The 57,671-nt window shown below is 57.8% G+C and carries 48 protein-coding genes and 2 tRNA genes (2 of these 50 cut by a window edge); 13 read left to right on the plus strand and 37 right to left on the minus strand.

Features of this window, described 5'->3' with window-relative positions:
* Positions 1–535 carry the 5' portion of a 3-isopropylmalate dehydratase small subunit gene (gene leuD, locus BMZ01_RS05250; RefSeq protein WP_092285180.1) on the minus strand. The gene continues 83 nt to the left of window position 1, outside the view, so only the first 535 of its 618 coding nucleotides appear in the window; it begins with the start codon at positions 533–535; the stop codon falls past the left edge of the window.
* Between the two features lies 1 nt (position 536).
* Complete coding sequence (gene leuC, locus BMZ01_RS05255) at positions 537–1,961, minus strand: 3-isopropylmalate dehydratase large subunit (protein WP_092285182.1); 1,425 nt, start codon at positions 1,959–1,961, stop codon at positions 537–539.
* A gap of 53 nt (positions 1,962–2,014) precedes the next feature.
* On the opposite strand from leuC, the gene BMZ01_RS05260 reads away from it, so the two are divergent.
* Positions 2,015–2,719 (plus strand): IclR family transcriptional regulator, encoded by a 705-nt coding sequence (locus BMZ01_RS05260; RefSeq protein ID WP_092285184.1) that lies wholly within the window; start codon positions 2,015–2,017, stop codon positions 2,717–2,719.
* Between the two features lie 50 nt (positions 2,720–2,769).
* On the opposite strand, the gene BMZ01_RS05265 is transcribed toward BMZ01_RS05260, so the two are convergent.
* From BMZ01_RS05265 to gltX, 3 genes are all read right to left on the minus strand, one after another.
* Positions 2,770–2,842, minus strand: a tRNA-Glu gene (locus BMZ01_RS05265).
* Between the two features lie 22 nt (positions 2,843–2,864).
* A tRNA-Gln gene (locus tag BMZ01_RS05270) sits at positions 2,865–2,936 on the minus strand.
* An 81-nt stretch (positions 2,937–3,017) separates the two neighbouring features.
* A complete protein-coding gene (gene gltX / locus BMZ01_RS05275; RefSeq protein ID WP_092285186.1) occupies positions 3,018–4,490 on the minus strand; it encodes a glutamate--tRNA ligase in 1,473 nt (490 codons plus the stop codon).
* A gap of 38 nt (positions 4,491–4,528) precedes the next feature.
* Here gltX and BMZ01_RS05280 point away from each other — a divergent pair, with 38 nt between their 5' ends.
* Positions 4,529–5,641: an isochorismate synthase gene (locus BMZ01_RS05280; protein WP_092285188.1), complete on the plus strand. Its 1,113-nt coding sequence runs from the start codon at positions 4,529–4,531 to the stop codon at positions 5,639–5,641.
* On the opposite strand, the gene BMZ01_RS05285 is transcribed toward BMZ01_RS05280, so the two are convergent.
* From BMZ01_RS05285 to BMZ01_RS05340, 12 genes are all read right to left on the minus strand, one after another.
* Entirely contained in the window at positions 5,638–6,435 is a 798-nt protein-coding gene (locus BMZ01_RS05285; RefSeq protein WP_092285393.1) for a fumarylacetoacetate hydrolase family protein, read from the minus strand. The two genes, BMZ01_RS05280 and BMZ01_RS05285, sit on opposite strands and share 4 nt — an antisense overlap.
* A gap of 40 nt (positions 6,436–6,475) precedes the next feature.
* Positions 6,476–7,150 carry an exonuclease domain-containing protein gene (locus BMZ01_RS05290; RefSeq protein WP_092285190.1) on the minus strand — a complete coding sequence of 225 codons (675 nt, stop codon included), beginning with the start codon at positions 7,148–7,150 and terminating at the stop codon, positions 6,476–6,478.
* Positions 7,147–9,015 carry a DUF294 nucleotidyltransferase-like domain-containing protein gene (locus BMZ01_RS05295; protein ID WP_092285192.1) on the minus strand — a complete coding sequence of 623 codons (1,869 nt, stop codon included), beginning with the start codon at positions 9,013–9,015 and terminating at the stop codon, positions 7,147–7,149. The genes BMZ01_RS05290 and BMZ01_RS05295 overlap by 4 nt, the downstream gene beginning before the upstream one ends.
* Positions 9,016–9,042: 27 nt before the next feature.
* Positions 9,043–10,077 carry a 3-isopropylmalate dehydrogenase gene (locus BMZ01_RS05300; protein WP_092285194.1) on the minus strand — a complete coding sequence of 345 codons (1,035 nt, stop codon included), beginning with the start codon at positions 10,075–10,077 and terminating at the stop codon, positions 9,043–9,045.
* 45 nt (positions 10,078–10,122) lie between these two features.
* On the minus strand, positions 10,123–10,926 hold the full coding sequence (locus BMZ01_RS05305) for a YbjN domain-containing protein (RefSeq protein WP_177180072.1): 804 nt from the start codon (positions 10,924–10,926) through the stop codon (positions 10,123–10,125).
* Positions 10,927–10,936: 10 nt separating this feature from the next.
* The gene (serA, locus tag BMZ01_RS05310; RefSeq protein WP_092285198.1) at positions 10,937–12,523 is read right to left on the minus strand and encodes a phosphoglycerate dehydrogenase; all 1,587 of its coding nucleotides are present in this window, start codon (positions 12,521–12,523) and stop codon (positions 10,937–10,939) included.
* Positions 12,524–12,616: 93 nt separating this feature from the next.
* Positions 12,617–14,311: a hypothetical protein gene (locus tag BMZ01_RS05315; RefSeq protein WP_092285200.1), complete on the minus strand. Its 1,695-nt coding sequence runs from the start codon at positions 14,309–14,311 to the stop codon at positions 12,617–12,619.
* Between the two features lie 104 nt (positions 14,312–14,415).
* On the minus strand, positions 14,416–16,212 hold the full coding sequence (locus BMZ01_RS05320; RefSeq protein WP_092285202.1) for a GmrSD restriction endonuclease domain-containing protein: 1,797 nt from the start codon (positions 16,210–16,212) through the stop codon (positions 14,416–14,418).
* Between the two features lie 155 nt (positions 16,213–16,367).
* Complete coding sequence (locus BMZ01_RS05325) at positions 16,368–17,357, minus strand: cation diffusion facilitator family transporter (protein WP_092285204.1); 990 nt, start codon at positions 17,355–17,357, stop codon at positions 16,368–16,370.
* A 267-nt stretch (positions 17,358–17,624) separates the two neighbouring features.
* Positions 17,625–18,419 carry an ABC transporter ATP-binding protein gene (locus tag BMZ01_RS05330; protein ID WP_092285206.1) on the minus strand — a complete coding sequence of 265 codons (795 nt, stop codon included), beginning with the start codon at positions 18,417–18,419 and terminating at the stop codon, positions 17,625–17,627.
* Positions 18,416–19,522, minus strand: coding sequence for a FecCD family ABC transporter permease (locus tag BMZ01_RS05335; protein WP_092285208.1), 1,107 nt, complete (start codon positions 19,520–19,522; stop codon positions 18,416–18,418). The genes BMZ01_RS05330 and BMZ01_RS05335 overlap by 4 nt, the downstream gene beginning before the upstream one ends.
* Complete coding sequence (locus tag BMZ01_RS05340; RefSeq protein ID WP_092285210.1) at positions 19,519–20,565, minus strand: FecCD family ABC transporter permease; 1,047 nt, start codon at positions 20,563–20,565, stop codon at positions 19,519–19,521. The genes BMZ01_RS05335 and BMZ01_RS05340 overlap by 4 nt, the downstream gene beginning before the upstream one ends.
* 96 nt (positions 20,566–20,661) lie before the next feature.
* Between BMZ01_RS05340 and BMZ01_RS05345 the strand changes: the two genes are divergently transcribed.
* Positions 20,662–21,702 carry an ABC transporter substrate-binding protein gene (locus BMZ01_RS05345; protein WP_092285212.1) on the plus strand — a complete coding sequence of 347 codons (1,041 nt, stop codon included), beginning with the start codon at positions 20,662–20,664 and terminating at the stop codon, positions 21,700–21,702.
* Positions 21,703–21,940: 238 nt separating this feature from the next.
* On the opposite strand, the gene ilvC is transcribed toward BMZ01_RS05345, so the two are convergent.
* The 3 genes from ilvC to BMZ01_RS05360 form a co-directional block, all read right to left on the minus strand.
* Positions 21,941–22,954, minus strand: a complete 1,014-nt coding sequence (ilvC, locus tag BMZ01_RS05350) for a ketol-acid reductoisomerase (protein ID WP_092285214.1) — start codon at positions 22,952–22,954, stop codon at positions 21,941–21,943.
* 176 nt (positions 22,955–23,130) lie between these two features.
* The gene (gene ilvN / locus BMZ01_RS05355) at positions 23,131–23,649 is read right to left on the minus strand and encodes an acetolactate synthase small subunit (protein ID WP_092285216.1); all 519 of its coding nucleotides are present in this window, start codon (positions 23,647–23,649) and stop codon (positions 23,131–23,133) included.
* Entirely contained in the window at positions 23,649–25,511 is a 1,863-nt protein-coding gene (locus BMZ01_RS05360; RefSeq protein ID WP_092285218.1) for an acetolactate synthase large subunit, read from the minus strand. Before BMZ01_RS05360 ends, ilvN begins: the two co-directional genes overlap by 1 nt.
* Positions 25,512–25,876: 365 nt before the next feature.
* Between BMZ01_RS05360 and BMZ01_RS05365 the strand changes: the two genes are divergently transcribed.
* From BMZ01_RS05365 to BMZ01_RS05375, 3 genes are read left to right on the plus strand one after another with little or no spacing between them, the layout of a single operon-like run.
* Positions 25,877–27,433, plus strand: a complete 1,557-nt coding sequence (locus BMZ01_RS05365; RefSeq protein ID WP_092285395.1) for a mechanosensitive ion channel family protein — start codon at positions 25,877–25,879, stop codon at positions 27,431–27,433.
* Positions 27,434–27,443: 10 nt separating this feature from the next.
* The gene (locus tag BMZ01_RS05370; RefSeq protein WP_223845819.1) at positions 27,444–28,106 is read left to right on the plus strand and encodes a PH domain-containing protein; all 663 of its coding nucleotides are present in this window, start codon (positions 27,444–27,446) and stop codon (positions 28,104–28,106) included.
* A gap of 28 nt (positions 28,107–28,134) precedes the next feature.
* Entirely contained in the window at positions 28,135–29,433 is a 1,299-nt protein-coding gene (locus BMZ01_RS05375; protein ID WP_223845820.1) for a glycosyltransferase family 87 protein, read from the plus strand.
* 146 nt (positions 29,434–29,579) lie between these two features.
* On the opposite strand, the gene BMZ01_RS05380 is transcribed toward BMZ01_RS05375, so the two are convergent.
* The 3 genes from BMZ01_RS05380 to BMZ01_RS05390 all read right to left on the minus strand — a co-directional run bounded on the left by BMZ01_RS05380 (position 29,580) and on the right by BMZ01_RS05390 (position 32,551).
* Positions 29,580–30,608 carry a DoxX family protein gene (locus BMZ01_RS05380; RefSeq protein ID WP_092285222.1) on the minus strand — a complete coding sequence of 343 codons (1,029 nt, stop codon included), beginning with the start codon at positions 30,606–30,608 and terminating at the stop codon, positions 29,580–29,582.
* 132 nt (positions 30,609–30,740) lie between these two features.
* Positions 30,741–31,619 (minus strand): HNH endonuclease family protein, encoded by an 879-nt coding sequence (locus BMZ01_RS11530; RefSeq protein ID WP_395890505.1) that lies wholly within the window; start codon positions 31,617–31,619, stop codon positions 30,741–30,743.
* 47 nt (positions 31,620–31,666) lie between these two features.
* Entirely contained in the window at positions 31,667–32,551 is an 885-nt protein-coding gene (locus BMZ01_RS05390; RefSeq protein ID WP_092285224.1) for a LysR family transcriptional regulator ArgP, read from the minus strand.
* A gap of 70 nt (positions 32,552–32,621) precedes the next feature.
* On the opposite strand from BMZ01_RS05390, the gene BMZ01_RS05395 reads away from it, so the two are divergent.
* Entirely contained in the window at positions 32,622–33,365 is a 744-nt protein-coding gene (locus BMZ01_RS05395; protein WP_092285226.1) for a LysE/ArgO family amino acid transporter, read from the plus strand.
* An 8-nt stretch (positions 33,366–33,373) separates the two neighbouring features.
* Here the strand turns inward: BMZ01_RS05395 and mgrA are convergent, their stop codons facing one another.
* The 7 genes from mgrA to gabT all read right to left on the minus strand — a co-directional run bounded on the left by mgrA (position 33,374) and on the right by gabT (position 42,989).
* Positions 33,374–34,459, minus strand: coding sequence for an L-glyceraldehyde 3-phosphate reductase (gene mgrA, locus BMZ01_RS05400; RefSeq protein ID WP_177180073.1), 1,086 nt, complete (start codon positions 34,457–34,459; stop codon positions 33,374–33,376).
* A gap of 140 nt (positions 34,460–34,599) precedes the next feature.
* Positions 34,600–35,847 (minus strand): YkvI family membrane protein, encoded by a 1,248-nt coding sequence (locus BMZ01_RS05405; RefSeq protein ID WP_092285230.1) that lies wholly within the window; start codon positions 35,845–35,847, stop codon positions 34,600–34,602.
* A gap of 256 nt (positions 35,848–36,103) precedes the next feature.
* The gene (locus tag BMZ01_RS05410; protein ID WP_223845821.1) at positions 36,104–37,438 is read right to left on the minus strand and encodes a YkvI family membrane protein; all 1,335 of its coding nucleotides are present in this window, start codon (positions 37,436–37,438) and stop codon (positions 36,104–36,106) included.
* A 193-nt stretch (positions 37,439–37,631) separates the two neighbouring features.
* Positions 37,632–39,137, minus strand: coding sequence for an Asp-tRNA(Asn)/Glu-tRNA(Gln) amidotransferase subunit GatB (gene gatB / locus BMZ01_RS05415; RefSeq protein WP_092285232.1), 1,506 nt, complete (start codon positions 39,135–39,137; stop codon positions 37,632–37,634).
* Positions 39,138–39,203: 66 nt separating this feature from the next.
* On the minus strand, positions 39,204–40,160 hold the full coding sequence (locus BMZ01_RS05420) for a bile acid:sodium symporter family protein (RefSeq protein WP_092285401.1): 957 nt from the start codon (positions 40,158–40,160) through the stop codon (positions 39,204–39,206).
* Positions 40,161–40,423: 263 nt separating this feature from the next.
* Complete coding sequence (locus BMZ01_RS05425) at positions 40,424–41,644, minus strand: aromatic amino acid transport family protein (protein ID WP_092285237.1); 1,221 nt, start codon at positions 41,642–41,644, stop codon at positions 40,424–40,426.
* A 1-nt stretch (position 41,645) separates the two neighbouring features.
* Positions 41,646–42,989, minus strand: a complete 1,344-nt coding sequence (gene gabT / locus BMZ01_RS05430; protein ID WP_092285239.1) for a 4-aminobutyrate--2-oxoglutarate transaminase — start codon at positions 42,987–42,989, stop codon at positions 41,646–41,648.
* A 168-nt stretch (positions 42,990–43,157) separates the two neighbouring features.
* On the opposite strand from gabT, the gene BMZ01_RS05435 reads away from it, so the two are divergent.
* Positions 43,158–44,678, plus strand: coding sequence for a PucR family transcriptional regulator (locus tag BMZ01_RS05435; RefSeq protein WP_092285241.1), 1,521 nt, complete (start codon positions 43,158–43,160; stop codon positions 44,676–44,678).
* 52 nt (positions 44,679–44,730) lie between these two features.
* On the opposite strand, the gene BMZ01_RS05440 is transcribed toward BMZ01_RS05435, so the two are convergent.
* Together BMZ01_RS05440 and BMZ01_RS05445 are read right to left on the minus strand one after the other, a co-directional pair.
* On the minus strand, positions 44,731–45,762 hold the full coding sequence (locus BMZ01_RS05440) for a 6-phosphofructokinase (protein WP_092285403.1): 1,032 nt from the start codon (positions 45,760–45,762) through the stop codon (positions 44,731–44,733).
* A gap of 39 nt (positions 45,763–45,801) precedes the next feature.
* Positions 45,802–47,334, minus strand: a complete 1,533-nt coding sequence (locus BMZ01_RS05445; protein ID WP_092285243.1) for an MFS transporter — start codon at positions 47,332–47,334, stop codon at positions 45,802–45,804.
* A gap of 153 nt (positions 47,335–47,487) precedes the next feature.
* Here BMZ01_RS05445 and BMZ01_RS05450 point away from each other — a divergent pair, with 153 nt between their 5' ends.
* The gene (locus BMZ01_RS05450) at positions 47,488–47,808 is read left to right on the plus strand and encodes a hypothetical protein (RefSeq protein WP_092285245.1); all 321 of its coding nucleotides are present in this window, start codon (positions 47,488–47,490) and stop codon (positions 47,806–47,808) included.
* Between the two features lie 246 nt (positions 47,809–48,054).
* On the plus strand, positions 48,055–48,807 hold the full coding sequence (locus BMZ01_RS05455) for an SDR family NAD(P)-dependent oxidoreductase (protein WP_092285247.1): 753 nt from the start codon (positions 48,055–48,057) through the stop codon (positions 48,805–48,807).
* Between the two features lie 266 nt (positions 48,808–49,073).
* Here the strand turns inward: BMZ01_RS05455 and gatA are convergent, their stop codons facing one another.
* Positions 49,074–50,567 carry an Asp-tRNA(Asn)/Glu-tRNA(Gln) amidotransferase subunit GatA gene (gene gatA, locus BMZ01_RS05460; RefSeq protein ID WP_092285249.1) on the minus strand — a complete coding sequence of 498 codons (1,494 nt, stop codon included), beginning with the start codon at positions 50,565–50,567 and terminating at the stop codon, positions 49,074–49,076.
* A 9-nt stretch (positions 50,568–50,576) separates the two neighbouring features.
* Positions 50,577–50,870, minus strand: a complete 294-nt coding sequence (gatC, locus tag BMZ01_RS05465; protein ID WP_092285251.1) for an Asp-tRNA(Asn)/Glu-tRNA(Gln) amidotransferase subunit GatC — start codon at positions 50,868–50,870, stop codon at positions 50,577–50,579.
* A gap of 292 nt (positions 50,871–51,162) precedes the next feature.
* On the opposite strand from gatC, the gene BMZ01_RS05470 reads away from it, so the two are divergent.
* Positions 51,163–51,828: an ACT domain-containing protein gene (locus BMZ01_RS05470; RefSeq protein ID WP_092285253.1), complete on the plus strand. Its 666-nt coding sequence runs from the start codon at positions 51,163–51,165 to the stop codon at positions 51,826–51,828.
* On the opposite strand, the gene ligA is transcribed toward BMZ01_RS05470, so the two are convergent.
* Positions 51,825–53,969 carry an NAD-dependent DNA ligase LigA gene (gene ligA, locus BMZ01_RS05475; RefSeq protein ID WP_177180074.1) on the minus strand — a complete coding sequence of 715 codons (2,145 nt, stop codon included), beginning with the start codon at positions 53,967–53,969 and terminating at the stop codon, positions 51,825–51,827. The genes BMZ01_RS05470 and ligA overlap by 4 nt on opposite strands.
* A gap of 229 nt (positions 53,970–54,198) precedes the next feature.
* Positions 54,199–55,173, minus strand: a complete 975-nt coding sequence (locus BMZ01_RS05480) for an SLAC1 family transporter (RefSeq protein ID WP_092285257.1) — start codon at positions 55,171–55,173, stop codon at positions 54,199–54,201.
* 71 nt (positions 55,174–55,244) lie between these two features.
* Here BMZ01_RS05480 and BMZ01_RS05485 point away from each other — a divergent pair, with 71 nt between their 5' ends.
* Together BMZ01_RS05485 and BMZ01_RS05490 are read left to right on the plus strand one after the other, a co-directional pair.
* On the plus strand, positions 55,245–56,141 hold the full coding sequence (locus BMZ01_RS05485) for a LysR family transcriptional regulator (protein WP_092285259.1): 897 nt from the start codon (positions 55,245–55,247) through the stop codon (positions 56,139–56,141).
* 116 nt (positions 56,142–56,257) lie between these two features.
* Positions 56,258–56,926 (plus strand): 3'-5' exonuclease, encoded by a 669-nt coding sequence (locus BMZ01_RS05490; protein WP_092285261.1) that lies wholly within the window; start codon positions 56,258–56,260, stop codon positions 56,924–56,926.
* A gap of 39 nt (positions 56,927–56,965) precedes the next feature.
* On the opposite strand, the gene BMZ01_RS05495 is transcribed toward BMZ01_RS05490, so the two are convergent.
* Positions 56,966–57,671, minus strand: partial view of a uroporphyrinogen decarboxylase/cobalamine-independent methonine synthase family protein gene (locus BMZ01_RS05495; RefSeq protein ID WP_092285263.1) — the 3' portion only. Its footprint extends 314 nt past the window's final position; the window shows 706 of its 1,020 coding nt (coding positions 315–1,020); its start codon lies off the right edge, out of view — the gene reads right to left on this strand; its stop codon occupies positions 56,966–56,968.

Genomic DNA, 57,671 nt, shown 5'->3' on the forward strand with positions numbered 1-57,671 from the left:
CTTCCTTGCGCAGCGTCAGCCCGATGTCGTCGAGGCCTTCCATGAGGCGCCAGCGGGTGTAGTCATCGACCTCGAAGGGCAGCACGTGTTCCCCGGCGCTCACGGTGCGTTCTTCAAGGTTCACGGTGAGCTTGAGGCCTGGTTCGGCTTCCATGAGCTTCCATAGAAGCTCGATATCTTCTTGTTGCATTAGTGCTGCGAGCAGCCCGGATTTACCGGAGTTGCCGCGGAAGATATCGGCGAAGCGGGAAGAAAACACCACCTTAAAGCCATAGTCCATCAACGCCCACACGGCATGCTCGCGGGAGGAGCCGGTGCCGAAATCTGGTCCGGCGACCAAGATGGAGCCATTGCGGTAGGTGTCCTGGTTGAGCACAAAGGTGGGGTCGGTGCTGCGCCAATTGGAAAAGAGGCCATCTTCGAAGCCGGTGCGGGTCACCCTTTTCAGGTACACCGCCGGAATGATCTGGTCGGTATCCACATTGGAGCGCTTAAGTGGCACGCCCACACCGGTGTGGGTTATGAACTTCTCCATCTCAATTCCTTTCAGGCAGGTCAGCGGGGCTGGCGAAGTGACCAGCAACGGCAGTAGCGGCAGCCACCGGTGGGGAGACCAGGTGCGTGCGACCGCCGGGGCCTTGGCGGCCTTCGAAGTTGCGGTTGGAGGTAGAGGCCGAGCGCTCCCCTGGTTTGAGCTGATCTGGGTTCATACCTAAGCACATGGAGCAACCTGCGGTACGCCATTCAGCACCAGCGGCGCGGAAGATCTCATGGAGGCCTTCTTTTTCGGCTTGTTGTTTCACCATGGTGGAAGAAGGCACCACCAGCATGCGCACCGAATCAGCGATCCGGCGGCCGCGCAGAATCTCTGCGGCTGCGCGGAGATCTTCGATTCGAGCGTTGGTGCAGGATCCTAAGAACACGGTGTCCACGGTGATATCCCGCAGCGGGGTTCCGGGGGTTAGCCCCATGTACTTCAGGGCCTTTTCGGCTGCTGCTTTATCCGAATCATTGGTGAAGTCTTCGGGATCCGGGACGGAGGCAGACAGCGGCAAGCCTTGGCCGGGGTTGGTACCCCAGGTGATAAAAGGCGTAAGGGCTGAGCCATCGATGTCCACGACGGTGTCGAATTGGGCGCCTTCATCGGTACGCAGGGTGCGCCAATAAGCAACGGCGTCTTCCCAGTCTCGCCCCTTGGGGGCGAGTTCGCGGCCCTTGAGGTATTCGAAGGTGGTGTCATCCGGGGCGATCATGCCGGCGCGGGCACCTGCTTCGATGGACATATTGCAAATAGTCATGCGTGCTTCCATCGAGAGCTTTTCGATGGCTTCGCCGCGGTATTCAATCACATAGCCTTGGCCACCGCCGGTACCGATCTTGGCGATGATCGCTAGGATCAGGTCCTTGGCGGTTACTCCGGGTTGGAGTTCGCCGCTGACTTCAATGGCCATGGTTTTGAAGGGTTTCAGCGATAGCGTTTGGGTGGCCATCACGTGTTCCACTTCGGAGGTACCAATACCCATGGCGATAGAGCCAAAGGCCCCGTGGGTGGAGGTGTGGGAGTCGCCGCAGACGACGGTCATACCGGGCTGGGTAGCGCCGAGTTGCGGACCAACGGTGTGGACGATGCCTTGTTTCACATCGCCCATGGGGTGAAGGCGCACCCCGAATTCGGCGCAGTTTTTGCGCAAGGTTTCCACCTGGAGTCGGGAGACTCGGTCATTGATTTCCAGGAGGCTGCCGGTTTCAATGCCTTCGGTGGGGACGTTGTGGTCTTCGGTTGCCAGGTGCAGGTCCGGTCGGCGGATTTTCCTTCCGCTAAGGCGCAGTCCATCGAAAGCCTGGGGGCTGGTGACTTCGTGGAGCAAGTGCAGGTCAATATAAATCAGGTCTGGGTCTCCGTCATTGCCGGGGACCACGACGTGGTCGCGCCAGACCTTCTCGGCCAGCGTCAGAGCCATAGCTGATCCTTCCAGTGGTGCATTCCCATGGGGTGAGATGTTAATATCAGTGTATGGGACAGTATATAACATCGGGCATCAAGGTTCTTGACCGAGCGGTACTCATTATGAATACCGTCAGCGCGGAACCTTGTTCGCTCTCTGAACTGTGCGAACGCACCGAGCTCCCCCGAGCCACCACCCACCGACTAGCTTCCGCTTTAGAAACTCACCGCATCTTAAGCCGCGATAGCAATGGGCGCTGGTCCATTGGCCCGGCATTCGCCAGCATTGGGTCTGATGCCAAAGATCACCTGATTTCTGCTGCTACTCCGGTGATGGCGGATCTGGTGGCCCGCACCGGGGAGTCAGTTCAAATTTATCAACTCACTGGTGCAACCCGAACTTGTATCGCCGCCCAAGAACCCCCCTCAGGTTTGCAGAACACTGTGCCCGTGGGTTCCCAAATGTCCTTGGCTGCTGGATCAGCCGCCAAAGTGTTTCTTGCCTTCGCCCCGCAGCTGCAGGAATCGCTCACCGATGAAGCTGCTTTTACCCGCCAGGACCTCGATCAGGTACGTGAAGCTGGGCTGGCGGAGTCCGTGGCAGAACGTGAGGTGGGCTTAGCTAGTCTTTCTGCCCCGGTGTTTAACTCAGCTGGGATGTTTGTTGCGGTGATTTCTATTTCTGGTCCCGCGGAAAGGCTGCGGCCGCATCCGGCGAAGAAGTGGGGTGCGCAGCTGCAGGAAGCCGCAAGCGAGCTGAGTTCCAGGCTTTAGAAAATAAAAAATTCGCTCTCTGCCAAAAGGCGGAGAGCGAATCTTCTTTGTACCCCGTACGGGATTTGAACCCGTGTTACCGGCGTGAGAGGCCGGCGTCCTAGGCCGCTAGACGAACGGGGCGCAGTGGTGTAAAGCACCACAGCTGGCCTACCAGGACTCGAACCTAGAATGACGGTACCAGAAACCGTTGTGTTGCCAATTACACCATAGGCCATCGCTGCGACAGCATTTCGTGCTGTGCAACGCTGACTACTATAACCGCAGGGCTAGTGCCTTACAAATCTGCAGGTAGTCACTAATTTTCCCAGGGGGTTTGAGCTAATGCAGCACGCAGTCGTTTCAGCGTGGATTCTTTGCCCAAAAGCTCCATGGATTCAAAAAGCGGCGGGGAGACAGCCGCCCCGGAAATAGCGACCCGCAGCGCACCATAGGCCTTGCGGGGCTTGAGCTCGAGGCGCTCAATCAACGCCCCGGACAAAGCAGCCTCAATATTCGCGGTGCTCCACTCTGCAATGCCCTCTAGTGCGGCAATGCCTTCGGTGAGCGGTTCGACGGCATCTTCCTTGAGGTTCTTACGCGCGGATTTTTCATCCAAGGTGAGTTCCTCATCGGGGGTCACCAAGAAGCTCATCAGCCCATAGGCATCACCGAGGGTCTTGATGCGGGTTTGGACTAGGTCGGCGGCGATCGCGAACTTATCTTCTGGGTATTCACCGAAGTCGGTGTACTCATCGAGGTAAGCGCGAAGCCGTGCGGCGAAATCATCCTTTTCGAGCAGGCGAATGTGATCCGCGTTGATGGCTTCTAGCTTCTTTTGATCGAAGCGTGCGGGGTTGCCGAGCACATCAGCCACATCGAAGTTGACGATGAGTTCTTCGGTGCCGAAAATATCGCGATCAGCAGAAAGCGACCAGCCCAGCAGTGCCAGGTAGTTCAACATCCCTTCGGGGATGATGCCGGCATCGCGGTGGTTAAAGAGGTTGGATTGGGGGTCGCGCTTGGAGAGCTTCTTATTGCCTTCGCCCATGACGAAAGGCAGGTGCCCAAATTGTGGGGTTTCTTTGGCTACACCGATGCGCTTAAGAGCCTCATAGAGCGCTAATTGGCGGGGGGTGGAAGAAAGTAGGTCTTCACCGCGCAGCACATGGGTGACTTCCATGAGCGCATCATCGACGGGGTTAACCAGGGTATACAGCGGTTGCCCATTGGAGCGCGCCACCACATAGTCCGGTTGGGTGGAGGATTTGAATTCCATATGTCCGCGGACCAGGTCTTCCCAGACCCAATCTTGGTCGGGCATGCGTAAGCGCCACACAGGTTTGCGGCCTTCGGCTTTAAAAGCTGCGATTTCTTCTTCGCTTAGGTTGCGGTCGTAGTTGTCATAGCCGAGCTTGGGGTCGCGGCCGGCGGCGCGGTGACGTTCTTCGACTTCTTCGGCAGTGGAGTAGGCCGGATACACTTCCCCAGCTTCGATGAGCTTGTTGAGGACATCTTGGTAGATCTCCATGCGCTGGCTTTGGCGATAGGGTGCATGCGGTCCGCCTTTGACTACCCCCTCGTCCCAGTCGAGGCCCAACCAGGTCAGCGAGTCAATAATCGCTTGGTAGGACTCTTCGGAGTCACGGGCAGCATCCGTGTCTTCGATTCGGAAAATGAGTTTGCCGCCGGTGTGGCGGGCGTAGGCCCAGTTGAATAGTGCGGTTCGCACCATGCCAACATGTGGCGTTCCCGTTGGGGAGGGACAGAATCGTACGCGAACATCAGTCATGTCGTTCATAGTAGCGAGTAGAGATAGACTGGGTGACCATGTGTGTTCGGCCCCCTGCCACCGCCCCCGACTTCCTGCTATCTCGAGCCCATGGCTCGGTGCGTACTCAAGGATGCCTCGGGAGCTTTAAAGACCCATGGGATGCTGTGGATGCCCTGCATAAAGGGGAGGCCGAGATGGTGGTCGGGGCACTGCCTTTTGACCGCAGTGAAACTGCAGCATTAACCATCCCGGAAAAAATTGTTCGCGAAGAAGGCCCGCTGGAGCCGCACTCTTATTATCGGCAGGGCCCGGGCAGTATCTTGCATGCTCGCGTTAGCGGGATGGATCCGGAACCAGATGAACACCTTGATCGCGTCAATGCTGCGATCGCCACAATCCGTACCTCGCGCTTAGACAAGGTGGTGCTGGCGCGAGCGGTTGATATTGCTTTTTCTGAGCGCGTGGATCCACGACTGGTGGCGGCGCGGCTGATTGATAATTCCTACCACCGCGATGGTTTCATTGCGGACCTCTCCCCTGCCGGCGCGGAGTATGAAGGCCATATGTTGGTGGGGTCTTCCCCGGAGGTATTGGTACGCCGCCAAGGCGACCAGGTAACCGCGTACCCGCTGGCTGGTTCTGCAGCGCGGCATCCAGACCGTGACCGTGATGCGGTGGTCGCGCAGCAATTGCGCACCAGTAAAAAAGATTTGGCTGAGCACCGTTATGTGGTGGATCATCTGCAACGCTTATTGGTCCCGGTGTGCTCGGAGCTCAGTATTGCTAAGCACCCGGAATTAACGCGCACCAATGAGATGTGGCATTTGGCTACTCCGATTCGCGGTACTTTGAAGCGCGCGGATATGAATGCCTTGGAGTTGGCGGTGCTGGTGCATCCCACACCGGCTATTTGCGGTACTCCAACAGATGCTGCGGAGTCTTTGATCCGAACAGCAGAATCCGCCCGCGGCTTTTATGCCGGGGCGGTGGGTTGGTGTGATCGTGATGGTGATGGTGAATATATGGTGGCGATTCGCTGCGCCGAGGTTGCTGGCGATTGGGCCCGCGCCTGGGCGGGTGGCGGCATCGTCGCGGACTCCAACGCCATTGAGGAGTATGAGGAGACCACGGCGAAGCTGCGCACCATTATGCGTTCGCTGGGGCTTTAGGCCCTTTCCACGGGGGAACCGAGCTTACCGAGACCCGGAATTTCGATCTCAATGAAATCACCGGGCTCCATGGCTTCGGTACCGGCAGGTGAGCCGGTGCAAATCACATCGCCGGGCAGCAGGGTCATCGAGGCGGTAATGAACTCGATGATCTCCCCTAGGTTCATGATCATCTGGTTGGAGTTGGAGTCCTGCTTAATGGTGGTGACACCCTTGTGAGTGAGATGGGCTTTAATCGGCAGGTTGGTGGTGTCGATGGAGTCGATATCGGTTTCAATCCAAGGACCCAGCGGGCAGAAAGTATCAATGCCTTTAGCGCGGGCCCATTGGCCATCTTTAAATTGCAGGTCACGCGAGGACACATCATTGACGATGGTGAACCCGCGGATCACGCTCTTCCAATCCGCGGCCTTAACGTTCTTGCAGGCGCGGCCAACAATCATGGCTAATTCACCTTCGAATTCGACCTTGGTGGCGAACTCGGGGATACGGATGGCTGCGCCTGGCCCAATGACCGCTGTTGGGGGCTTGAGGAAGAGGGTGGGTGGTAGGTGTTCAGCTGATTTTTTAAAGACTTCGGCGACGTGGTCGGCATAATTACGGCCGATGGCGACGATCTTGCCCGGCAGCATGGGGGCAAGGAGTCGGACGTCGGCGAGTGGCCATTCGCGGCCGCTAAACACGGGGTCAGTAAATGGGGTGCCTTCAATTTCTTTGGCAATCAAATTGGGCTCTTCGCCTTCAATGACGCAGAAACACATTCCCTCGGGGGTGGCAATTCTTCCAAAGCGCATGCGGAACATCGTACGCCACGGGGGTAATCAACTTAGGTAATTAGGGGTTGGCAAGCTGCTTCACTGTTCGAGCTTTGGTGTGCGCTAATTGGGCTAAATACAATTCGGCACAGCTCAGCGCGTCACTGAGTGCATCATGGCGGCGATGATTAACGGGAAGACCATAGCGTTCCCGTACCCGAGGTAAGCGCAGGTCTTCTCCACGTGGGTAGGTGCTCATGCGTTCCATGTGGCGGCGTTCGATGGCGAAAGTGTCGATCACCGCGGGGATTTTCAAGGCGGCGCCGAAGTGTTCTTGGCAGGCCGCTGAGAGGAATTGAGTTTCAATAGCCGAGAAGTGGCATAACAATGCGCGGCCTTTTAACTGCTCTAATAACTCGGTCAACGCTTCTTTTACCGCCACCCCTTTATCCGCTAAAGCATCGTCGGTAAGCCCATGAATCACGGCGGACTGCCCCACGGATGCGCCGAGGAGTAAGCGGTGCCCAGCTTGACCGCAGCGGATTTTGGCGGCTGGGGAATCCGCGGTACCAGCGCCATCAACAGCAACCCACCCGATGCTCAGCAGGCTATCGCGCTTGGGATCTAACCCCGTGGTCTCCACATCGACTGCTAGGAGGTTGAGTTCATGCAGTGCGGTGCGGGGACCAGGGTTATCTGCTTCGAGGTAGTCGCGTAGTGGTCCTTCGGGGGCTCGTTTGGAAAAGAACCTCATGCGATAGTTCCTACCGGATACTTTGTGGCCAGCGCGGATTGCATGGCTTTGATGATGTGGAAGCTATCGCGAAGATGCTCGCGTTCCATCCGCGGCAAGCTATTCGGATCGATGCGATAGTCCGGGGTGTCACCGGCATGCAATTGGCGGCTTTGGTGTTTAAAGCTGGTGGTTTGCAGGTAGTCGAAGGCGTCGATGAGATCAGTTGCGCCGCGTTGGGACACAGCTTTGGTTCCCGCAACTGCTTCAAGTCGCTCGCGGGTACCCAGCAGGTCGATGCCTTCGGTAAGCGCGAAGAGTCGCGCCATTTGGACGATGGCTGCGGTGCCACCTTTTTTAATATCCAAGGTGTTGACGTACTCACCGGAACGCTCGACCACGAGGCCGCGGAAGAAGCCCAACGGGGGTTCGCGGGTAGCAGCCAAGGTGGCTAGGTGTGCATGCATGCGGCGGGCGGAGACTGCCATGTCGACGGCGTGTTTGTGGACGGCGTTGGCGAGTTCTTCATCGCCGTAGATGGGGCGGAAGTCGAAGAAGGTTTGGGCGTGCAGCAAAGCATCTGGTTCAGGGGCGCGCACCCATTGGTGGAAGGTGTCTTCCCACTGTGAGGCAGTCATCCGCCATTGGGGGTTCATGGCCATCATGTCGCCTGGGCAGAGCACGAGGCCGGCGTGGTCGAGGCCGTGGCAGACTTTTTCGGAAAATGCTGCGAAGTATTCGGCGTGCTCTTCGCGGTACTCATTGGAGATCACCAGGGCGTTGTCTTGGTCGCTGGCGAAACCCATCTCTCGGCGACCATGGGAACCAAGCACCACGAATGCATAAGGCACTGGGGGTGGGCCGAGTTCTTCTTCTGCCAATACGGCGAGGCGGCGGCATAGTGCATCGGCGGCGGTACTAAGAATGGTAGAGGTTTCCGCGGAGCTAGCGCCACGGTCAATAAAGCGCATGGCCACTTGTGCGGCACGTTGGTGAGAGTCGCGGAGTTCTTCTGGGGTGCTGCGTCGCGATAGATCTGCGGTGAGGTAGATCGGGTCGTGGCGCAGTAGGCGCATGATGTCTGGGGTGGAGACAATGCCTTGGATGGCGCCTTGGGCATCAACGACCGGCAGGTGGTGGATGGAGTATTCGGCCATCAACATCATGGCTTCGAATGCCAAGGTGTCTGGGGTGATGGTGCGCGGCGCTTCGGTCATGATTTCGGAGAGCGCTGTGTGTGGGTCTACTCCGACAGCGAGTACGCGGGAGCGAAGGTCGCGGTCGGTGAGGATGCCTTTAAGGGTTTCGCCTTCGGTGACCAGCAGACTGGAGACGCGCTTTTGGTGCATGAGCTGGGCGGCTTCTTGGATGCTGTGCCCAGCGGAGATGCAGATGGGGTCTTCCACCATGACTTCGCTGATTTTGGTGCGCAGGATTTCGCCGGAGAAGTTTTCGCGCAATTGGTCTACGGCGGCGCTAATGCGACGAGATTGGGTGGAATAGAAGCGCTCGACATCGGGGTTGTCTTTGGCGATGCGTTGGAATTCTGCTTTGGGCAGGGTGATCAGCAGGGAGTCTTCTACTGCGATCATGGTGTAGCCGCTGGTTTGGTTGACTCCATCACCTACCAGGGTGGAGTAACCGAAGGAGCGTCCGGCGTCGCGGCGGTCGAGGAGGATGTCTTCGGGGCCGAGGACGTCGACGGCACCGGAGCGAATGAGATAAAGCTGCTCATTGGGTTGGCCGGTGGCAATAATGGTCTCCCCGCGGCGGACATAGTGCATGTCCATAGTCGCGGGGAGTTCTCTTAGGGTGTCTTCCGGCAAGTGCGCGAAGGGCTCGCAGTTGTTGAGGAAGTCTAGGACATCATCAAGCTCAGCTTTCATAGCCTGAAGTGTACGGGGTCACACCCCTTAGGCGCTGGCTTTTGCTTCCTTAACTTTTTTAGCGATGCGATCTCCAACCTCGGTGGTCTTCACGGTGGTTTCTTCGCGGGCGGAGACATCTTCGGCCACAATCTTCTCGATGAGCTGCGCATTATCTTCTTCACCGAGGTGGCGAAGCAGCATGGCGGCGGAGAGGATGGCGGCGGTGGGATCTGCGATTCCCTTGCCGGCAATATCTGGTGCGGAGCCGTGGACTGGCTCGAACATGGAGGGGTTGGTGCCAGTGGCGTCGATATTTCCGGAAGCGGCAAGGCCGATGCCGCCGGTGACTGCGCCGGCGAGGTCGGTGATGATATCGCCGAAGAGGTTATCGGTGACGATCACGTCATAGCGGGAAGGGTCGGTGACCATGTAGATGGTGGCGGCGTCGATGTGGTTGTAGTCTACGGAGACCTCTGGGTATTCGGAGGCGACTTCATCGACGGTGCGCTGCCAAAGTCCGCCGGCGTTGACGAGCACATTGGTTTTATGGACCAAGGTGAGCTTCTTGCGGCGGGATTGGGCGAGGTCGAAGGCGTAGCGGACCACGCGTTCGACACCATAGCGGGTGTTTTGGGAGACCTCGCTGGCGACTTCATGCGGGGTGTTTTCGCGTAACACTCCCCCATTGCCGCAATAGAGGCCTTCGGTGCCTTCGCGGACCACGACGAAGTCGATCTCACCGGGGTTAGCCAGGGGGCTTACGGCGGTGGGATACAAGGTGGAGGGGCGCAGGTTGACGTGGTGATCGAGCTGGAAGCGCATTTTGAGCAGCAGGCCACGTTCGAGGACTCCTGGGGGGACATCACCTGGGGCGCCGATGGCGCCGAGCAAGATGGCGTCATGTTCGCGCAGGCTGGCGAGATCATCTTCGGTGAGGAGTTCGCCATTGCGCAGGTAGCGGCGGGCGCCGAGGTCATAGTCGGTGGTTTCTAAGTCCGGGTGGATTGCTTTGAGGACTTTGAGGGCCTCTTTGGTTACCTCGGGGCCGATCCCGTCGCCACCAATCACCGCGAGTTTCATATTTTGGGATTCCTTTCTCACCTGATGGTCCTAGGGCTTAGGTTATCAGATGCGATGCAGGACGCTACGCAATTGGGTTGCGGCCCCCACCACACCTAAGCGGACGGCTTGGTCGACCTGCTCATCGCTTAATCCGGCACGGCATGGGGCGGCGAATTCGGCGGCGGCCCACCACTGGTCATCGCGGAAAATCACGCAGACGGCGGCACCGGTGGGTTCGGATAATTCATTGAGGTTGACGCGGTTGCATAGGTCCACCAGGCGGGCGGCATCTGGTTCCATGGGAACGCGGGCAATGACCCGCACATGGGCGGTGCTGGGATCACCGTAGGGAATATCGACGGGGGTTCCGGCGAAGGATAAATTGAGCATCTGTGTTGCGTTGTCTGCAGGTACCTCTGCCAACCCACGCGCGCGGAAAACCTTTTCCACCCGATCTCGGGTAAAGCCCAGTCCTGAAGGTGAAGCGAGGGAGGGGAATCCCGCGTCGCGAATGGGTAAATCGAGCCCCTCGGTCATGGTGCGCACGAGGATGTTGGCAGCCTCAATGGCGGCGGTGGCGAAACCGTGGAGCTGCTCATCGTTGAGGGTGCCGGGGTGCACGAGGCGGGCGACGGCGACGTAGTCCTCGGGGTTGATGCCGGGCGCGTCGAGGTCCTTGGCGGGCACGATCATGGCGATGGGCCAAGGGTGCGAGGAGTTGATGAGATTGGCCAGGGACAGCGCCTCGATATAGCGGGCGCGGTGGATGGCGGTGCGCCAGACGATGGTGGCGGTGGAAAGCTCCGGAGATGAGTCGAAGGCGATAGCACAGGTGCCATCGCCTTCGGGGAGGTGGGGGAAGTTCATACCCCTCAGACTAATGCAGGTCGATTTGGATCGCGGAGGCGTCCAGGACCTGGCAAATATCCTCGAGTAGATCCTCCGGGACGATGCCATCGAGGCGAAGGATGAGGGTGGCGGAATCGGCATCCGTTGGGGTCAAGGCGGCGGCATTGATATTGATGTCAGCGTCGCCGAGGCGAGTGCCGACCTTGCCGAGCGCGCCGGGCAGATCCTTATAGCGCAGGAAGAGGTTGAAGCCGTGGGCGCGCATATCCACACCGCGACCATTGATTCGGACGATCTTTTCGATGCGGTCCAGGCCGGTGAGCGCACCGATGACACTAGCGCGGGCACCTTCGGCACCGATGACGGTGACCTCGAGGACGCTGCGGTGCGTGGTGGATTCGGTGGCGGTGGAGACCTTGAGGTCAACGCCGCGTTCTTCAGCGATGCGCGGGGCATTAACGAAGGTGACGGGCTCTTCAATGACTGCGGAGAAGAGGCCGCGGAGTGCGGAAAGGCCAAGGCCTTCCACGTTTTCGGTGGAGAGTTCGCCGCGGGCTTCGACCTCGATGGCGACTGGGGCTTGGCCCAGCAGGGCACCGGATAGGCGGCCGAGCTTGCGGGCGAGTTCCATCCACAGGGCAACTTCTTCGCTGACGCGTCCGCCGGCAACGTTGACGGCATCGGGAACGAACTCGCCGTTAAGGGCCTTCAGGACGCTGGCGGCCACATCGGTGCCGGCGCGGTCTTGGGCTTCGACGGTGGAGGCGCCCAGGTGCGGGGTGACAACAACCTGCTCGAGCCCAAAGAGCGGGGAGTCGGTGCAGGGTTCGCTGGCGTATACATCGAAGCCGGCGCCGCGGATGCGGCCTTCCTTAATGGCTTCGGCCAGAGCTGCTTCATCCACCAGGCCACCGCGGGCTGCGTTGATGAGGATCTGGCCGGGCTTTGCCTTGGCCAGGAGCTCAGCATTGAACATGCCGGCGGTTTCTGGGGTCTTGGGCAGGTGGATGGTGACGAAGTCGGCGCGCTCCATGAGTTCAGGGAGTTCGACGAGTTCTACGCCGAGCTGCGCTGCGCGAGCCGGGTTGGCATAGGGGTCATAGGCGATGATGGTGGTTTCGAAGGCGGCGAGACGCTGGGCGAAGAGCTGCCCGATGTGTCCGAAACCGACGATGCCGACGGTTTTGCCATAGACTTCCACGCCCTTGAAGGAGGAACGCTTCCACTCCCCTTCGCGCAGGGTGTGGTCTGCGGCGGGGATTTGGCGGGCGGTGGCCAACAGCAAGGTGATGGCGTGCTCGCAAGCGGAGTGAATATTGGAGGTGGGGGCGTTGACCACCATGACGCCGCGCTGGGTGGCTTCGGTGATATCGACATTGTCGAGGCCGACACCGGCGCGGCCAATGATCTTGAGGTTGGGGGCGGCGTCGAGAACTTCTTTGTCGACGGTGGTGGCGGAGCGCACCAAGATAGCGTCGGCTTCCGGGGCTGCGGCTAGAAGTTCGGGCCGGTTGGGCCCATCCACCCAGCGGATCTCGACGGAATCGCCAAGAGCGTCCACGGTGGATTGGGCAAGTTTATCGGCAATGAGTACTACGGGGCGACGACTGCTCACGTGAGCGTTCTCCTGAAAGAGGTTGGGCGGTTTTCCCGCTCATCTTACTCATTGCACTGCATAATTTTCATTCGTGCCCCCAACCTTGGGTACCTACTGATAGGAGACGAACCAGGGGCGTGGCTCGACGGCGTAGGTTTGCTCCGGGGTGAAGGTTGGGCTGTCTTCGTCATAGAAGTTCTTCCAGGCCATGAAGAAATCTGGACTTAAACCTTGGCGAAGCACGTTCCAGGTGTCGAACTTCTCTTCCGGCACTCCATGACCATCAGCATGTAGAACAAAGGCCAATTCTGGATAATCCGTGCGGATCTGTTCGCGATCGCGCAGCATTTGTACCTGGAATTGGTGCAAAATGAGGGCCTTTTGGGGAAGTTTCTTTTCCCGCACCAGGTTAGCGAGCCATTCAGAGACCTCATTGACCTCTTGGGCTTCGACATGTCCCACCCGTTGCAAGGGCTTTTCATCTGGACCGATGCGCCATTCGGGGTCCAGGGCGAGGCCTACATTGGGGCGCGAGAGGAGGTCCTCATAGAGCTTGGCTTGTTCCAACAAGGTGGAGCGGCCGGGTTGGAGATCAATAACCGCATAACCCCCGGCATCGACAACTGCGTCGATATAAGGCTCAACTAGTTCCGAGGGGAATTCATTGGAATAATTTCCATCTTCTCCGGGGAATTCGCTCGCCACGGTGACCATGACTTCTACTGCCGGAATAACTGGTTGGGATTCCAAGGGCTGGTATTGGGCGACCATATCTTTAAGCCGGGCGACCGTGGCTTCTGGGTCTTGGTCCCCCATTGCGCCTAGTGCGGGGCCGGTGGGGTGACCATAGAGCGCAATCATGCGGCGCCCGGGGAAGACTAAGCCGCCACCGCCGGGAAGCTCGGTGGTGATCTCTTCGCCGAGGCGGATCTTATCCGCCAGTAGCTCGCCGCTACCGAAGGCCGAACCTAAAGCGAGTAAGGGTTTATCGGCTAGCCCGGCGACCATGTCCATGGTGTCGTGGTTGAGCCGGGGATCGGCGTAGTCCATGAAGCGGACCTCGGCGCCATAGCTACGCGCATTGGCGACATCAATAATGTCGGATTCCGGGGAAGCAATCACGACCGGCGCGGCATCAGCGTCGCGGCGCGATTGAATGGGGAAAGCAGGTAGCTTCTTGGCTTCCTTAATGGCATCTTTATCCGGGGCGGCGGTGCTTGGGCTATTGCTCAACAAGGTCGGGTCATTGCCTAGTTCGGCAACTGCTTTGACCGGGTTCTCATAAGACTGCGCATCAAAGTGAGTGGCGGTGAGTTGGGTCAGCGCCTCGGTGGTGCCGGGGTCTTGGATGAAGGTGCGCTCGCCCGTGGTTGCGGCGATCTCTACCTCGCCTACCAGCAAAATGGTTTTTGCTCCCAGCTCTTCTAGGGCCGCAAGGAGTTCAGCGCGTTGCTCTGAGTCATAGCGGAATACCGGCGCGTGGGCTGTTACCGCGATGGATGCGGCACGCATGAGGGATTCTTCATCTCCGGCGCTAATGACTGCGGTATCGGATTTATCGAAGAAGAGCTTCGCGGACTCTAAACCATTGGCATCAGGAATAACGGTGGGTTTAGCTGGGAAGCGTGGATCCACATTGCGATTTTGGTTTGCTGAGCGGGCTTCGGCATAGGGTCCGGCAGGGCTGGGTGAAGAGGCTGCCTGAGGGTCCTGCGAATCTTTAGGTGAGTTTTCACCGCACGCTACTAGGGCGGTGCTGCAGCTAAGGAGGAGAGCAATCAGGGCGCGACTCGAGCGAGAAGACACGTCTAAACAGTTAGCCTTTCGACATAGCAGCACGCGCGCAACCCACGATTTCGTAGGTGCGCGCGTTGGATGGGCGAATCAGAAATAAATCACGGGTTGGTGAATCATTCTACAAAGGCGCTTGGGCCCTCATCGCCACCGCGTAGGTCACTATCATCAACATCGCGGATGACCTCCTTATCTAGCGCATATTCCACCATCCCGAGGATCCTTTCGCGACGATCCGCGAAGAACGCTAAGGCATCGCAGCTATGCAATAGCTTCGGGGTGATTTCATGGCTAGCGAGAAGCTCATCGAACTCTTCATCATCGAGCAGGGACTTGGATTGGATCCGCGGCAAGTAGCGCGCCGGGGAGTTATTTTCCATCATCACTCGAGTACGAGCACCCAAGGGGGTGCGGTTGAGCACGCTATCGGCGAGGATCGGATCAACACCCATTTCATGTAACCAGTGCGCCGGGAAGATGCGCTGGAATACCGGTTCCAGGGCGTCGTAGCTCCACTGGTCGAAGGTTTGACCAGTACGCCAATCGCGCGCACCACGGGCCATCAACAGGGAGACAATGCCCTTATAGACACCGGAGTTCTCGCCGATGCTGAGCAGACGCGATTCGGTGAAGGATGCATCCGCCACGGTCTTGGGTACTTCATCGCTTTCACCGCGGATCCAGGCAGAGACTTGGTCCACATCATGGGCAGCACGGATGGTGACCGCCGGGGAGCCATAAAGTTCACCGAAAACACCGGACCAGAACCAGCGGTTGAGCAGGTCCCAGCCTTGGGTGGTAGCTAGTGCGGCGGGAGTATCGGCGAGCATCGCCAAAATAACAGCCAGCGGTACCAGCTGAGCCGGGTAAGGCACATGTTCGGGTTTGAGGAAGCAACGCTGGTTGAGGAAGACTGCGGCTTCGACGAAGGTGATCCGAAGCACCTCGGAGGCCTCCAGGTAGTCCTTGAGGCTGAGGTTCAGGATATCTTCGCGTTGACCAGCCGCACGCCCACGACGACCGGTAACCAAAAGGCTGGCGGCCATGAGGAAGCGAGTGCGATCCACAGCATCCAAAACCGGGTATTGACGCAGAATAGCTTCGGTTTCTGCCCAGTGTTGGGCCAGGTGGAAGTCCTCATCCTCGGCAGCGAAGACCGCGGTAAGGAGCTCGAAAACATCCATTTGCAGGCCAGCGGAGTTTACTTGGGCGAAGATGGAGCCCACGCCGGACTTGGCGGTTTCACGCCCGATGCGGATAACCGGCACGGTGTAGCCAGAAAGCGGGGCGACGATGCGGCGTTGGAACTCCTTGATGGCGTGAGCCAATTCTTCATCAGCGGTGGCCGCTAGATCGAAGAGCAGGTCAGTGGCGCGGCCATCAAGTAGGCGGGCTACTGGGACGCAGCCATTGCGCAGGGCGTCTTCATAGGAGTTAATTCCCTCGGGGATCTTCGGGCCAAAGTGCGAGCGCACTTCGCCGGAAGGCTCCACGGAAAATACTGCTTCATCGGGCATAACGTCCTTGCCAGAGACTGCGCGGCGGATATCCACGTAGAAGGTGCGGCGCACTTTCTTGCTGCGGAAATCTACGGAGTCCACGGTGCCGTCGCCGCGGAAGCAGTGGTACAAGGTGGTGAGGCGTTGTTGGCCATCAAGCAGGAGGAGCCCAGGGTTACTTCCGGTATCCGGGGCGCCGACTAGGGGCCGTGGGCGAAAGCGCATTGGTTCATTGCGGGTATCCAGGGCCATGAGGCAGCCGATGGGATAGCCGCGCAGCACGGTCACTACTAGCGCCCTGATGAGGTCAACATCCCAAGCGTAGGAGCGCTGGAAGTCAGGTAGCTGTAGTTCACCGCGATCAACGCGGGAAAAGAGGTCGGGTAGGTCGTAGCTCGGCGTGGTGAAACCCATACCTGTGATGATAGACCTGTGATCGGACATTCGCGCCACCCAGTACTCCCCCTCCGGCGGATTCTTTCACCAATTCAGCCCAGCAACCAGGCTTTTTCAAAAACAAACGGGAGGAAACAAACATCGTTTCCCTCCCGCTTGCATGGACCTGATTCTTAGCAGACGGTCTCGTGTTCAATATGGAGCGGCGTTTCTAGCTGGATCGTGGAGTGATCGATACCATGCGCTGCGAAAACCGCATCTGCTGCGTCTAGGATCCGGCAGTGTTCACCGGGGGCGCAGCCTTCATCAGCCACAACGAGGTGGCAGGTGGCGAGCAGACGGGTGCCGTCAGTGGTCCATACGTGCAGGTCATGGACTGCTTGAATATCGGGAAGCTCGGTGAGCTTTTCTTCCAGGCCTTGCATATCAACCCGGCGCGGTGCGCGTTCAAGGAGCACATCGAGGGTATCCATGAGCAGACGGATGGAGCGTGGGAGAACCAGTGCCGCGATAATCAGCGAGGCAATGGTGTCGGCGATGAGCCAGCCCGTCCAGTTAATAATGAGTCCGGCCACGATCACGGCGAAGGAGCCGAGAAGGTCCGATAGGACATGGAGATAAGCGCCCTTCATATTCAGGCTGTCGTGTTGGCGACGAACCAGAATCCAGGCGGAGATGGCGTTAGCAAGTAAGCCGATCATGCCGACGGTCAGCATGAGTCGGGTGTCGATCTCATCGGGGTGACGGAAGCGTTGGATAGCTTCCCAGACGATCCACACGCAAACGAGGGAAACGGTTAGTGCGTTAATGAGTGCGGCGAGCACTTCTACGCGGCGATAGCCGTAGGTGGATCGGCGGTCGGCGGCGCGGCGGCCAATAACGATAGCCACGAAGGAGAGGATCAACCCGGTGGCATCGGAGAGCATGTGCATTGCGTCCGATAGCAGAGCAAGGGATCCAGAGATAAGACCAGCGATTAATTCGGCGAAGAAAATTGTGCCGGTCATGACTAATACGATGCCCAGCGCCTTTAAGGAGCTCGGGGCATGCGAGTGCACTAATCCACCGTGCTCATGATCGTGACCGTGATGATCATGGTCATGGTGATGGTGGTCGTGCGCTTCCCCGGCGTGCTTATGGGTAGGGGCATCTGCGTTATTCATGCCACTCAAGCTACGCTGCCTTGCTCCCTATTGCAAGCTTATTGAAAATGAATAGGGCGGCCTTTCTTAAAAAGTTCGGCTCGCCGATCACTGTTGAATGGGGGAACCAATTTCAACAAGGGTTTTTCTTGAACGTGCACCTCAGCGACTCGAGGAGAAAAACCGACCGAGAGATCGTCAATAAATACTTACTCAGACGTAGGTGAACATTTGTGTCAGTTTCCCTGATCTGTACCGTCCTTATTGAAAATGGAACGGCGGGTTGCGTTAGCGTGGCACCACGAGCGGCCCACCGTGGTAAGGGTCGGTAAGCACCCCCGCTTCTAACCCGAAGGTGTCGGCGAGTAGCTCTGGGGTGAGAATCTCTTTGGCTGAGCCGGTTGCCGCTACCCTGCCTGGGCCCATAACCACCAGGTGGTCAGCAAAGCGCGCGGCTAGGTTGAGATCATGCAGCACCATCACAATGGTGCGGCCATCTTCTTGTTTCATGGTCTGCACTAGGCGCAGTACATCTACAGAATGAGCCAGGTCCAGGTAGGTGGTGGGCTCATCAAGGAGTAAAAGATCTGTGTCTTGGGCAAGCACCATCGCAAGCCAGGCGCGTTGGCGCTGACCTCCAGAAAGTGAAGATAGCGGGCGATCGCCTAGTTCTTTTACTCCAGTTTTTTCCAGGCAGGCATCGACTACTTCCGAATCAGCTGAAGACCATTGCCTAAACCAGGATTGGTGCGGGTGCCTCCCGCGGGAAACTAGATCTTGGACGGTAATACCATCGGGGGCTTGGGGCGATTGAGGAAGAACCGCAAGCCGGCGGGCGAGATCACGTCGGCTAAGTGCTCGGGCATCTTCCCCATTGATGGTTAGTTGTCCTTGAGAGGGCAAGAATTGCGAGAGTGCTTTGAGCAAGGTGGATTTACCACAACCATTCGGCCCAATGATTGCGGTGACTTCGCCTGCCGGAAGAGTAACGCTGAGGTCTTCTAAGATTGTGTGTTCACCGTAGGCGACGTGGAGGTTGTGAGCTGCCAGCGCGGTGCTAGTCGATATGGTGGGGACGGTCATGCGTTGGTCCTCCGGTTTGCACGGATGAGGAGATGGATAAGGAAGGGTGCGCCAATAGCTGAGGTAACCAGGCCTACGGGGACTTCCCATGGCAATGCGCTTCGACCGATCAAGTCTGCGAAGGTCACCAATAGTGCGCCTACGGCACCGGATGTGAGTAATGGTTGGGTGGGGGTTCCGGCTAATCGCATGGCAACTTGGGGTGCAACAAAGGCGACAAAGCCGATGGGGCCGGCAGCGGCGACGGCGGCTGCAGATAATACGACTGCAGCAAGTAGCAGAAGGGCTTGTCCCCATTGGTGAGATACACCTAACCCGGATGCGGCTTGGCTGCCCAAAACGATGGCATGGAGTTGGAAGCTCAGCCACGCCACGACGGGCAGAACAACGATCAATGCGATAATCACGGGACGTAAATCGGGCCATTTACTATCTGAGAGCGATCCAGATAGCCATACTCGAGCAGCACCTACGTCTCGAATATTGGCGGTAACCATCAGCAGCATGACATAGGCATGCAAAATTGCCGATAGTGCGATGCCGATGAGCACTAGCCGGAACGGGTCCACACCTTTTCGCCAGGCCAGCACCCAAATCAGTGCTGCAGTAATGAGTGCTCCGAGCAGTGCCACCAACGGAAGGGTGATAGCGCTCAGCCCCTCAGATAAGGCCTTACCCCACACTGCCCCACCAAAAACTGAGTTGAAGACGATCACGGTGACAGCTGCGGCGGCAGCTCCTTGGGTGATGCCGAGGATATCGGGGCTGGCCAGAGCATTGCGAGCGGTGGCTTGGGTTAAAGCACCAGCTATCCCCAGGGCATAGCCGATGAGGATGCCGAGGATGCCACGTGGGAGGCGTCTTTCTACCACAATGGTGTGGTCTAGTTTGGTTCCTCCACCAAAGAGGGTTTTGGCCACGTGGATGGGGGTGATCTCGTATTTCCCGAGGGCGAGCGCCAGTATCAACACGAGGAAGGTAAGCGCACTAATGAGTAGGAATACGCTGATGACCCGAGGTTTCCAGCTCATTGATACTCGCCCGATTTCCACGGTGCTTCGCCCAGTGTAGTGAGTGCGGGTGAAAGTCGAGGTTGAGGTCATAGGGATAGCAGCCTCTTTCGGCGAACAAAGGCGATGAAGAAGGGGCCTCCGATGAAGGCCAAAACAATGCCGACTTCTAATTCGCCGCTGGACAGGATGATTCTTCCGAGCACATCGGCGATGGTGAGCATGAGTGCCCCGGCAAGTGCTGAAAGCGGTAATATCCAGCGGTTATCCGGCCCAGTGAAGGTTCTAGCTATATGTGGAACGACCAGGCCGACAAAGGCAATGGGGCCGGCTGCGGCAGTGGCGGTTCCAGCTAAAAGAGAAATTAACACCAATCCGATAATGCGGGCCCGGGTGACATTAACCCCTAGCCCGGAAGCAGATTCTTCGCCTAAAGCTAGGGCGTTGAGCGTTGGTCCGGTGCTCAGCGCAATCGCCACGAAAATCAGCATGATAGGACCTAATACCCAGGCGGTATCGAGGGTCGCTCGAGCCACGGATCCGACCGTCCAAAAGCGGATGCGGTCCATGGTGCGGGCATCTGCAAGCACCAATGCGGTGGTCATGGAGCCTAAAAGCGCTGATAGTGCTGCACCGGCAAGGATGAGACTCAGCGGATTAACTGAGCCTCGCCCCATAGCGGCAATACCGAAAACCGCTGCGGCCGCCGCGAGCGCCCCGATGAAGGCGGCGATGGCGGTAGCGGAGGTGGACTCCACGCTTAGGAAGGTGAATCCGAAGACTACGGCGAAGGCCGCACCGGAGGTCACCCCGAGGATTCCGGGGTCCGCGAGAGGGTTGCGGGTATGCCCCTGAATGAGGGCACCTGATACTCCTAGTGCGGCTCCCGCGCAGAGCGATATCACGGTGCGGGGGACGCGGAGCATGGCGATGACTTCCCCATCGGATCCGCCGGTAGTGCGGGTATGGAGAGCTTCCCACGCTGGCCGGATCGCGGTGATGAGATCGCTTAAGCTCATGAATCTGGCACCTAATGCGAGGCTGGCGATACCCGCAAGGATTACCCCCGCTGCCAGCAGACAGACCCCTAAAAACCGGCGCGTACCGGGCCTCGTGGGGGCCGTGAGGTTTTCCATAGTTGACCTTTTCCGCCCAGGAACTTGACATTGGTTCGGCTAACCTTATTGTGGTGTAGGAAACATAGTCAACCTGGAATACAGAGGTTCCATCTGATGAAGAAATCCATCAAGTCGGCGCTTGCCGTCGGCGCCGCAATGAGCGTGCTGCTCAGCGGGTGTTCCAAAGACGCGGGGGACGCACCTCCCCCCGCTAGCGAATCGAACGTAAGCAGTAGCTCGGCAAGTTCTGCTGCTGCAGAGGCTACTAGCAGCGAAAAGGCCGCGGGGACGGTCACGATCAAGCATGCGTGGGGGGAAGATGAGTACCCCGTGAACCCAAAGAAGGTCGTGGCTATGGGGGCTGCAGTTGATGATCTTCTTGCTTTGGGCGTTGTTCCTGATGTGGTGGTGGGCGCGAAGCGCGACAATGAGTCGCCGTGGCGTAAGGATCAGATCCAGAACTCGAAGTTCGTGGAAGTGACGAATTTCCGTGAGTTGCCCATCGAGGAAATTGCCAATGCCAACCCGGATATCATCGTCGGTGACTTCTGGACGGTGAACCAGGATGTCTATGGGTCGCTCAAGGATGTAGCACCGATTATTGGTGGTATTGGTGCTTCCCCGGCGGAGCGCGGTTGGCGCCCACGTACAGAAGCGTTGGGCGAGATCTTCGACAAGGAAGCAGAAGCTGCGAAGGTCATCAAGGAACATGACGAGCTTTTCGCTAAAACCGCGAAGGATCTTCCGGGACTTGAAGGCAAGAGCGGCATTGTTGCGCAGTACGCCAAGGAACGCGGCGGCATTGGCGTGGTGATTGATCCGGAAGAGCCCGGTAACTCCTTCTTGAAGGAATTGGGCATGAAGCTTCCGGATGGTTTTGCCACCTTGAAGGACAATGGTTCGGGTCGTTCGATTGTGTCGGCGGAAAATATTTCGGCGATTGATTCTGACTTCGGCGTGATTTACGCGGTCAGTGGCACTGAGGACGAGATCCATGCCATCCCAGGTTTTGATGATCTCACCCAGGTAAAGAATGACACCTTGGTATTTGGTGACCATGTGTTGGTGCAGGCTCTGAATAACCCTTCGGCTTTGAGCATGAAGTGGGCTCTTGAGCAGCTGCGCCCCGCACTCGAGAAAGTCTCCAAGATCTAGCGGAAACTATCTCCTCCCGATACCGCTATCTGAGCTCGCTACAGAGCTCTTCCCTGGCCTGTGATAAGCAGGTCAGGGAGTATTTCGTTCGCTACTCGCGGCTAACCACTGACCCGGCGTGGCATAGCGCAGCCCTTGGCTGCGGTAGCTTGCGCCTCCTCACCCCTGCCCCACGGTCTCGAGAATGCAAAAATTCCCCAACCACCTAAGGTGGCCGGGGAATTTTAGGGCGCTGTGATTAAGCGGTTTCGTCGAGCGGGTTCTTGACCCAGCTCATCAGGTCGCGCAGCTTAGCGCCGGTTTCTTCGATCGGGTGATCGGCGATTTCCTTGCGCATGCCTTCGAGCTCCTTGTTGCCGCCTTCGACGTTGGCGACCAGGCGCTTGGTGAAGGTGCCATCCTGGATGTCCTTGAGGATGTCGCGCATGCGGTCCTTGGCGCCGGCGTCGATAACGCGCGGGCCGGAGACGTAGCCACCGAACTCGGCGGTGTCGGAGACGGAGTAGTTCATGTTACCCAGGCCGCCTTCGTAGACCAGGTCAACGATGAGCTTCATCTCATGGAGGACCTCGAAGTAGGCCATTTCCGGCTCATAACCGGCTTCGGTGAGGACCTCGAAGCCAGCCATGATGAGGAATTCCAGGCCACCGCAGAGCACAGCCTGCTCGCCGAAGAGGTCGGTGACGGTTTCAGCTTCGAAGGTGGTGGGGATGACGCCGGCGCGGGCGCCACCGATGGCGGCGGCATAGGAGAGGGCCAGCTCGCGGCCTTCGCCCTTGGGGTCCTGATCCACGGCGATCAAGCAGGGAACGCCCTTGCCATCAACGAATTGGCGGCGCACCAGGTGGCCGGGGCCCTTGGGGGCGACCATGCCGACGGTGACATTGGCCGGGGGCTGGATCAGATCGAAGTGGATGTTCAGGCCGTGGCCGAAGAAGAGGGCGTCGCCGTCCTTCAGGTTAGGCTCGATGTCCTTCTTAAAGATCTCTGCCTGGGAGGTGTCGGGGGCGAGCAGCATGATGACATCAGCCCATGCGGCGGCGTCGGCGTTGGACTTGACCTCGAAGCCGGCTTCCTTCGCCTTCTCCGCGGACTTGGAGCCTTCACGCAGACCGATAACAACCTCAACGCCGGACTCACGCAGGTTCTGCGAGTGGGCGTGCCCCTGGGAGCCGTAGCCGATGATGGCTACCTTGCGACCTTGGATGATGGACAGGTCGGCGTCAGCGTCGTAGAGAACTTCAATTGCCATGAGTGTGTAACACACCTTTCCGTTAGCGGGGTTTCCCAATTTCTCAAGAAACCATATCACAGAATGAGATTATGGGCGTTACCGCAGGGTGTTTTAGGCCCTACGGTTTCACTATGTGGGATTATGGGTGGTTTGGGGGTTGGGGGTTGGCCTTGTGGGGGTTGGGGCGCCCGGGCTTAGTTGCGGGCGGGAACCAGGTTCTTCGGACCGCGGTTCATAGCAATCAGCCCAGATTGCATCATTTCGCGGATACCGAAGGGCTCCAGCACCTCCAGGAGGGCACGCAGCTTGGCCGGCTGCCCCGTGGCCTCAATGACCACCGATTCCGGCGCGACATCCACCACGCGGGCGCGGAAGATTTTCGCGGCATCCACCACCTGCGGGCGGTTGGCGTTATCGGCCTTGACCTTCACCAACATGATCGCGCGGGAGATGGAGGTGTCATCATCGAGGCGCACCACCTTGAGCACCGGGATGAGCTTATTGAGCTGCTTGGTGATCTGTTCGATGCGGACTTCATCCGCGTCAACGACCAAGGTGATGCGGTTGACACCTTCGGTCTCGGTTTTTGCCGACACGATGGACACCAGCGAGAAACCACGGCGGGTGAACATTGCGGAGACACGGGAGATGATGCCGTCGGCGTCCTGCACCAGGACGCTCAGGGTATTGCGAGTAACAGTCGTGTCAGCCATTAGTTCTCCTTGAGCGCGTCGATGGTTTCATCGATCTCGGCGGGCGGTTCGGCGGCGGATTCTTCATCGAAGAAGGGGCGCAGGCCAAGGGCATATTGGATATCAGAGTTGGAGTTACCGGCAGCCACCATCGGCCAGACCTGGGCGTCTTCGCCGACAATGAAGTCCAGCACCACCGGGCGGTCATTGATCTCACGGGCTTTTTGGATGGCCGGCAGGACTTCTTCCTTCTTTGTCACGCGGATAGCCACGCAACCAAGGGATTCCGATAGGGCAACAAAATCAGGCAGGTATTGGCCCTTATCGCGCAGCTTGGTGTGCGAGTACTTGCGTTCATAGAAGAGGGTTTGCCATTGGCGCACCATGCCCAGGTTGCCGTTATTGAGCAGGCAGACCTTAAAGGGGAAGCCTTCGATTGCGGCGGTGACCAGTTCTTGGTTGGTCATTTGGAAGCAACCATCACCATCAACGGCCCACACCTCGCGTTCGGGGGCACCGGCTTTAGCGCCCATGGCCGCGGGGATGGCATAGCCCATGGTTCCCAGGCCACCGGAGTTGAGCCAGGTACGGGGGCTTTCGAAGTCAATGAACTGTGCGGCCCACATTTGGTGTTGGCCGACGCCAGCGCAATAAATGGCTTCAGGCCCGACTTCCTTGGAGAGAACCTCCAGGACATATTGCGGGGAGAGCGAACCATCTTCTTGTTCGTCATAGCCGCGCGGGAAGCGATCTTTAAGACCATCGAGGTACTTCAACCATTCCGCGGTATCCGGGGTGTCCACCCGATCAGTTGCCTGGTAATGCGCCAGAAGTGCTTGGAGCACCTCGCGGGCATCACCGACGATGGGCACATCCACTGCGCGGATCTTGCCGATCTCAGCTGGGTCCACATCAGCATGGATCACCTTGGCGCCAGGGGCGAAGGAATCCACATCACCGGTAACGCGGTCATCGAAGCGTGCACCAATGGCGATCAGCAGGTCAGAACGCTGCATGGCGCCGACGGCGGGGACGGTGCCGTGCATACCGGGCATACCCATGTGCAGTGGGTGCGAATCCGGGAAGGAGCCGAGTGCCATCAAGGTGGTGACGACCGGGATCTTGGTGTACTCAGCGAAAGCCTTGAGCTGGGCAGAAGCTTCGGCTTTAATGACGCCGCCACCGATATAGAGCACCGGGCGCTTGGATTCACCAATGAGCTTGACCGCTTGAGCGATCTGGCGGGCATGCGGGGAGGTAACCGGCTTGTAGCCAGGCAGATCAATCCGCGGTGGCCATAGGAAATCCATGGTGGCGTTTTGGACATCCTTGGGGATATCCACCAACACCGGGCCGGGGCGACCAGTGGCGGCCAGGTGGAAGGCCTCCGCGATCGCACGCGGAATCTCATTGGGGTTAGTCACCATGAAGTTGTGCTTGGTGATCGGCAGCGTCACACCACGGATATCGGCTTCTTGGAAAGCATCCGTACCCAAGAGGTTCTGGCCGACCTGGCCGGTAATGGCAACCACCGGAACGGAATCCAGGTGGGCATCAGCAAGGGGGGTGACCAGGTTGGTCGCGCCGGGGCCGGAGGTGGCGATGCACACGCCGACGCGGCCAGAGACCTGGGCGTAACCGGTTGCGGCATGGCCTGCACCTTGTTCGTGGCGAACCAGTACGTGCCGGACCTTCTCCGAACCGTGCAGCGCATCATAAAGCGGCAATACGGCGCCGCCGGGAAGACCGAAAACAAGATCGGTACCGAGTTCCTCCAAGGAACGCACAATGGCTTCGGCACCGGTAATGCGTTCGGGCTTGGGGACGGAGGGGCGACGCGCGCCAGGGCGCGGTCGCTGATCTGTGGACGCTGCCTCGTTCACGACTGGGGTGCTCCTTCAAAAAGGTGGACTATGGGGGATATGTACTTTTCCTTCGCTCCCATATGGGTGGTGGGAGTGCGTGCGTCCTTCAAGGGGTGTTGAAGTCCGAGATCATCATTCCTTGTACATGGGATGTTAGCCCTAACAATGAGAAAGCCCCCGAGCAGCCACGTGTTTCGTGGTGTCGAGGGCGCTTGCTGTGTACGACTATTCGTCCGTCACGGCAGGCGCCGGCACGGTACGAGAATAAGTCGAGTGATGATCATGGCCATGATTCTAAAGGGCGGAAAGATAAATCACAATTCGGGTTGAAGGTGGGCTATCTGTACCCCTACGACGGCGGTGGCGGGGCTACCATCGCTGTCATGCCGAACTCCTACATTGCGAACCTGCTGTGGAACTGGGCCGCCCACACTGGGTTACCTCTCGCTTTAGTGGTTGTTGCTGCGTTTTTAGTGCCCCGGGTGGGGCGCTTTATTATCCGCATTGTTGACCACTCCATTGCCTCCCGAGATGACCACGATGAGGGCAAAACCCGGCGCGCCTTCGCGGGGGTAGCTGTCTATCTAGGACAGCTGCTGGCCTACTTCCTCTTGTTGGTGGCACTGCTGAAAATCCTGGGCTTCTCTTTGGTGGGTGCAGCGATCCCCGCCACGGTTGCTTCGGCTGCTATTGGTTTAGGTGCTCAAAGCATCATCGCGGACTTCTTAGCTGGGTTCTTCATCCTCACCGAGAAGCAATTCGGTGTGGGCGATTGGGTGCGCTTTGAGGGCAATGGCATTCAGGTGGAAGGCACCGTCATCCAAATCACCATGCGGGCAACGCGGATCCGCACCTTGGCAGAAGAAACGGTGATTATTCCGAACTCCACTGCGCGGGTGTGCATCAACTCCTCTAACTATTGGTCTTGCGCGGTAGTGGTGATTCCGGTGCCGCTATTGGGGTCTGATTCTCCGCAGGAAGCAATTGAGCGTTCCCGGCGCGCTGCCCAAGGTGCTTTGGAGCGTAGCGATATTCAGCCGATGATCCGTGGGGATTTAGAGGTACAACCAGCGGTGAGCATTACTCCCCCGACCACGGTGGGGATGCCCTGGATGATGGATATGCGGCTATTGGTTCAGGTGAATGCGGGTTCGCAGTGGGCGGTAGAGCGTGCGATTCGTACCGCGATTGTCTCGGAATTCTGGGATGAGTATGGTTCCGCCACCACCATGACTGGGCATGTTCAGCGCGATCTGAAAGCGCATATTCCGGGGATGGATGTTCCTGAACCAGCCCCAGGTGAGCATTATCATTCGCCGCGCGCCGGGGCGGCGGAAGTTCATGAGATTCAGGATCCCGCTAGCACCGATAACCTCAACGGGCCACAACCCAAACTGAGCCGCATGGCGCGAACAGAAGAAGAAGTTGATGAGGCTGCGGGGATGAGTGGGCTTTTTAGGACCGAGCACTATAAGGGGGCGACGCGCCAAATCCTCTCCTTGGGTGGGAAGATCCGGCCCTCTACTGGTTTCTTGCTCTTCTTATTGGGGTTGCTCATTGTGTTGCGCGGGATGACGCTTCAAACCGGGGAGAACTGGGATGGCCCGGATGGTTGGTTGGCTCCCCCACGGTCTTCTACGTCCTCCACCTCAACTCCGGCACCTAGCTCGCCCTCGGCGCCGGTGTCTCCTAGTGTGAGCTCGCCGGTGCCGACTACTGGCACGCAGCAGCCTCAGGAAACTCCTCGGGATGGGGTGCGGGAGACACCTCGGGAAAGTGCCGAGGCGGGCACGCGGCCGAATCCTGAGGAAACGCCGCGGGATACGGCTACCTCAACGCCAGGGAATGCCCCGGATGAGCGTGGCTCGGAGAGCTCTACCGCTCGGGTCTCCCCCACTGAGAGATCATCGGAAGTAAGTACCACAACACCTGTGCGTTAGCATGGTCCCCATGGCTGATTCTGTCACTGGTTCTGAAACCAAGGTTTTCCGCCCCGAACGCACCCATATTTTCGCCGCGGTGCTTATTACCCTCATCAGCTTATTGGGTATCGGGGCGGAGCCTCTCAAACTCGGGTGGTTACTACTTTTCCCGCTGGGGTATATCTATTGGACGCTGCGCGCCCGCACCGAGGTGTCCCCCACTAAAGGAATCAGCGCGAAGTATGGTTTCCGCGGCAACCAGTCTGTCACCTGGGAGGATTTCCAGGGCATTGGGTTTAAAGGTGGCAGCACCTTTGCGCAACGCCGCGATGGCAGCACCTTCAATCTTCCGGCCGTGTCCTTCAATTCCTTACCGGAGCTTTCGGTTGCCTCCCAAGGCCGCATCCAGGATGCGTTGAGCGAAGGCCGTGCCGCAGCGGATGAGAAGATCGTGGTCACTTATAAGGATGGCCGCCAGGTGCTGATGACCCGCGAGGAGTATGCGGCAACGCACCCGGATGAAGCCATCCCCGGGGAGGCGCAGGCAGAGCCTAAGGCAGAGCGTCAGGCAGAGGCGCAGGCGGAGCCTAAGGCAGAGCGTCAGGCAGAGGCCGCGGCACAGCCCGTAGCAAAGCCCGCGGCGCAGCCAAACCCCCAAGAAGAGCGCAAACCAGAATCCCAGGTGGACTAGCTAGAAAGGACCTTCTACCCTTAGTCCGGTGATAAAGAGCAGCCCGACTTCTTCTCCCCGCAGTGCATCTTCTTTTGATGGCTACCGCCTCGCTGATCTTTTGAATATCCTCACGGTGCTTGGCCTGCTCGCCGGCGCCGCTGCGATTTTCAAACAAACCCGCATCACCGATTTCCCGGTTGATATGGCGGTCTACCGCGAAGGTGTTCGCGCCTTCCTTGCAGGCGAGCCGGTCTACTCCGTGCCCATGAATGTGGGCGATCTGGAGCTGCCTTTTATTTACCCACCTTTCGGGGCGCTCATCATGTCGCCACTGGTGCTCATCCCCGGCATCAATGATGACCTAGCCGGCAATATTATGATCCGGCTGTCCGGGGTTTTGCTTCTCGGCTGCCTCTATTTCACCGCCCGAGCAGTATTCTCCCGCCGCTATGGCCTGGTGTTGGCGGCCGTGTGCTGGCCCTTGGTGCTCATGATGGAGCCGGTGTGGCTCAACGCCGGTTTCGCCCAAATCAATATTGTGATTATGTCCCTGGTGGTTTTCGACCTCGTACCCAGGCGCCGCTGGCTTCCCCAAGGCTCACTTATCGGTATTGCCGCCGCCATCAAGCTCACGCCCTTAGCGATGCTGCTTTTCTTCCTGCTCCGCAAGGACTTCCGCGCCATTATCACCGCAGGAGTATCCGCGCTACTTATGACCGCGGTGGCAGCCCTGGTGCGTTTCGATGCCACCAAGGAATATTTCTCTACCGTCATCTTCGGTCTTGGTACTAAAGCTGACTTCGGAGTGGATACCGCTTATACCTCGAATTCTTCACTCAAGGGCATGCTCATGCGCTGGCACCTTTCTGAAGATGCCATGCTGCATTCCAGCTGGCTAGCCCCGGTGTGGCTGATCCTGGTTATCGGCACCATTATCGGTGGTGCGCTGATTATGTGGGCATTATTAAAACGCGGCCTGGAAGTCGAATCCTGGCTGGTCAACGCCGTAGTGATGTTGCTGATTTCCCCGGTGTCTTGGTCGCATCACTGGGTGTGGTTGGCGCTGGTGCTGCCGGTCGCCGCAGCATGGGCAGCGCATCTAAAGAACTGGGCGATGCTCGGCGTTGTCGCGCTTTGGGCCTGCTGGGTACTCAGGGAACCGCCCAAGTGGTGGTACGGGGATGGCAATAGTGGCTACTTCCTGAATTTCTGGCAGAAGATCCTGGTCAGTGATTTCACCTGGCTAGCCCTCGCCCTCTTACTCACTATTGCGTGGACTCTGTGGAGCTCCCGCGGCGAAGGCTCCCGCAGGCAACACAACCCACACGCCGCAAGCAACGCCTAAGGCGCAAGCGCCACCCAATACGAGCAATAGAAAAAGCACCCCGCGAAAGCGCGAGGTGCTTCAAGGCTCTCGAGCCCCAAAAGGCCCAAGCCCCAAAAGGCCCAAGCCCCAAATGGCACTCAGGCGCCGAAAGGCTCTCAGCCTACTTAGCGCAGCGGGTTGACACCTGCGCCGAACCACCACAGTGCCACGCCACCGGCGATCGCCAGGACCACGAAGATCCAGGAGCTAGCCAAGGGGCGACGTGCCCAGGAGCGGTTGAGGTCGAAGGAGTAAAGACCCGGGCCGGTGAACTGCAGAACCAGGGAAATCACCAGCAGCATAATCGGCAGGGTCACGGTCTCCGGCCAGGCGAAGACATTAAAGCCAACTCCACTTTGAGTCAGCGCATGCAGCGCCATAAAGGACGTGACAATAGTCGCGACCGCCGCAAACAGCGGAGTAATCAGGCCGAAGATCAAGAACACACCAGCAGCCAATTGCATGCTCGGCACCGCAATGGAAAGCAGCGATGCCTGGTTATAGCTGGCGAATTCCGCTTCCAGCCCGCTAAGCCCGGAATTACCGCCGAGGCGGAAGAAGGTACCCAGCGCAGTGATCACCAGGTAAGCCCCGAGCAAAAGACGCAGGATCAGAATGCCCCAGTCCATGGTGCCGCGGCGAGGATCTAAAGCAACGGCAGCTTCCTCTTCTTCTTGGTCGGTGAGGTAACCATTTTCCGGATAACCCGGCGCAGGCGTGGCCACAGGGGCTGCCGGCGGGGCAATCACTTCCGGTTGAGCCGGGCGCGGTGCCGCGGGCTGCGCAAAATCTTGGTCCCGATAAGGCTCCGCCGCAGGTGCCGCAGGTGCAGCCGGAGGAGGCGTACTCGGCCGATCAAAAGCGGTGGTCGGAGCGTCAGAACGCAAAGGAGCGTCAGAACGCAAAGGAGCATCCGAGTGCACAGGCGCATCCGACTGCAGCGGTGCTTCAGTGCGGTCTAGGGAGACCGTCTCCGCATCCGCACGCGGGGGAATGGACTGCGGCGCAGCACGACCAGTCCGCGAGTAAATATCGTCCCCGGAGCTAACTTTGTTTTCCGGGGCCGCACCATCACCGCGGTAGGTGGGCACATCCAGGTCATCGAAATCATTGGCGCCCGCGCGATCGGGCACCTGATTATTGTTATTCGTCATGCCTGCCACAATAGGCGAGGCTAAGCCCGAACATCGGTAGCCGCCGCGGCGTGTGTACGAAAAGATGGGAACTTGTTAGCCGCTTGTTATCCCCTCATTTCCGGAATACAGCCTGCGCATATGCAAATTTCTTTAAGAAACTGACTGCCCACAACCACTCAGCACCCGATCAATCGCCTCATATTCCGCCTGCGTCACCCACAACCGATACGCCGCTTTTACCTCCACTTGTCGACTCACATACTCGCAGCGAAAACCCTTCGCCGGCGGCAACCATGTCGCCGCATCCCCAGCCCCTTTTTGCTGGTTCAAGCGCCCATCCACCGCCAGCAAATTCCGCGGATCATTCGCAAAATTCCGGCGCGCTTGCTCACTTAATTGCTGTGCCCCCTTCACCCACGCATCCGCCAGCGGCACCACATGATCGATCTGCACTTTCGCACTTTCCGACCCACGTTCAAACTCAATAATCTCACCGGAATATGGGTCCTCCAGGGTGCCCGTGAGCACCACGCAATCTCGAGTTCGTGGTTTATAGGTCACATTCTTTAAATCGCGATTCAAAATGTCATTTCGAGTATCGCATCCGTTATGCCCAAATTCCACCTCCACATCATCGCTCCAACGCTGCCCAAATTTCGCCCGCTCATACCCAGTTTTCGGCGCGCGTCCCTTAATCTCCAAAGTGTTCAACAGCTCGCGGGCTGAACTCCCCTCAGGAAGCGGTACCGGCGCAGTCACCGTCCCGCTCACTTCCTCCGACTCGGACTCCCCTGCCACCGGCTCCCCAAGCGATCCCGCGGTAACCTCCACCGTGGTCGTCACCTGTTCAGTGCTGGTCACCGTCTCGGTATTGGTCACCACCACCGTTCGCGGCTCCCCACATGCCCCCAGCACAACAGCGCACACAGTCATCACAATCGCGAAGAAAACTTTGGGCAAAGCTTCTCGAGATCGGGTGCCTGGGGTTCTCATTTCAGCTTGGGCAAGCAAGTGGGTGGGCGTAAACATCACGGGGCACACCTTAACTAATCCGCTGGGTCACACCCTCTTCTTAATTAGTCTTTTTGTTCGAGAACCTGGTGTGCAGCATCCACCACTGCCCTGGTCAACCCCTCTAATAGTCGAGATTCCAAGCGCCAGCGCTGCCAATGCAACTCCACCGAAAGCACCTCATCATCAAGGCACACCAGCTCCCCGCTTTCCACCAAGGGGCAACACTGTAATTCCGGCACCAGCGCCCACCCCAACCCCGCGCAACAAGCTTTGACAAAAGCCTCTGAGCTGGGAATATTCGAGATCCTGCGCTGCCCCAAGGTGGCTGATTGTACACGCCCATGCAGGTCTTCATCCTGCAGCGCATCCCTTGGACCGAAACGAAGCGCCGGCATCGCCGCCCAATCCAATTCGCCATTATCTAAACGAAAGGCATCGCGTAGTTCCGCGGTTCCTACGGCGCGATAATGCATCACACCTAAAGATAAGGAGTCACAGCCTGACACCGGCTGAGATTCCCGGGTCACCGCCCCCATCACATCACCTCTGCGCAAGAGGTTCAGGGTGTGCGCCTCATCTTCAATCCGCAACCTCAAAGTCGCTTCGCCGGCTTGGGCCACGCTCCTAAACACCGGGGAAAACCAGGTAGCCACAGAGTCCGCATTCACTGCAATGCTCAAGGGCACACGATCCAAGCGCTCCCGCAGCCGCGCATCCGTTTCCGCCTGCAACAGCGCCATCCTCCTGGCGGCCTGCACCAACACTTCGCCCGCTTCGGTAGCGGTTGGTGGCGCGGTCCGGTGAATAAGAATCCTCCCCACCTGTTTTTCTAACGCCTTAATGCGCTGACTCACCGCCGAAGGGGTGATCGCCAGCTGCGCAGCAGCGGCTTCAAAACTGCCTTCGTCGAGGATAGCGAGGAGGGTGCTCAACTGTGCCGGGTTCATGAAGCTATTCTAAGCCATCTCAAGAAAATATAAATGGACTTATTCGGGCGTTGCTTTGAGAATGAGAGCCATGAGCACTTCGTTTCCGATCGTCCTTGCCGGACTCGCACTGGGTTTCTCCCTGATTTTGGCTATTGGACCCCAGAATCTCCTGGTGCTAAAAACCGGTATCCGCAAAACCGGCATTACCGCAGTCATCATCACCTGCGTTATTTCCGAGATCTTGTTGTGTACCGCCGGTGCTCTCGGCGTGGGCGGCATCATTGCGCACCTACCCCAAGTAATGAACGCAATTCGTTATGCCGGGGTGGCCTACCTGCTCTGGTTCGCTTTCCTCTCCGCTCGCGACGCCATCTACCCCAAGGTCGCAGTCCAAGACATCGAAAACTCCGCGCCCACATCAGCGCCCACGGCAGCGTCTACAAACAGCGCACCCACCACACAAAACACCACCCACACCACCTCCACCGAACCCCTCCATTCCGGTAGCGCGGTGCTCACCAAAGAACGCGTCCGCGCCCAAAAAACCTGGGTCAAACCAGTCACCGCTGCCCTGCTTATGACCTGGCTCAATCCCGGCGCCTATGTGGATGCCTTGGTCATCATTGGTGGTATCGCCAACCAATATGTCGGCCCGGAGCGCTGGTATTTCATCGGCGGCTGCATTCTTGCCAGCCTCATCTGGTTCCCCGCCTTAGGCTATGGCGCCCGTGCGCTTGCCACTCCCCTATCCAGCCCCCAAGTCTGGCGCGGCATAAACGCCGGGGTTGCCTTAGTGCTGACAACCCTGGCGCTTAAATTGCTGACTATGTAGCCGCGGCTTTAGTCCTCGTCATCCTCACGGATCTTCGAGGCGGTGGCTTGCGCCCAAATATTAATGCCCGCATCGAAGGCCACATCATCAATGGCCTTGAGTTCCGCATCGCTGAACTCCAGGTTATTGATAGTGTCTAGGTTCTGGTCCAATTGCTCCACCGAGGAAGCACCCACCAGCGCCGAGGTCACAGTCTCCTCGCCATAATCACCTTGGGGACGCAAGATCCACGCCAAGGCCATCTGCGCGAGGGTTTGGCCACGCTCCTGGGCAATATCGTTAAGGCGGCGCACCATATCCAGGTTCTTATCGCTGAGCATGTCCTCATCAAAGGACTTATGTGCCGCCACGCGGGAGTCCTCCGGAATGCCATCCAAGTAGCGATCCGTTAGCAGGCCCTGTGCCAGCGGCGAGAAGGCAATCACGCCCAACCCGGTATCCGCGCAGGTCTCTAACAGCGAGTCACCGTCTTCACCGGGTTCTTCCACCCAGCGGTTCACAATGGAGTAGCTGGGCTGGTGGATCAGCAAGGGGCAGCCCTCATCGGCCATGAATTCCGCGGCTTCCGCGGTGAGCTCCGGACCATAGGAAGAAATGCCCACATATAGGGCCTTCCCGGAAGCCACAATATCGCGCAGCGCGTAGAGGGTTTCCTCCAGCGGCGTATCCGGGTCCGGGCGGTGGTGATAGAAAATGTCTACATAATCCACGCCCATGCGCTCGAGGGATTGATCCAAGGAGCTGACCAGGTACTTCCGCGAACCACCGAAGCCATAGGGGCCGGGCCACATATCCCATCCGGCCTTGGAGGAAATAATGAGTTCATCGCGGTGGTTCTTCAGGTCCGCTTTTAAAATGCGGCCGAAATTAGTTTCCGCGGAGCCATAGGGCGGGCCATAGTTATTGGCCAGGTCAAAGTGGGTTACTCCGCGGTCAAAGGCCCGGCGGATGATGGCCCGCTGTTGATCCAGCGGGCGGTCATCACCGAAGTTATGCCATAGGCCCAAAGAGATGACGGGAAGTTTCAAACCGGAATGTCCGACCGTGCGATACGGCATGGTCTCATAGCGGTCAGGCGCAGGTAAGTAGCTCATGTCTTCAAGTGTGCCTGTCTGATAGCCCATTTCGCCACTTTCACCCGAGCAGCCACCCAAGCACCTACCCGAGCAGCTCAACAAGCAGCCACCCGAGCACCTACCCGAGCAGCTCAACAAGCAGCCACCCGAGCACCTCTCTAGTGCGGCTCAGTACCATCCTCTAGGAGCTTGCCGATCTTGCCTTCCATGGTTTCGCGCAATTCATGGTCATCAATATTGGAATCGGCAATCTCCTTCGCCAAATCCCGGCGGTCGCGCCTGGTAAAGGGCTTCGCCGGATCCAGCTTCAAGGTCACCAAATCACGCACCCTAATCCGTCGTTCAGTTTCGGCCTTAATCAGCGCGCGATCCTTAATCCACGAGAGCACCATCAGCACACTTAAGGCCACGCCCACATACCCCAGAATCGGGTACACATAGGTCACCAAGGTGCGGAAACCGAAGAAACTAATAACGAAGCCGCTCAGCGTTAAGCCCACAAATACTTTGTAGAAACGCTCCGGATGATCGCTGGTAAAGCGGCGCCCCAGCGCGTAGAACATACCGATGGCGCTATTGAGAATCATCAGGTAAATCACCACGGCCATCGCAGTACCCATCCAGGGGTGCATCTTGCCTACCAGGGTCAACATCGGCAGGTCATCATGGCGCACGGTAGCTGCCTGAATAAAGAGTGCAATGGCGGAACACACCAGCAGCAGGCCGAAAATAAAGCCGCCGAGCAGTCCACCTAGCCCAGCGGTCCGCGGGTTGAGATGGTAGCCACCAATAACGATGGACATACTCACCGGCACCATCAAAGAGAAGCCCAAATAGTTCAGCGCCGCGATCCAGAAGTTCGGCAAAGTGGTGTGGATCTTTTCGGTTTCAGGCACCAAGGAATGCCAATCTGCCGGCATATTCATCACGGAATACACAAACGCCACCAGAATAAACACCACAATCAGCGGCGAGATTGCGCCAATAACATTGGAGACTTTATCCACATCCAGGCGCCCCAATACCAGCACAATCACCAGCAATACCACTGCCCCCACCCAGGTCGGCAGCCCAAATTGTTGCTTGAGGTTACTGCCCGCCCCGGCAAACATCACAAAACCGATGGAGAAAATGGTGAGCACCACGGCCGCATCAAAAAGTTTGGCCAGCGGTGTGGGCGCAATTTCATCAAGCACCGCGGTGTGCTCGTCTGCCTGGTGATAGCTGCCCAATTGCACCATCACTAACCCCACGAGGCACATTCCCAGCCCCGCGAAAATCGCGCCACCTAACCCCTTGACGCCAAAAGCAACAAAGAATTGGAGGATTTCTTGTCCCGAAGCAAAGCCCGCGCCGACACTTAGTCCGACGAAAGCCATCGCCACGGCGAGAACTCTCTTAATCATGGCGAAAACGCCATCCTTCCCAGTCAGTACGCTACAAGAAATCACTTTAGTCTTATCAATGGTGTGACACACCACTCGCCCCCACCCGCGCGCAGCTGCCCACAACTGTGCTAAAGCACACTTTCATAGCCTCAGAAAAACAACAATAACCCCAGCTCAACCACTATTCTCGGGAATTTTTACTTTCCCGAGATCGGGGCGCTCAAGCTGGGGTTATTCGCGGGGCTATACATTATGTGCGGGTGTACACACGCACTTAATTTTTTGCGGGGGAATGCGAATCACTGGCGTCGTCGATTGCCGGATCGGTCTTACCCTTCGGCGGCAAAATATTATCGGGGCGCTCATAATCCACTTCCGGATCAGCCTCCAGTTCCGCCGAAACTTCTTCCCCAATCATTTCCACGATATCGCGGTTCGGGGCATCCGCTGCTTCCGCTGCCTTGCGCAATTGCTGGGCATGCTTGCGGGTATAGCGGCGCTCCGGGTGCAGGCGGCGGTGCAAGAGCGCACCAATGCGTTCGCGGATCTTAGATTCGCGATTAATCCGCACGCGGGATTTCGCCCACCACGCCACCAGCACCATAACCATGAGGATGCCGATATAGCCGATGATGGGATAGACATAGGTCATCAGCGTGGAGAATCCAACGAAGCTCACGGCATAGCCAATCAAGCAGACTCCGATATATACGGGCGCGAAACGCTCCGGCTTGGAGGCCGTGAGTCGGCGACCCAAGGCATAGAACATGCCGATGCAGGTGTTATAGATCATCGCGAAGATAATCCAGACCATAATCTGCGCCAACCAGGGGTTAATGGAGTTGAAAAGCTCCAGCATGGGCACCGGTGCATCAAGCACCAGCGGGCCATTAAAGAAGAGCGAGAGCGCTGCCATCAACAACATGAGGGTATAGAGCAACCCACCCATCAACCCGCCGCGGCCAGCAGCCTTGGGGTCCGAGTGGCTACCACCAATCACCAGGCACATAGACACACCCAGCATGAGGGCTAGGCCGTTATAGTTCAGCGCAGAAAGCCACCAGGGGCTCACCGGCGAGGACTTTTCCGCCGCCATCTCCGACAGCCCAGCGGTGCTTTCCGGCAGGTGTAACATGGTCCATCCGAAAACAAAGACCACCGCAATAATGATCACCGGGGTGATCATGGAAATAATATTGCTGACCTTATCCACATCCAGGAAGCCGGTGGCAATCACCATCAAGGTCATAATCCCGGCACCAATAAAGCTCTTCAACCCGAATTGTTGTTCCAGGTTACTGCCGGCACCAGCAAGCATCACAAAGCCAACGGCGAATAGGGTGAGCACCACTGACCAGTCCAGAATCCTCGACACAATGGGATGCGAGACATTGCGGAACACGGTGTTATGTTCATCCGCAATGAAGTAGCTTCCAAGTTGGAGGATCACCGCCCCGGCCAGCGTCATCAGTACGCCGGAGAGCACCACACCCCAAATGCCGGTGAGGCCGAAGGAAATAAAGTACTGGATAACTTCCTGGCCGGTGGCAAAACCTGCACCAACCATAAGCCCCACAAAAGCGAGAGCAATTGAGATGGATCTCTTCACGAGCTCCGAACACTCCTTAGGTTTTTCTGCGTGTTAGCGTTAAAGAGCCTAGCAAACACACGGTGTACACATAAATAACTATGCATACATAGTGTTCAGTTGTGGTGCACCCTTACCCCCATTTGGAGATGCAAAAACCTCCCCACACCGAAACATCAGGGGTCGGCGAGGGGAGGTTATTGAGCTACGTGCTTTAGGCGAGCTTCTCAGCGATTAGCTTATTCACCTGAGCAGGATCAGCCTTACCGCGGGTTGCCTTCATCACGGCACCCACAATCGCACCGGTCACCTTGTGGTTACCAGCACGGTATTTCTCCACGATGTCCGGGTTAGCGGCCAAGGCTTCATCCACAGCCTTCTCAATGGCACCATCATCGCGCACCACTTCCAGGCCGCGGGCCTTAATAACCTCATCCACATCACCTTCGCCGGCAAGCACACCGTCGATGGCTTGGCGGGCGAGTTTGTTGGTGAGCTTGCCTTCATTAACCAAAGCCACCACGCGGGCAACCTGGGTGGGGCTCACGCCAACGCCTTCAAGTTCCACACCGGCCTGGTTTGCCTTCTGGGAAAGGTAGGACACCCACCATGCCCGGGCTTCATCCGGGGTGGTGCCTTCTTCCACGGTGGCAATAATCAGTTCCAGCGCACCGGCGTTCACCAGGTCGCGCATCTCGGCATCCGAAAGCTTCCATTCTTCTTGGATGCGGGCGCGGCGTACCCAGGGTAGTTCCGGCAGGGTTGCGCGGATTTCTTCAACCCATTCGCGCGGTGCGATCACCGGCGGCAGGTCGGGATCATTGAAGTAGCGATAATCTGCGGAGGTTTCCTTCGGCCGCCCCTTGGAGGTCGAACCATCAGTTTCCTGGTAGTGGCGGGTTTCCTGAACAATTTCCTCGCCATTTTCCAGGCAATAGGCTTGACGCTGCATTTCGAAGCGTACCGCCTGCTCCACGGATTTCAGGGAGTTAATATTCTTCGTCTCGGTGCGAGTGCCAAACTCGGTGGTGCCCACCGGGCGCAGCGAAAGGTTGGAGTCTACGCGCATCGAGCCTTGGTCCATGCGCGCATCGGACACGCCCAGCGCCTTCACCAGTTCACGCAAAGCGGTGACATAGGCACGGGCTACTTCCGGGGCGCGCTCCCCTGCCCCTTCAATGGGTTTGGTCACGATCTCAATAAGCGGAACACCAGCACGGTTGCAGTCCACCAGCGAAGCCGTAGCACCGGTAATGCGGCCATCGGCCCCACCGAGGTGCGTGAGCTTGCCGGTGTCTTCTTCCATATGGGCGCGTTCAATCTCAATGCGCCACGGGGTGCCATCATCAAGCACCACGTCGAGGTAGCCGTCATAGGCAATCGGCTCATCGTATTGGGAGATCTGGTAGTTCTTCGGCTGGTCCGGGTAGAAATAATTTTTGCGGGCAAAGCGCGAGGATTCCGCGATGCTGCAATTTAAAGCCAAGCCAATTTTGATGGCCCATTCCACGCCCTTGGCATTAACCACCGGCAGTGCGCCGGGCAGCCCGAGGGAGGTGGGGTCCACGTTGGTATTCGGGTCGGCACCGAAGTGCGCGGAGCTAGCCGAAAACATTTTGGTTTCGGTGGCTAATTCCACGTGAACTTCGAGCCCCATAACGGGGTCGTACTTTTCTAGGACCTCGTCGTAGTCCATGAGCTCATACATCGCAGCAGTCATGCGAGACAGTCTAGTTCCCTTCCCTTGAGCATGTGATGATCAGATGCGTTAAGCCACCAAGCAGGCTTATACCCTCGTGCGGTCTTGTGCATCGGCGCGGCGACACAGGGCAGCCAGGATCGCACCGGAGAGGTTATGCCAAACGGAAAATACCGCGGCCGGTAGTGCAGCCAGGGGCGACATGTATTGGGCCGCCAAGCTGGCAGCCAAACCGGAGTTTTGCATACCCACTTCCACCGACATGGTGCGGCGCACAGGTGCTTCATAGCCAAGCACCCGCCCACTAAGGTAGCCCAGCAGGTAGCCGCCGGCATTGTGCAGTACCACCGCAATGAAGACAATCAGCCCAGCTTTGGCGATGCTGTCTTTGGAGCCAGAAACCACAATCGCGACGATCGTGGCAATCGCCACCACCGAGATCCACGGCAACACCGGCAAGATGGCTTCCACTGCGCGCTTAAGCAGCACGCGCACCACCAAACCGGCCACCACGGGGATCAGCACCACCTTCACAATGGACCACGCCATCGCACCAGCGCTCACCGGCATGTACTGCCCCGCCAACCACAAGGTGAGAAGAGGGGTGAAGATGGGCGCCAAAAGCGTGGAGATGGAGGTCATCGTCACCGAGAGCGCCACATCACCGCGGGCCAGATAAGACACCACATTCGAGCTGGTACCACCGGGGGCACAACCCACCAGAATCACACCCGCAGCGATCTCACTGGGCAGTCCCATAATCTTGACTACCACCAGCGCGAGCAGCGGCATGATCACATATTGCGCGATCACGCCCACCAGCACCGGCAGTGGGCGCTTGGCCACCAGCGCAAAGTCCACGGGGCGCAGGGTTAAGCCCATGCCGAACATCACGATGCCCAGCAGCGTCGAAGTCCAGCCAGCAATGCTGTGGGTTTGTTCATTAAAGAAGTAGCCGATCAGACCACCAATAATCACCAATACCGGGAACCCAAGCGCGGCAATATACGCAGCACGTTCCTTCGCAGCATCTTCCTGGGTCATGCCTTGGTGTTGTGCATTGACTTTCGCCAGCTCAGCAGCTGGCGCATCCTGTTGATGATCTGGCATCTGGGATATCCCTTTTCCTTCGGTCTCATAAGGAGGTGGTGCGCGCTGAATACCAGCGCGCTTCGGTCAAGGGGTCCGCCACAAAGCTTTCCGCGCTAGCAAGATAGTTTCCTACGCGGAAATGACGAACCTTGAAAGAATGGCTTACTCCCTATTGCCCGAAAAATACATACCCCTACCTCGAAAGTAGGTAATCCTTATTGCCAGCCCGTGGGCACCACACCCAGGATCGACAAAATGGAATAGATAAATGCCACCCCATACACCAGGATGATCGTCGCCTGAATCACCACATTGCCCTGCCAGGTCACCCGCCATTGCGGTTCATGATCGCCCTGCTTGCGCGATACCCACAATAACGCCACCGGAATCACCGACATCACGGCCCCAGCAAAACCACCGGCATAACTTAAGGCAGAAACAAAACCACCTAAGCCGAGGAAGGCCACAATCAACGGCGGGGTAATCGTCGCCAGGGTCGCCACAATGCGGCCCGGCCCATGCTGCTCCCATTTACCAATGTCGAGGAAATTGCGCATGGCGGTAAACCCAATGGCAATAAAGGAGGTCAGCATGGCACACAGCGCAAAAATATTCGCCAGGTAATACGCCACCACACCTAGTTCTTCACCCCACGCGATGGTGACCACTTCGGTTACCTCGCGTCCAAGCAGCCCAAGGGCAGCAAAGGGCACTAATGCCAGGGTGAAGGCGGTAGCGATCATCCCGCCAATTACGGCTTTAGGTACCCCAGCGGGATTATGGTGCTGCATACCACGGGCAATTTCGGGCACCACATATTGCGCCAGGAAGGTAAATACCGCCAGATTCAAAATTGGCACAATGAAATAGGGGTGAAACACCAGCACATTACTGATCGAAATTCCTGGCCCAAAGAAAGTCCATCCGCACAAAATCGCAATAATCAACGCCATGCCGGTGGTGATGGCTCCTTCCACCAGCCCGGTGGCCTGCAGCCCGCGGTAAATCACAAAGGTTCCAATGGCATAGAAAATCAGCGTGCCGGCCACCGGCGGCAGCCCAAAAATATTATTGACCAGCTGTCCTGAACCCGCCGCATAAGCAATCAACGCCCCATAGGCATTAATCACAATGGCGGCGAACACCAGCCAACGCCCCCAATTGCCCAGATATTTCTCCGCCAGCCCGGACATTTGCAGCGGCTCTTTAGTCCGCATTGAAACTTCCGCGATATACAGCATCGAAATGGTCGTCAGCGTTCCCGCAATCAGCAGTGCCACCGCGAGCGCCAAAAATCCACCATTTCGCGCCGCATAAGGCAGGCTCAACACCCCGGCTCCAATATTCGTTCCAAAAATCAGAGCCACGCCCTGCCCGGTACTCAGCCGCGGCTCCAGCACGGGTTCCAGCAGCCGCCGTTCTAAGGTTTTGGTCATTCTAAGAAGCCTCTTCCTTAAGGAACTGCGCCATCAATTCCAGCCCCTCATTCAACAAATCTTCATTAATCACCAGCGGCGGCAATAACCGAATCACATTCCCATCCATCCCACAGGTCAAGGTCAGCACACCCGCGGCTTTCAAACGCGCCGCAACCTTCGAGGTCAATTCCGGATCCGGAACCAGCTTCCCTTCTTTTTGCTTCCCGAGTTCGAGTGCCATCATGGCCCCACGTCCGCGCAGCTCGGCAATAATTCCCTCTGCCACAAGTGGTTCGAATACCTTGCGAGTAGCCCGCTCAATACCCTGCGCCCGCTCAGTTAAGCGCAGTTCTTCCATTTGCTCTAGCGCAGCCAGCGCCGCTGCACAGGCCACCGGGTTACCACCGTAGGTGCCACCCAAACCACCGACCACTGCAGCATCCATCATTTCTTTGCGCCCGGTTACAGCAGATAGCGGCATACCTCCAGCCAATGCCTTCGCAGTGGTAATCAGATCCGGCACTACTTCTTCATGATCACAAGCAAACCACTGCCCGGTCCGGCACAAACCAGATTGAATCTCATCGGCGACAAACACCACATCATGCTCACGGCACCAGGCAATCAATGCTGCTAAGAAGCCTTCCGCGGGTTCAATAAACCCACCTTCACCCTGGATCGGCTCATACACCACGCACGCTAAGTTCTCAGCACCGATTTCCCCTTCAATCATGCGGATCGTACGCGCGGCAGCTTCTTGCCCACTTAGCCCATCGCGGAGCGGATACGAGGTCGGGGCGCGGAAAATATCCCCCGCAAAGGGGCCAAACCCAGTCTTATAGGGCTTATTCTTCGCGGTCATCGCCATGGTCAGGTTGGTGCGACCATGGTAGGCATTATCAAACACCACCACCGCATTGCGTCCGGTATAAGCGCGAGCAATCTTCACCGCATTCTCAATGGCTTCCGCCCCGGAGTTCAACAACACGGTCTTCTTCTCGTGATCCCCTGGGGTAATCGCATTGAGCTTCTCGCACACCTCCACATAGGAGGCATAGGGGCTGACCATAAAACAGGTATGCGTCAGATGCTTGGCTGCTTCCGCAATTGCCTGAGCAACCTTCGGGTTCGAGGCCCCCACCGAAGTCACCGCAATGCCACTGGCAAAGTCGATGAAGGAATTGCCATCGGCATCCAGCAGTACGCCACCATCAGCATCCACCACGTAGCCGGGCAGTCCTGGGGATAGGGCTCGCGCTACCGCATTGATGCGGCGTTCATCCCATTCTTTGCTCTTCGGTCCGGGTAGCTCAGCGGTCTTAATCCGGCGGACCTGTTCTAGACGATGCTCCAGATGCTCCATGATGAAGGTTCTCACTCCTTAAAACACTGCGAACCCCAGCACTGTGCTGGTGATGTGGCTAGTATCGGGTCCCAAAAGTGCCCCACGACATATCCACTGTGGATAAAAACCACTTAGATACTCTCCCTGGCGGATATTCCTGGTTTCCTCAAGCAGAAAGCCCTCAGCATGAGCACCCCACTAGCCTCACTCAAAGTTTCCTGGTTGCTTGCCCAAAAACGCCTCGAGCTCATCCCCCATGTCCCCACCGACGCCGAATTCACCGTCGTCTACCCCTCCGAGCTCCGCGACCCCCGTGAATTCCTCTCCCCTGGTGACGCAGCTGTGGTACTCACCCTAGGCCTAGCCTTCGAGGAAGATCCCGAAAGTTTCGAAGACTATGTCATCCGACTCAAAGCCGCCGGATGCGCTGCCATTGGTTTCGGTACCGGGCTGTGCTTCCCCGCCGTGCCAAAATCCCTCATTAGCGCCGCCACCAAACACCACATTGGGCTATTCGAAGTCCCCCGGAAAATCCCCTTCCTTTCTATTCTCGCCAGCGTGCATGGGGAATTTTCCCGCCAACTCACCCGCACCCAAGACCGCCTGCTCGCCCTTCAAGAAGAACTCAATAAAGCTGCGATTCATGGTGGTCTCGAAGAACTTCTCCACCGCACCTCCACGGTTTTAGAATCCGCAGTTGCCGTGATCGACAATGACGGCCGCATCCACGCCAGTGCTGATTACCAACAACTTTCTGCAGTGGATACCGCCCGGCGCGCCGTGGCTACCGGTCGTGGTTTAAGCCGCGCCGAGATTAACTCCGTGATTCACCGCATGGCTAGCCAGGGGGAACGTCACCATATCTTCGTAGTGGTTCACCACGCACCGCTTCATGCCCAAGCCCGGGCTCTTATTAAGCATTCTGCTGGTCTGGCCGATATTTTATTGCAGCGCCCCAGCTACCTGCGAAAAGCCCGAAGTGAGCTAAATACCCTCGCGCTTTCTTTACTCCTCGGGATAGGTGGCCAAGGCCAAGCCATTAGTTCGGCTCTTCATTCGGTCACCGATTCCCGCGGGGAACTTCGCCCCATGGTGGTGCAGGCTGATGATGCTCACCGTTTGCAAAAAACTTTGAGCACCATTGATGAGCGCCTCGGTGATCATGGCCGTACTTTCTTCGCTCTTCCTTTGGATGAGACCACTGCACTGGTGGTCTTGCGCGGTACCCGCGGGGTGCAGGAATGTGCGGCGCACTGCGGTGATCATCGTTCGCGGCTGCGCATCGCCGTCGGTGCGCCGGTGTTGTGGAATCAACTCAGCCTGCAATCGGTAGAAGAACTGCGCACGGTTGCTGCTGCTACCCCACGTGGTGATACTTCTGGTCCCCGTACCCATGGTGCGAAGTGGCTGAAGGATCCGGTGGTTCAGGATATTTTGCGCCGCCGTACCGAAGAGGTGTTAGGTCGCCTACGCAGCCATGATCGGGAAACCGGTGAGGAACTCTGCGACACCTTGGTGGCCTATGTGCGCGCCGGGGGTTCGATGGGTTTAGCTGCTGAACAGCTAGGGGTTCACCGCCACACCATGCGTTCCCGGGTTGCCAAGATATCGCGGCTCATCGAGGTCGATATTGATGATCCGCTCACCCGCGCGGAGTTATTGCTGGTGGTGGTCGCTAATGCTCCCACCAGCGGCACCTCGGGATAAGAAAAAGGCACCGCCGGGAAATTTTTCCCGGCGGTGCCTTGGTGTTTTTCTTTTAGCCGAACATGGCTTGAGCAGTGATATAGCGTTCCATCGGAACTTCCTTGAGGGTGCCGACGGCTTCTTCGAGGCGGATCATTTCGATTCGTTCGCCGTGCAGTGCCACACAGGTGCCATAGTTTTCTTCATGGCAGGCGCGCGCTGCCCGCACACCATAGCGGGTTGCCAGCACACGGTCGAAGGCCGTTGGGGTGCCGCCGCGTTGGATATGCCCCAGCACAGTGGTGCGCACATCGTGGCCAAGTCGGTGGTGGATCTCATCGGCGATCTGCTGTCCGATGCCGGTGAAGGTCTTATGCCCGAATTGGTCGACTTCGCCTTCGCGCAGCTCCATCGTGCCTTCCTTCGGCAAGGCGCCTTCGGCGACCACGATAATCCCGTATTTTTCGCCCATTTGGAAGCGTCGTTCCATGGCCTTGGCGATATCAGCGATATCGAAGGGGGCTTCGGGGATCACTGTGTAGTGTGCGCCGCCGGCCATACCGGCGTGTAGGGCAATCCAGCCGACGTGGCGTCCCATGACTTCCACGATCATCACGCGGTTGTGGGATTCAGCGGTGGTGTGCAGGCGATCAATAGCGTCGGTGGCTACCGATACGGCGGTGTCGAAACCGAAGGTGAAATCAGTGCCGTTGACGTCATTGTCAATGGTCTTCGGTACGCCTACTACCGGGATGCCATTATCGGAGAGCCATTTGGCACCCTTGAGGGTACCTTCGCCGCCGATGGGGATGAGTGCGTCGATGCCGGCGTCGGCAAGGTTTTCTTTGATCTGGTCGATTCCGGCCTTGAACTTATCCGGGTGCAGCCGACCGGTTCCGAGGATGGTGCCGCCGCGCAGCAGGATACGGTCGATATCTTCGTCGTCATAAAGCTGAACTCGTTTGTCCTCCATGAGGCCGACCCAACCATCCTGGTAGCCGACGACAGTGGACCCAAACTCAGCGCTACAGGTGCGGACGATGCCGCGGATAACGGCGTTGAGTCCCGGGCAGTCGCCGCCAGAAGTTAGTGTCGCGATTCGCATAACCACCACTCTAACCCTATTAGCCCGATAACGCCCGATTTAGTCCGTTTGGGCATCTCTTTTTGCGGGTTGTTCTGCGGCTGCTTCCGACTTTTCTACTATCGCCAGTTCTTTTCTTTGGTGCTTATCCAAATCGGAGCGGAAGGCAGCGACCGAAGCAAAGCCCAGTAAGAGGGCGGCAGCGGGCAGTAGTAATGCCGTACCCATGGCGTCTTCCACGCTGGTTCCAGGTCGTGCGATACCTGCTTGCATAAGCGCTCCCACAGCGGCAGAGCCTATGACCGATCCGGTTTGCCGGGTCGTGTTATATACCCCCGAAGCAGCCCCCATGAACTTCGGTGGGATGGTGCGCATGGCGGTTGCGGAGTTCGGTGCCCAGATCAAGGTGGAGCCCACTCCCATGACAAACATGGAGATTAAGAATGCGGTTAATCCCCAATCGCGCAGCATCACAATGCCTAAGGCCCCAAGGGAGAGGCCCATGGTGCCAAAGCCAGTCATGGAAAGAATGCGGGGATGGATGCGGTCGCAGAGTTTTCCTACCACCGGGGAAAACACAATGGAGACGAACATCATCGGCATGGTCATTAATCCGGCGGTGCGGGCAGCCATGCCGAGGCCTTCTTGAAGGTAGAACATGGTGGGCAACATCATGGACGCTACTGTGAAGCCCATGGTCGAAATCGAGAAAGCAGCGATCGAGAAATTCCGCACCTTAAAGATGGCCAAAGGCACCAGCGCTTCAGTCCCCCGCTTTTCGGCGGTGGTTTGCAGCCAGAGGAATACGCTCATCAAGGTGATGCCGCAGGCAATGGCCGCAATACTGAACCAATCCCCGCCGCGGCGTGGTCCTTCCAAAATGCCGTAGACCAGAGAAGACATGCCCAGCAGCGACACCACCACGCTGAGAGCATCAATACGTCGGGCATGACGGGGCATCTCCGGCACCCAGAGGGTGACTAATACAAAGGACAAGATGCCAAACGGGATATTGATCCAGAAGATGGCAGGCCAACCAGCGGCAGATACTAAAAAGCCACCAAGTAGCGGTGCGATGACGCCTGCTAGTCCGCCGACTGATCCCCAAACACCATAGGCGGTACCGCGGCGATCACGAGCGAAAACGCGGTTAATCACGCTCATGGTTTGGGGCATCAAGATCGCTGCCCCCACACCTTGGATCGCGCGGGCGAAAATCAGCCATTCAATGGTGGGCGCTAAACCGCAGGCCGCAGAGGAGATCGTGAACAGCGTGATGCCCACGCGATAAATATTTCTCTGCCCATAGCGGTCCCCCAGGCGTCCGGTGAAAAGTAGTGGGACAAGAACGCACAGTAGATATACGGAGCTCACCCACACCACGCCGGTGAAATCCGCGTCGAGGTCTTCCATCATGGCTGGCGCTGCCACGGCCACAATGGTTTGGTCGAGCAGGATCATAAAGAACCCCACCACCAAGGCAGCTAATGCCTGCCATGCCTGCTTTTCGGGGAGCACAAGGTCCTGATCCGCAGTGGGGATCGGCCGCTTCCCGCGAAGGCGTCGGCTCTTTCCTGTCGAAGGGGTCGTCATCAAAGTCCTGCACTAGAAGTTTTCACTGTATGTGTGGGTGTGTCGAGGCGCTTTCCTTTATGAAGGTACCTTGCCCCATCACACTCTGTACATGGGGTGGGCGCCAAACAACCCCGCCCACCATACCGCCCACCTGGGGCTACACTCAGGTGCATGAACACGACTCTGAAGAAACCTCAAGATGTCAATACCGCCGCTGTTGTCTCAGTGGGTCTCATCGGCGGCTGGCTCACCGCTCGCGAAACTGGGATCCGCCCACTCGGTCTCGTCCCCCTCGGCTCTGCTTTGGGCTGGGCGGGCCGCAGCTGGCTAGCTAAGCGTGATTGGAAGGTCTGCGCTTTGCTTTCCGCTCTCTACATCGGTGCCTTCGGTGCTTCCCACCCCTTGGCTAAGAAGATCGGTGCTTGGCCTTCGGTTCTCACCGTCACCGGTTCGGTTGCTGCCGCAGCCTACGCGCTCAGCGACTCTCAATAATCCTCCTTCCGCTTTCCTCCCTGGCACTGCGGTGCTGGGGGTGATTTTTTCTGCACGGATTCAGGGCGAGTATTACGCTGGCCTCCCATGGGGACCAGATCACCCCACATTCCTTAATAGGAATGAAAACTACTCGCAATTAGAGGTGTCCCATATTCCTTATTGGAAATAGTTAGCGCAAGATAATTTCCACGAATATGGGGATAGCGGCACCTCCTGACATATACATTTAAGGAGCCCAACAATATGGGAAATTCTCTACACAATCGTGCCGCAGTGGTCACCGGCGCGGGTGCCGGCATCGGCCGCGCAATCGCTTTAAAGCTCGCTGCTGAAGGCGCCAGCGTCGTAGTCTCAGACATCGATGAAAGCGCTGCCCAAAAAGTAGCCGAGGAAATTAAGACCAGCGGCGCACAAGCTGTCGCGGTGAAGGTTGATGCCAACTCACCCGAAGACAATGAGCTGCTGGTTTCCACCGCTGTTAAGGAATTCGGGTCCTGCGATTTAGCAGTGAATAATGCTGGTCTGGGCGCCCCGCCGGCAAAGCTTGCAGAGATCGATGACGCCACCTTTAACCGTGCTGTCGATGTGACCTTAAGGGGCACGTTCTATGGCATGCGCGCACAGCTAAAGCAGATGGAAAAGCAAGGTCAAGGCGCTATCGTCAATATTTCTTCGATCGCTGGCCTGCAAGCTTCCCGACTCTTGTCGCCCTATATTGCCGCCAAGCATGGTGTGGTGGGCCTAACACAGACCGCTGCCTTGGACTATGCCGAGCAGGGCATTCGGATTAACTCTGTAGCCCCAGGTCCGGTGCGTACTGCGGCTTTTGCCACCTTGCCGGAAGAACGCATTAAGGAAGAAGAAAACAAGGTTCCGCTGAAGCGTTTGGGCGAGCCAGAAGACATCGCTGAGGCAGTCAGCTTCTTGCTCTCCGAGCAGGCCAGCTTCATCACTGGTGTGGTGTTGCCGGTCGATGGCGGCTCGGTTGTTGCCTAGCTTCCTCGTTGTGATGGGAAACTACCCCGCTTTATTGCCCCTAGCCTAAAAGTGGCTAAGGGTGTATAGTTTCCGAATATAAACGCGCTATGGGGTTGATCCATTAGAGGTTAGATTAACCTTATTGGAAATACTCTTCGCGAAGGTTTTTAGTGTACGACAGGTCCACCGCCAAAACTGCACTCTTCATCTTCGCGCCATAGCACGTTGAAAATAACCCCCCTGAGCCTTCGGCCCAGGGGGGTTATTTAGCTTCGCAGCGCGGTTTAGTTCAAACCAGCCTCGAAGGCGGCACCTACTCGGTAGAGGCGATCATCCTGGAAAGCCGGTGCCATAATCTGCAGCCCCACCGGAAGCTGGGTATCAGAGGCAAACCCAGCCGGAACGGACATGCCGCACAGCCCCGCCAAGTTCAACGGCAGGGTGCACAGGTCGAAGTTGTACATCTCCAAGGGGTCTTCCGACTTCTCACCCAGCTTGAAGGCGGTGCTCGGGGTAGTCGGGGAAATCAGTACATCGCACTGCTCATAGGCAGCCTTGAAGTCCTGGGCGATCAGCGTACGCACGCGCTGTGCCTGCAGGTAGTAGGCATCGTAGTAGCCCACCGACAAAGCATAGGTACCTAGAATAATGCGGCGCTTAACCTCCGGGCCGAAGCCCTCGGCACGAGAGATCGCCATGACTTCTTCTGCAGAGTGCGTGCCATCATCCCCGGCGCGCAGGCCATAACGCATGCCATCGAAGCGGGCCAGGTTGGAGGACACCTCACAGGGCAGGATCAGGTAGTAGGCGGCCAGCGCATCATCAAAGTGCGGGCAATCAACCTCAACGATCTTCGCCCCCTGAGACTTCAGCTGATCCACAGCAGCGGCGAAGCGCTCCAGCACACCGGCTTGGTAGCCTTCGCGGTTAAATTGCTTGACCACACCGATGGTCATGCCGGAGAGATCTCCCTTAGCGCCTTCGCGGGCAGCCTCCACCACGGGAGCTACCGGGCGGTCCACGCTGGTGGCGTCGAACTTGTCATGTCCGGCAATCACTTCATGCAGCAGCGCGGTGTCTAGCACTGTGCGGGCGCAGGGGCCACCTTGGTCCAAGGAAGATGCGCACGCAACCAGGCCATAACGCGAGACCGTGCCATAGGTGGGCTTCACACCCACGGTGTTGGTCAATGCAGCTGGCTGGCGGATGGAACCACCGGTGTCAGTACCAATAGCCAGCGGGGCTTCACCGGAAGCAAGGGCGGCGGAGGAACCACCACCGGAACCACCAGCGGTGCGCTCCGGGTCATAGGGGTTGTGGGTAGGGCCATAAGCAGAGTTCTCAGTAGAAGAACCCATGGCGAATTCATCCAGGTTGGTCTTGCCGAGAATCGGGATGCCGGCTTCGCGGATGCGGCGGGTAACGGTTGCATCATAGGGGCTCATATAGCCCTCAAGCATCTTCGAACCGCAGGTAGTCGGCGCATCAGTGGTGGTGAATACGTCCTTGAGTGCCAACGGCACACCAGCAAGGGCGCTGGCGGGTTGCTCACCGGCATCCAGGGATTTATCCACTGTATCGGCGGCAGCGAGGGCAGCTTCTTCGCCTACGTGTAGGAAGGCGTGGAGCTCGCCATCAACATCTTTGATGCGCTTAAGGTGAGCTTCGGTGACTTCACGGGAGCTGACTTCGCGGGAGTGGATTTTTTGGGCCAGTTCGGCGGCGCTCAGGCGAGTAAGTTCCTCGGCGGAGTCAGTGACAATAAAGGTTTTAGCCATGATGAGTTCTTACTCCCCCAGGATCTGTGGAACGACGAAACGCTGATCTTCAACATTGGGTGCTTGATCCAGCGCTTGTTCGGCGGTCAGGGTTTTCACCACAACATCTTCACGCATGCTGGTGCGAATATCGTGGGGGTGGCTCATCGGTTCAACACCTTCGGCGGCCACCTGCTGCACGGCGCTCACATTGGCGATGATGCCGTCAATTTGTTCAGCGAATTGATCGAGTTCCTCATCGCTGAGCGCTAATCGGGCTAGTTTCGCGAGGTGTGCGACCTTGTCGCGCGAAATCTCAGGCACTTTGCGGCTTCTTTCCTCGTTCGTAGAGATTCTTAGAAGAGTCTTTTCCTTTTGCGGGATATACCTCGCTCATACTACTGCACCCCCTCAAGGCGAGGCAGGTGCCGGGGCGGGTGTGGCAGCGCTGCCGCCTAGACAATCATCTGATGAGTGCAACCCCGAGAGGGGTTAAGGGGCTCTTCCCTGCGCCCGGTTCGTGACGTTACTATCCTTGACACGTGGGGCATTCCCACACCCCTCACACTGCGCTGCCGCATTCTTGCGACCTGATCACCCTGGAAGGTGATTTCCTATGTCTTATTTGATCCGCGTCTTACTCCCCGATGTGCCCGGTAGTTTGGGCCAGCTTGCGGAAGCTTTTGGCATGGTAGATGGCAGCATTCAATCAGTAGATGTGGTGGAAGCTTTCCCAGATGGCACCGTCATGGACGATATTGTCATCGCCCTGCCAAAGGGTGTGATGGCTGATACTTTGATCACCACCGCGCAATCACTCGATGGTGTGCTGGTGGATTCCATCCGCCCATTTTCGGGGACTATTGATCGTCGCGGGCAGATCCAAATGTTGGCGAAGGTATCCGCAGATCGCCGCAATGTCACCAAGGCGATGGAAACTTTCACTCAAGCGATCCCGAAGTCCATGACGTCTTCCTGGGGCATCGTGTTGGATAATTCGGATCCGATCCGCCGGGTGGCGGCCTCCACCGCCGCTCCGGAAGATGATGGCTCAACCCCCATCAGTATTGATGTGGATGCCCCACGGACCCTCCGCCCGGAGATCGAAGGGTGGATTCCGGAATCCTGGGGGTTATTGGATTCGGCGTTGGCGGCCACGCCTTTAACCGGCACCTCCATGGTGTTGGTGGTGGGCCGAACCGGAGGACCGGATTATCTGCCCAGCGAGGTTGATCACCTCGGGGATCTAGGCGCCATCGTCGGCGGGCTACTCTCCTCCTAAACTCCTCCCAAGGCTTCCGGGCCACCGTGGAGCAAGGCCTCGAATTGCTCCCCATTGATCACCGGGATGCCCAGCTCCTCGGCTTTTTTATCCTTGGAGCTGCGCGCCCCGCTGGCATTAACCAGGTAGCTGGTGTTCTTCGATACCGAGCCGGTGGCCTTACCGCCGCGATCCATAATCGCTTCTTTAATGCTTTCGCGGGTATAGCCTTCCACCGCGCCGGTCACCACAATGGTGAGGCCCTCTAAGGTTTGGGCGAGGGTTTCTTCGGGTGCATCTTCTTCCATGGTCACCCCGGATTTCGCCCAGGAATCAACAATATTTTGGTGCCACTCCACCTGGAACCAATCATGCAAAGATGCCGCCATGGTGGGGCCAACACCATCAATTTTTTCATCCAACTCCCCTTCTGCCGCTGCTGCCATCAGCGCGGGAAGGGAATGGAATTTTTGACTAAGCAGCTTCGAAGCCACCGGGCCGATATGGCGGATCCCGAGAGCTACTATCACTCGCCACAGGTCAGTGTCTTGAGCTGCTTTGAGGCTTTCTAGAAGGTTGCGGCCATTGGCATTAACTACCTCGGTGTCTTCTTCCCCCTTGCGCACATACATGCTGCACTTCAGCAGTGCTTCTTCATCAAGGTCAAAAAGCTCTGCTTCGTTTTCTAAGATGCCTTCTTCAATAAGTGCGCGGGCGCCGCGCTCCCCTAGCCCATCAATATCGAAGGCCTTGCGGGAAGCAATATAGGTTAAACGGGCAATAATCTGCTCCGGGCAACGCTCCGAGTTCGGGCAGCGCCAATCCACATCCCCTTCATTCTGTGGGGCCAATGTCGCCCCACAAGAGGGGCAGTGTTCCGGGAAGATGAATTCCTTTTCTTCACCATCGCGGCGTTCCACCACCGGGCCTAGGACTTCGGGGATCACTTCGCCGGCTTTGCGCAGCAACACAATATCGCCGATCAATACACCCTTGCGTTTTACTTCTTCTTGGTTATGCAGGGTGGCTCGCGAAACCACTGAGCCGGCGAGGAATACCGGATCCATATCGGCAACCGGGGTGACCCGCCCGGTGCGCCCCACATTGGGGAAGATGTTTTTGAGCAACGTGGTGGTTTCTTCCGGCGGGTACTTATAAGCAATCGCCCACCGCGGGGCACGGCTGGTCATCCCCAGGGCGCGCTGGGACTCACGATCATCAACCTTTACCACCAGCCCATCCATTTCATGGAGGGCCTTATCGCGGCGCTTCGCCCAATACTCCACCTTCTCGTGCACCTCAGCTGCACTATGCACCTGCTCGGTATAAGGCGAGGTCGGAAGCCCCCACGCAGCCATCGCCAAATAGGCATCATGCTGGGTTTCCGGGGCGAAGCCCTCGGCGCTACCCAGCCCATGGCAAATCATCCGCAGCCGGCGTTTTTCCACTTCCTTGGAGTTCTTCAGCCGCAAGGACCCGGCCGCCATATTCCTGGGGTTCGCGAACTCTCGCACCTTCTTTGGTTTACGAACCCGCTTCTCCCCCTTGGGTAGATCCTGCTGGGCCTGCCAGGTGGCTAATTGTTCCTCATACTCGCGTTGGCGGGTCTGGTTAATCTCAAAGAAGTCCTCCACGGTAATGAAGACCTCCCCGCGGATCTCCACTAATTCTGGGATGGGGTAATCTTCGGATTCGCTGAGATTATGGGGGATATCTTTAATCACCTTGGCATTGGCGGTGATGTCATCGCCCACCTCACCATCACCACGGGTGGCGGCGCGCTCTAAAACACCATTGCGGTAAACCAAGTCGATGGATAGCCCATCGATTTTCAGCTCGGTTAAATAGGTCTTCGCCGGGGCGGAGGCTAACCAATCATCGAGTTCTTCGACGTTAAAGACATTATCTAAAGAGAGCATCCGCTCAGGGTGGCGGACTTTGGCGAACCCTGAGCTTTCTTTCACCGGGGCGCCGACCTCTGCAGTGGGGCTTTCCGGGGTGGCGAATTCGGGGTGCTCGGCTTCGAAGGCTTGGAGTTGGCGGAAAAGTTTGTCGAATTCCGCGTCGCTAATTTCGGGGGTTTGGTTGTAATAAAGGTCGCGGTGATGGCGGACTTGTTGGGCGAGCTCTTCCCATTCTTGGCGTTTATCTGCGTTAGTCACACAGCAGATCCTACTGTTTGGCTACTCGCGTGTTAAGAGTCATCAGCTGCGGCATACCCTCACCCCGCGTGTGCCGCGGGATCACTATGCCCCCCTAATGCCCGCGGGTCTCGGATAAAGCAAAGGGAAGACCCATGAAGGAAGCGAGTGGAACGCCCCTTCATGGGTCTTCGGATACCAGCCTACGTAGTACCTCTGGGTTTTGTGAAGTTTTGCGGAATAATTGTTATCACTTCGAGGACACCCGCGGTACACCGCTGAGCCAGCCGAGGAAGCGCACAGCGCTCACCCCCCAGTGGCAGAACAAGATTATCAAGAAGATCAGACTGAGGGAGTCCCACCAGGCATGACCACTGCTAGCAGCTAAATAATGGCTACCCAGGCACAGCGTTCCGGTGGGGAAGGTAGAGCCCCACCAGCCGGGCGTGTAATCCGGGATTTTGGGTAGCGAACCCCAGAATTTGTAGGCCGCGTAGGCAAACATGGGGATCCCTAAGGTGAACATCACATAGCCGTAGATCACGCCCACATGCTTCCAGGTATCCCCCACGGCGAGTACCTGCGCGGCGGCGGTGGATTGCCCAACAATGCCCAGTGGGATCCAGGCGGTGCCGCTTAACCCCAGCGGGAGATGGAAATTGCCGCGGATCACAGAAAGGTAGACGCGCGCGAAGGTCGGCGGTGCGGTGAGGAAGCTCATGAAGAAGCACACCACCGCCAGGCTATGGATGGTATGCGAGGTGGACTCGCTGAAGAACCCAGATTGCGCTAATTGGCCGCCCACCGTTGCCCCAACCATGGGGGCCACGAGTGCCAAGCCCCAGAGGAAGGTGGGCGCGCCGTGGAATTTGCGCAATTGATTAAGGCACACCACCACACCTAAGGCGGTGCCAATAATCCAGGCATAGGCTTGGACTGACCAATGCCCGGTTAAAGACGTCATGGCCGCACCCCAGGCGAGGATGCCCATGCTGGTCATCCCCCATGGCCCCATGAATTCTTGGTGGAAATGTGGGTTCCGGTATTTCAGGAAACCGAAGATGATAACTAAGAGAATGGCGGTGGCAAGCACCACCATAACGTCGCCGAGCAGCTCAAAGTGGTGAACATGGCTTAAGGTCGCCGCAATACTGGTGCCCATCAGGCTACCGGCCCAGGCGGGGCCTGCCGGTGGAAGCTGCGGCCGCTCAATTTTTAAGGTCATGAAGGGCTATGTTAGGCCCTTAGCGTGGGCTTATGCCCCAACGATCACCTTGGCGGGGGTACCATGGTTTCATGTACCCACAAGTCCCTGATGTTGCCCACCTCAAGGCATTACGCGCCGTCGCCAGCGCAGGTTCGATCTCCGGTGCTGCGCGTGAATTAGGGATCCCCCAGCAAACCGTGTCCGCGCGGATTGCGCGCTGCGAAAAACTTTTGGGACTGCGGCTTTTCCTGCGCACCCCCACCGGTGTGGAACCCACTGAGCGCGGCAAGGCCGTTATTGGGGCTGCTACCCCGCTGCTGGATGCCGCGCAGCAATTCAGTGAACATGTGGCCTCGCTGACCCAGGTGGATTTCAGCGGCAGCTTCCCCATTGCGGTATCTCACACCATTGCAGAGATTTATTTCGCTACCTGGGCAGCGGAGTTTCGCCGCGCGCGCCCGAAGGTGCGCATCCATATGACTCAGGCTAATTCCCAGCAGGTCCGCGAGTTAGTGGCCCAAGGCCGGGTGCGGTTGGGCTTAGTAGAAGATGCCCGGCGCGCCACCCCCAGCCAATCGGAGGTGGATTTAGGCCAAGACTCCTTGATTTTGGTGGTGCCCCCTACTCACCCTTGGGCAGGCCGCGACGCGGTAACGCGTGAGGAGCTTCAAGAAGCTTCGCTGGTGGTGCGCGAACCAGGTTCTGGTACTCGCCGCGTGATTGAGGAGGTGTTGGGCCCCTTAGGGCCTTCAGCTGGGGAGTTTGGTTCGCTATCGGCGATGCGCTCGGCGATTATTTCTTTGGATGCACCGGGCATTATTGCGGCAAAAGCGGTGCACGATCAGATTGACAGTGGGAAGTTGGTGCAGGTTCCCACCCCTGAGTTGAATTTCAGTAGGCGTTTAATTGCGGTGCAGCCGCCAGGCTATGTCTCTGATTCGGCGGCAGAGTTCCTCATCGGGATTGCGCAGAATTCCTTTAAATAACCCCTGCTGGGGTTAGCTGCTGTTCGATTGCAAAATAGCTATTGAGCTGCAGTGTTATTGGGGGTCGTCGAATAGTGGCACACCCGTGTTCCGGCCCGAGTCTAAAGTATGGGGGCATGACCTTCGATCGCTCCCGTCTTTTAAGCTTCGACCTCGAAACGACCGGCCTGGACCCACACACGGCCCGGATTGTAACCTCCGCGATGATTCGCATCGAGGGGCGATCTGTCGACCCCCTGGAACTCCTGGCCGATCCCGGCTGCGAGATCCCCGAAAACGCCACGAAGGTTCATGGCATCACCACCGAATATGCTCGCGAACATGGTCAACCTCATGATGAGGTACTCAAAGAAACCATTAGTCGCATCCGTGCCGGTTGGGATGATGGCCTTTCTTTGGTGGTGTACAACGCCCCCTATGACCTGTCGATTTTGCGTTGTTTGGATCCCGAATTCACGGTCACAGGATTGGTCTATGACCCCTATATTATTGACCGCATTAAAGATCCCTACCGCAAAGGTAAGCGCACCTTAACGCACCTGTGTGAGCATTATGGTGTGCGCATCGATAAGGCCCATGAGGCAACCTCAGATGCCCTGGCGGCGGCCCGCATTGCTTGGAAACAAGTGCAGGTGTGGCCGGAGTTGGCGCAGATGAACGAAGGGGAACTCATGGAGTTCCAGGCGGTCGGCTTCTATGAGGTTCAGCAGAATCTGCGCGCCTGGTTAAGTGAGCAAGGAAAAGACACCACCCGGGTGTTTACCTCCTGGCCCATGCAAGGCTAATTCCTATCTTAGGCGAAGTGCTGTGTCCGAGATCCTGGACTAAAGGTCGCCTGCGTCTCGATACAGCATCGAAGCAATGCGGCTTAGCCGACGGTAGATTGCGGCTTGGCCCGAGTAGTGGGCAGCAGCCGGGGCGTGGTGCACGTCAATACCTTCGGTGAGCACTTCCCGGGATAATCCGAGTTCATCAACGAGCCGCGCAATTTCTGTGGCTGCGGTGCGATCAGCATCTTCATCATCAATGGCGGCTAGATCCAATCCGAGCCCTACCCTTAAGTCTGGGATGCTCAGCGCGCGGGCGAGATTATCTAAATCGTGGTGCGTGCGCAGTTGATCTAAGGACAGCTGAACTGTATCTGCTTCGGAGATACCCACACCGGCGTGAAAGAGCAGCTCCCATAAGACGGGTTGCCCGCAGAGATTCAGCATCACCGAGGCACAATGTTCTTCGGCGCGTAGCTTCTCTGCGATCCTGCCAATCAGCTGCGCTAGGTCTTCTTGGCGAATGGGGGGAAGCTCATCAAAATCAGTGGTGCCGCGGATCCGGCCGGCTGCGATCTGGGCGATCAACGGTTCATCTATTTGCACATGGATCGCTGGGTCTTCAAAACGGCGGGCAAGTTCAGCACAATGCTGGGCAATCCCATCGGCAAGAGCTTCACTTAGATCCCGGCGCGCCCCCGCATCGCTTAACACCAAGTGCCCATTAGTCACCTCGATGCTGACCGCTAAACTCCAGGGCCCC

This window comes from Corynebacterium spheniscorum, from assembly GCF_900113445.1.
In the GTDB taxonomy this organism is placed as follows: Bacteria; Actinomycetota; Actinomycetes; order Mycobacteriales; family Mycobacteriaceae; genus Corynebacterium; species Corynebacterium spheniscorum.

Bases quoted from the DNA above. Each gene is read 5' to 3' on its own strand.
- leuC (WP_092285182.1), bottom strand. From the start codon at position 1,961: ATGGCTCTGACGCTGGCCGAGAAGGTCTGGCGCGACCACGTCGTGGTC.
- BMZ01_RS05260 (WP_092285184.1), top strand. From the start codon at position 2,015: ATGGGACAGTATATAACATCGGGCATCAAGGTTCTTGACCGAGCGGTA.
- gltX (WP_092285186.1), bottom strand. From the start codon at position 4,490: ATGACTGATGTTCGCGTACGATTCTGTCCCTCCCCAACGGGAACGCCA.
- BMZ01_RS05280 (WP_092285188.1), top strand. From the start codon at position 4,529: ATGTGTGTTCGGCCCCCTGCCACCGCCCCCGACTTCCTGCTATCTCGA.
- BMZ01_RS05285 (WP_092285393.1), bottom strand. From the start codon at position 6,435: ATGCGCTTTGGAAGAATTGCCACCCCCGAGGGAATGTGTTTCTGCGTC.
- BMZ01_RS05290 (WP_092285190.1), bottom strand. From the start codon at position 7,150: ATGAGGTTCTTTTCCAAACGAGCCCCCGAAGGACCACTACGCGACTAC.
- BMZ01_RS05295 (WP_092285192.1), bottom strand. From the start codon at position 9,015: ATGAAAGCTGAGCTTGATGATGTCCTAGACTTCCTCAACAACTGCGAG.
- BMZ01_RS05300 (WP_092285194.1), bottom strand. From the start codon at position 10,077: ATGAAACTCGCGGTGATTGGTGGCGACGGGATCGGCCCCGAGGTAACC.
- BMZ01_RS05305 (WP_177180072.1), bottom strand. From the start codon at position 10,926: ATGAACTTCCCCCACCTCCCCGAAGGCGATGGCACCTGTGCTATCGCC.
- BMZ01_RS05320 (WP_092285202.1), bottom strand. From the start codon at position 16,212: ATGGGTTTCACCACGCCGAGCTACGACCTACCCGACCTCTTTTCCCGC.
- BMZ01_RS05325 (WP_092285204.1), bottom strand. From the start codon at position 17,357: ATGAATAACGCAGATGCCCCTACCCATAAGCACGCCGGGGAAGCGCAC.
- BMZ01_RS05330 (WP_092285206.1), bottom strand. From the start codon at position 18,419: ATGACCGTCCCCACCATATCGACTAGCACCGCGCTGGCAGCTCACAAC.
- BMZ01_RS05335 (WP_092285208.1), bottom strand. From the start codon at position 19,522: ATGACCTCAACCTCGACTTTCACCCGCACTCACTACACTGGGCGAAGC.
- BMZ01_RS05340 (WP_092285210.1), bottom strand. From the start codon at position 20,565: ATGGAAAACCTCACGGCCCCCACGAGGCCCGGTACGCGCCGGTTTTTA.
- BMZ01_RS05345 (WP_092285212.1), top strand. From the start codon at position 20,662: ATGAAGAAATCCATCAAGTCGGCGCTTGCCGTCGGCGCCGCAATGAGC.
- ilvC (WP_092285214.1), bottom strand. From the start codon at position 22,954: ATGGCAATTGAAGTTCTCTACGACGCTGACGCCGACCTGTCCATCATC.
- ilvN (WP_092285216.1), bottom strand. From the start codon at position 23,649: ATGGCTGACACGACTGTTACTCGCAATACCCTGAGCGTCCTGGTGCAG.
- BMZ01_RS05365 (WP_092285395.1), top strand. From the start codon at position 25,877: ATGCCGAACTCCTACATTGCGAACCTGCTGTGGAACTGGGCCGCCCAC.
- BMZ01_RS05370 (WP_223845819.1), top strand. From the start codon at position 27,444: ATGGCTGATTCTGTCACTGGTTCTGAAACCAAGGTTTTCCGCCCCGAA.
- BMZ01_RS05380 (WP_092285222.1), bottom strand. From the start codon at position 30,608: ATGACGAATAACAATAATCAGGTGCCCGATCGCGCGGGCGCCAATGAT.
- BMZ01_RS11530 (WP_395890505.1), bottom strand. From the start codon at position 31,619: ATGTTTACGCCCACCCACTTGCTTGCCCAAGCTGAAATGAGAACCCCA.
- BMZ01_RS05390 (WP_092285224.1), bottom strand. From the start codon at position 32,551: ATGAACCCGGCACAGTTGAGCACCCTCCTCGCTATCCTCGACGAAGGC.
- BMZ01_RS05395 (WP_092285226.1), top strand. From the start codon at position 32,622: ATGAGCACTTCGTTTCCGATCGTCCTTGCCGGACTCGCACTGGGTTTC.
- mgrA (WP_177180073.1), bottom strand. From the start codon at position 34,459: ATGAGCTACTTACCTGCGCCTGACCGCTATGAGACCATGCCGTATCGC.
- BMZ01_RS05405 (WP_092285230.1), bottom strand. From the start codon at position 35,847: ATGATTAAGAGAGTTCTCGCCGTGGCGATGGCTTTCGTCGGACTAAGT.
- gatB (WP_092285232.1), bottom strand. From the start codon at position 39,137: ATGACTGCTGCGATGTATGAGCTCATGGACTACGACGAGGTCCTAGAA.
- BMZ01_RS05420 (WP_092285401.1), bottom strand. From the start codon at position 40,160: ATGACCCAGGAAGATGCTGCGAAGGAACGTGCTGCGTATATTGCCGCG.
- BMZ01_RS05425 (WP_092285237.1), bottom strand. From the start codon at position 41,644: ATGACCAAAACCTTAGAACGGCGGCTGCTGGAACCCGTGCTGGAGCCG.
- gabT (WP_092285239.1), bottom strand. From the start codon at position 42,989: ATGGAGCATCTGGAGCATCGTCTAGAACAGGTCCGCCGGATTAAGACC.
- BMZ01_RS05435 (WP_092285241.1), top strand. From the start codon at position 43,158: ATGAGCACCCCACTAGCCTCACTCAAAGTTTCCTGGTTGCTTGCCCAA.
- BMZ01_RS05440 (WP_092285403.1), bottom strand. From the start codon at position 45,762: ATGCGAATCGCGACACTAACTTCTGGCGGCGACTGCCCGGGACTCAAC.
- BMZ01_RS05445 (WP_092285243.1), bottom strand. From the start codon at position 47,334: ATGACGACCCCTTCGACAGGAAAGAGCCGACGCCTTCGCGGGAAGCGG.
- BMZ01_RS05450 (WP_092285245.1), top strand. From the start codon at position 47,488: ATGAACACGACTCTGAAGAAACCTCAAGATGTCAATACCGCCGCTGTT.
- BMZ01_RS05455 (WP_092285247.1), top strand. From the start codon at position 48,055: ATGGGAAATTCTCTACACAATCGTGCCGCAGTGGTCACCGGCGCGGGT.
- gatA (WP_092285249.1), bottom strand. From the start codon at position 50,567: ATGGCTAAAACCTTTATTGTCACTGACTCCGCCGAGGAACTTACTCGC.
- BMZ01_RS05470 (WP_092285253.1), top strand. From the start codon at position 51,163: ATGTCTTATTTGATCCGCGTCTTACTCCCCGATGTGCCCGGTAGTTTG.
- BMZ01_RS05480 (WP_092285257.1), bottom strand. From the start codon at position 55,173: ATGACCTTAAAAATTGAGCGGCCGCAGCTTCCACCGGCAGGCCCCGCC.
- BMZ01_RS05485 (WP_092285259.1), top strand. From the start codon at position 55,245: ATGTACCCACAAGTCCCTGATGTTGCCCACCTCAAGGCATTACGCGCC.
- BMZ01_RS05490 (WP_092285261.1), top strand. From the start codon at position 56,258: ATGACCTTCGATCGCTCCCGTCTTTTAAGCTTCGACCTCGAAACGACC.